The following is a 51,187-nucleotide window of genomic DNA, read 5'->3' as shown; positions in this document are numbered from 1 at the left end:
CCAGCGCACCCTGGGCGGCATCAAGCACGGCAGGATCAGCTGGCAGAACCGGCCGACCTTCCAGCAGGTCGTGGAGTACACCTCGCACCGGTGACGCCCGGAGTGCCGGTGCGCCACCGGTGACCGGCGGCGGGTCAGGCGATACGGCCCGCCGCCAGCACCACCCGCGCCAGTTCGGGGTGCACGATGTCACTGTGCGCCCCGGACGGCGGGCCGCCCCGGCGGACGACCGCCGCCGCGTCGACGTTCACACACCCCGACGCGGGCAGCCGGCCCGCCAGCGCACCCGCGAGGTCCAGCGCGACCGTGCCCGGCACCGACTGCACCCCGTCGTGGCCCATGGCGCCCCACCGGGGCCCCAGCACGGCCGCGATCTCGCTGCCCGCACAGGACCGGTCGTCGCCCGACAGCCGCGAGGCCAGCGGGTAGAACGTGCCGAGCGCCGAGTCGAAGTGCGAGTGGCAGCACACCAGCGGGCCGTCGATCCGCCGCTGCCCGTCCTTGAGCGCTCCCGCCGCGTTCTGGTCCTGCGGCAGCCGCTCCGCGAACGCGTAGTGCGAGAAGGCGCCTTGGAGCAGCGTCACCGACTTCACCGCGCGCACCCCGTCGGGCAGCCCGCGCAGCGCGAACGCCACCAGCCGGCCGCCGAAGCTGTGCCCGACCAGATGCACCCGCACCCCGGGCGCCGCGCCCGCCAGCCGCCCGACCGCCGGCCCGAGCCCGTGCTCGCCGACGGTCCCGGCCCGCCCCTTCATCGTGTAGTACGCCGCCTGCCGCAGCAGTTCCTTGGCGCCGTCCCACGGGTCGGGCAGGCTGAACCCCTCGGTGCCGTCCGGTGCCCGCAGCGCGGCCAGCGCCCCGGCGAACTCCTCGCAGGCGGCCGCCGGATCCCCGGTGAACACCACCGGTTCGCCCTGTTCGTCGGTGTCGGCCGCCCCCGGCCGGGGGGTCCCGTCCACGAGCAGCCGCACCAGGCGCCCGAACTCCCCGAGACCCGCCGTGCCGCCGGGCCGTTCGTCCAGCATCCGGGCCAGCTGGTCGATGACGGTGGCCCGGCCCGGAAAGGTCTCCAGCAGCGCGCGCCGGGTGTCCTTGTCGAGCGCCGGGGCCGGCGCCGCCACCGCCTCCGTGGCCGCCACGGTCCGCGGGAAGTCCGGGACCGGCTCGTCACTGAACCGCATGGAGGGCCAGATCACCCCCACGTACCCGATCCGTGCCCCCGGCGCGAGCGCCGGGATCGGGGCGAAGAAACTCCGGTACAGCGCGGTCGCACCCGAACGGTCGTTGTTCCAGCCGTGCGAGAAGACGATCAGGTCACGGACACCGTGCTCCGCGACCTGCGCCACCAGGCGATCGCGTTCGGGCGGGTCCACGTCCCCGTCCGCGTCGAAGGTCAGCTCCCAGTAGGGAGTCACGCTCATCCCAGGATCCGCCATGCCAGGCTCCCTCGTCCCCCCTGAAACGATGCGTTGCGGGCGTATCGTCCTGCTCCGGGGCGGGGTTGACCAGCCGTCGCGGCTCATCCGTACAGGAGATACTCCTGGCGGATCCGGCGGAACGCGGCCAGCTCCTCCTGCCAGGCGCCGGTCACCTCGTCGGTGCCGGCGCCCGCGTCGATCATCGTGCGCACCCGGGTGGAACCGGTGAGCTTGTCGATCCAGTCGTCCGGTCGCCAGGCGAAGCCGTCCCACACCTTCCGCGCGGTCACGAGCAGCGCGATCCCGGTCCGGACGGGGTCGTACGCGGCCCGGTCGGAGACGTGGACCTGCACGCCGCCCACGGTCGTGCCCTGGAACTTGGAGAAGGTGGGGGCGAAGTACGCCTCCCGGAACCGCACACCGGGCAGCCCGAGGTCGTTCACGGCGGCCGCCCACCGGCCGTCGATGCCGTCGGCGCCGAGGAGTTCGAAGGGCCTGGTCGTGCCGCGTCCCTCCGAGAGGTTGGTGCCCTCGAACATGCAGGTGCCGGAGTACACCAGCGCCGTGTCCGGGGTGGGCATGTTGGGGCTCGGCGGCACCCAGGGCAGCCCGGAGGCGTCGTAGAAGTCCGTGCGCCGCCAGCCCGTCATCTCTACGGTCTCCAGCGGGACCGGCGTGCTCAGGAACTCCTTGTCGAACAGCCGGGCCAGTTCCGCGACGGTCATCCCGTGCGCCTGCGCGATCGGCTGCCGGCCGACGAAGGTGGCGAACTCCCTGTGCAGCACCGGGCCTTGGGCCGCGCGCCCGGTCACCGGGTTCGGGCGGTCCAGGACGACGAAGCGCCGGCCGGCGAGCCGGGCCGCCTCCATGCAGTCGTACAGGGTCCAGATGTACGTGTAGAAGCGGGCGCCCACGTCCTGGATGTCGAAGACGACCGTGTCGACGCCGGAGGCGGTGAAGACGTCGGCGAGGGCCCGCCCGCTCTTCAGGTACGTGTCGTAGACGGGCAGCCCCGTCGCCGGGTCGTCGTAGCGGCCCTCGGAGCCGCCGGCCTGCGCGGTGCCGCGGAAGCCGTGTTCGGGCCCGAAGACCGCGGTCAGCCTGACGCGCGGGTCACGGTGCATCACGTCGACGATGTGCTCGGCGTCCCTGGTGACGCCGGTGGGGTTGGTGACGACGCCGACGCGCCGGCCCTCCAGCAGGGCGTAGCCGTCGGCCGCGAGCCTTTCGAAGCCGGTGTGCAGCTGCTCGCGGTGCCCCGGTGTGACGGGGACGGCGGCCATGGTGGCCGAGGCGAGAAGGTTCCGTCGGGACAGGTGCATGGATGGCCTCCGTGGGTTCGGAAGGTGCGGGCGGACCGTGGCCGGTCGTACGGTTCCCGCGCCCCTTAGGTTGGTGCGCTCGCCCTTCCTTCACACATACCGACCGGTTAGTCTGGCCCGACCAGAGCCGACGCGCGCCGCGCGAAGTCGTGTCGAAGGAGTCCGATGGTGGAAGCCGTGCAGGATGCGGGAGTGGTCGTCACCGGGGCGGGCGGTGGGATCGGGGCCGCGCTGGCCCGGCGGTTCGCCGCCGCGGGCGCCCGGGTGGTGGTGAACGACCTGGACGCCGAGAAGGCCAAGGCGGTGGCCGAGGAGATCGGCGGGACCGCCGTGCCCGGCGACGCCTCCGCGGTCATCGGCGACGCCCGGGACGCGCTCGGCGGCACCGTGGACGTCTACTGCGCCAACGCCGGGGTCGCCTTCGAGGACGGGGAGGGCGGGCCGCTCGACGAGAGGTCCTGGGCGCTGTCCTGGGACGTCAACGTCATGGCGCACGTTCGCGCGGCCCACGCGCTGCTGCCGCACTGGCTGGAGCGGGGCAGCGGCCGGTTCGTCGCCACCGTCTCGGCGGCCGGACTCCTCACCATGATCGGCGCCCCCTCCTACAGCGTCACCAAACACGGCGCCTACGCCTTCGCCGAGTGGCTGTCCCTGACGTACCGTCACCGCGGCCTGAAGGTGCACGCCATCTGCCCGCAGGGGGTCCGCACCGACATGCTGGCCGCCACCGGCAGCGCGGGCGAGCTGGTGCTCCAGCCCACCGCGATCGAGCCGGCGGACGTGGCCGACGCGCTGTTCCGGGGCATCGAGGAGGACCGCTTCCTGATCCTGCCGCACCCCGAGGTCGGCGAGTACTACCAGGCCCGGGCCGGCACCCCCGACCGCTGGCTGGCCGGGATGAACCACATCCAGCGCAAGTGGGAGGCGGCCCGGTGACCGAGTCCCGCTACGCGGCCAGGCCCTGGCTGGCCCTCCTGAGCGACGCCCAGCGCGCCCCCGTCGACCCCGCCGACTCCCTGGTGCACGCCCTGCGCGGCGCGGTCGCCGAGGTCCCCGACCGCACCTTCCTCGCCTACTTCGACGCCCGCCTCGGCTACCGCGAGGTGGACGAGCTGAGCGACTCGGTCGCCGCCCATCTCGCCGAGCGAGGGCTGCGCCGCGGCGACCGGGTCGCCGTGCTGCTGCAGAACTCCCCGCACTTCGTGCTCGCGGTGCTCGGCGCCTGGAAGGCGGGCGCGACCGTGGTGCCGGTCAACCCCATGTACAAGTCGGCCGAGGTCGCCCACGTCCTGCGGGACGGCGAGGTGACCGCGCTGGTCTGCTCCGACCGGGCCTGGGAGTCGTACCTCAGGGACACGGCCGCGGACTCGCCGGTGCGGATCGTGCTCACCGCGTGCGAGCTGGACTTCCAGACCCGGGGCGACAGCCGGGTGCTGGGCTTCGAGCGGCTGCCGCCGGCCGCGGACGCCGACGACCTGGTGACCGTCGCCCGGCAGGGCGGGAAGGCACCGGAGGGCCGCGACCCGCGCCCCGACGACATCGCCCTGATCAGCTACACCTCGGGCACCAGCGGCACCCCCAAGGGCGCCACCAACACCCACCGCAACGTGATGTACAATGCCGAGCGGCAGCGGACCGGGCTCGCCCTGCCCGAGGCGCCCGTCTACTTCGCGCTCGCGCCCCTGTTCCACATCACCGGCATGGTCTGCCAGTTCGGCGCCTGCCTGAACAGCGCGGGCACCCTCGTGCTCGGCTACCGCTTCGAGCCGGGTGCCGTCCTCGACGCGTTCGCCGAGCACCATCCGCACTACACCGTCGGCCCCTCCACCGCGTTCATGGCGCTGGCCGCCCACCCCGACGTCACGCGGGAGCACTTCGCGTCCTTCGTGATCATCTCCTCCGGCGGCGCCCCCGTGCCGCCGGCCCTGGTGGAGCGGTTCCGGGAGCGCTTCGGGCCCTACATCCGCAACGGCTACGGCCTCACCGAGTGCACCGCCCCCTGCGCCTCGGTGCCGCCCGGCCTGGAGGCGCCGGTCGACCCGGCCTCCGGCACGCTGGCGGTCGGCCTGCCCGGACCGGAGGCGGTCGTGCGGATCGTCGACGACCAGGGCGCGGAGGTGCCCTTCGGCGAGCAGGGCGAGATCGTCGTCCGCGGGCCCCAGGTGGTGCCCGGCTACTGGCGCCGTCCGGAGGCCACGGACGAGACCTTCCCGGACGGCGAGCTGCGCACCGGTGACATCGGTTTCATGGACGAGCGGGGCTGGCTCTACGTCGTCGACCGCAAGAAGGACATGATCAACGCCTCCGGCTTCAAGGTGTGGCCGCGCGAGGTCGAGGACGTCCTGTACACCCATCCGGCGGTGCGCGAGGCGGCCGTCGTCGGCGTCCCCGACGGCTATCGCGGCGAGACCGTCAAGGCGTACATCAGCCTCCGTCCGGGTGCCGGGGCGGACCCGGATGAACTCAAGGCGTACTGCAGGGAGAGACTGGCCGCCTACAAATACCCGCGACAGGTGGCGATCCTGGCGGACCTGCCCAAGACCGCGAGTGGGAAGATCCTCCGGCGGGAACTGCGTTCCCGCACCCAAGACGACTAGCAGCAGAACGGAAAGGCAGGTGGCGGCAGTGCCCAGGACGACGGACGGAGACGGAGCACCTGTTCCGCAGCGGCTCCTGGCCGCCGCCACCCGGCTCTTCGCGGAGCAGGGGTACGACCGCACCTCCGTGCAGGAGATCGTGGAGGCGGCCGGCGTCACCAAGGGGGCGCTGTACCACTACTTCGGCTCCAAGGACGACCTCCTGCACGAGGTGTACGCGCGCATGCTGCGCGTCCAGCAGGAGCGCCTCGACCACTACGCGGGCATGGACGCGCCCGTGGAGGCACGGCTCAGGGGCGCGGCGGCGGACGTCGTGGTGACCACCATCGAGAACCTCGACGACGCGATGATCTTCTTCCGCTCCATGCACCACCTGAGCCCGGAGAAGAACAAGCAGGTGCGGGCCGAGCGCCGGCGCTACCACGAGCGCTTCCGCGCACTCATCGAGGAGGGCCAGAAGGCGGGGGTCTTCTCCACGGCGACCCCGGCCGACCTGGTCGTGGACTACCACTTCGGCTCGGTCCACCACCTGTCCACCTGGTACCGCCCCGACGGCCCCCTCACCCCGCAGGAGGTCGCCGACCACCTCGCCGACCTGCTGCTGCGGGCGCTGCGCCCGTAACCGGGCAGGGACGAGGGGGCGGCCCGCGGCGCGGACCGCCCCCTCACCCGTGCGCCCCTACAGGTACTTCTTCAGCTCCCGGCGCGCCAGCGACCGCTGGTGGACCTCGTCCGGGCCGTCGGCGAGCATCAGGGTGCGGGCGCCGGCGTACAGCTCGGCCAGCGGGAAGTCCTGGCTCACCCCGCCCGCGCCGTGCAGCTGGATCGCCCGGTCCAGGATGCCGACCACCGCGCGCGGGGTGGCGATCTTGATGGCCTGGATCTCGGTGTGGGCGCCCCGGTTGCCGACGGTGTCCATCAGCCAGGCCGTCTTCAGCACCAGCAGCCGCAGCTGCTCCACGGTGACCCGCGCGTCGGCGATCCAGTTCTGGACCACGCCCTGCTGGGCCAGCGCCTTGCCGAACGCCGTCCGGGACACCGCACGGCGGCACATCAGCTCGATCGCCCGCTCGGCCATGCCGATCAGCCGCATGCAGTGGTGGATCCGGCCGGGGCCGAGCCGGGCCTGGGCGATGGCGAAGCCGCCGCCCTCCTCGCCGACGAGGTTGGCGACCGGCACGCGCGCCTCGTCGAAGACGATCTCGGCGTGGCCGCCGTGCGAGTGGTCCTCGTACCCGAACACCTGCATCGCGCGCCTGACGGTCACGCCCGGGGTGTCCCGCGGGACCAGCACCATGGACTGCTGGCGGCGGATGTCGGCGCCGTCCGGGTCCGTCTTGCCCATCACGATGAAGATCGCGCAGTCCGGGTTCATCGCCCCGGAGATGTACCACTTGCGGCCGGTGATGACGTACTCGTCGCCGTCCCGCCGCATGTGCGTGGTGATGTTGGTGGCGTCCGAGGAGGCCACCTCCGGCTCGGTCATCGCGAACGCCGAGCGGATCTCGCCCGCGAGCAGCGGCTCCAGCCACTGCTTGCGCTGCTGCTCGTTCCCGAACTGGGCCAGCACCTCCATGTTGCCGGTGTCCGGCGCCGCGCAGTTGGTCGCGGTGGGCGCGAGGTGCGGGGAGCGGCCGGTGATCTCGGCGAGCGGCGCGTACTGCAGGTTCGTCAGCCCGGCACCGTACCCGGTGTCCGGCAGGAAGAGGTTCCACAGCCCCTGCCTGCGGGCCTCGGCCTTCAGCTCCTCGACCACGGCCGGGGTGTCCCAGGGGGAGGCGAGCGCGGCCCGCTGCTCCTCGGCGACCGCCTCGGCCGGGTACACGTACTCGTCCATGAAGGCGAGGAGCCTGGCGCGCAGCTCCTCGGTGCGTGCGTCGAACGCGAAGTCCATGACCGGTCAGCCTTCCTGGAGAGTGGTCAGTCCGTGGTCGATGAAGACGGGGACGAGGTCGCCGATGCGGTCGAAGCCGCGTCCGACCGTCTGGCCCAGCGTGTACCGGTAGTGGATGCCCTCCAGGATCACGGCCAGCTTGAACCAGGCGAACGCCGTGTACCAGGAGACCGCCGACACGTCCCGCCCCGAGCGCTCGGCGTAGCGCTCGATCAGCTCCTGCGGGGAGGGGTGCCCCGGGGCCTCGGCGGTGGTGGAGACGGGGGACTGGGGCGCGCCGAGCGGCTGGCTGTACATCACCAGCAGGCCGAGGTCGGTCAGCGGGTCGCCGAGCGTGGACATCTCCCAGTCGAGGATGGCCCTGATCCGGTCGTCATCCCCGATCAGGACGTTGTCCAGGCGGTAGTCGCCGTGCACCACGGTCGCGGCGGGCGAGGCCGGCAGCGCGCGGCCGAGCGCCGCGTGCAGCTCCTCGATGCCGGGCAGGTCGCGATTGCGGGAGGCGTCGAGCTGCTTGCTCCAGCGGCGCAACTGCCGGTCCAGGAAGCCCTCCGGGCGGCCGAAGTCCGCGAGGCCCACCTCGGCGGGGTCCACGGCGTGCAGTTCCACCAGCGTGTCCACCAGGGAGAGCACCGCGCTGCGGGTGCGCTCGGCGCCGAGCGGGGCGAGCTGCTCGGCGGTGCGATACGGGGTGCCCTCGACGAACTCCATGACGTAGAAGGGCGCCCCCAGCACCTCCTCGTCCTCGCACAGCAGCAGCGGGCGGGGGACCGGCACGGACGTCGGGTGCAGCGCGCTGATCACCCGGTGCTCGCGCTTCATGTCGTGCGCGGTGGCCAGCACATGGCCGAGCGGCGGCCGGCGCACGACCCACTTGGCGGTGCCGTCGGTGAGCGCGTAGGTGAGGTTCGACCGTCCGCCCTCGATCAGCCGTCCGCTCAGGGGGCCGTGCACCAGACCGGGGCGCTCGCGGTCGAGCAGGGCGCGCAGCCGGTCCAGGTCGAGTCCGGGCGGGTGGTCGGCGCTCATTCATCACTCCTACGAACGGGTGAACAGGATGCGACTCATGATGCCGACCGGTCGGTATGTAGTCCAGTGGGTGTGCCCGACGCGGCGCGAAACGTGACCGGAGCCACGATAGGCGGACGGCTCCCCGGACGCGTGGTCCGGGGAGCCGTCCGCCTGCCGTCAGTGCCTCAGTGGTCGTCCCAGTGGTCCCCGTGCTCGGCGTGCCGGTGGCCGTCGTGCAGGTAGTCGACGTGGTCGCCGTGCCGCACCTGCGCGTGCCCGCACTCGTCGTGGTGTACGTGGTCGTGCCCCTCGTGCGTGGTGTGCCCGGCCGGCTCGCACTCGTCCCAGTGGCCCTCGTGCTCGCGGTGCAGATGGCCGTCGTGCGCGTAGTCGAGGTGGTCGCCGTGCGGCACGGCCGCGTGCCCGCACTCCGGACCGTGGCGGTGCGTCCCGTGTTCGGCGTGTTCCTGGTGAAGGACGGTCATGGTGCTCACCTTCGGGGGGTACGGGGGTGTGACGACGGACAGGCTACGCGCGCGAACGGTGCATATCTGGGCATCCTGGTTGCGTGGCGGACGAGTACCCCGGAGGGTCGAGGGCATGAAGGGCGTCAGCTACCGCCGCTACGGCGGTCCCGAGGTGCTGGAGTACGGCGAGGTGCGCGACCCCAAGGTCGGCCCCGACCAGGTGCTGGTGAAGGTGCGCGCGGCCGGCGTCAACCCGGTGGACTGGAAGTGCCGGGAGGGCTACCTCGACGGGGTCCTGGACGCCGTCTTCCCGGTGATCCCCGGCTGGGACGTCAGCGGTGTCGTCGTACAACCCGGCGCCGCGGTCACGGAGTTCTCCGTCGGCGACGAGGTGATCGGCTACGTCCGCGAGGACTTCCTCTCCCGGGGCACCTGCGCCGAGTACGTCGCCGCGCCGGTGCGCACGCTGGCCCGCAAGCCGCGCAACCTGTCCTTCGAGGAGGCCGCCGGGCTCCCGCTGGCCGGGCTCACCGCCTACCAGGTGCTGGTCGGGGCGCTGGGGGTCAGACGCGGCGAGACCGTCCTGGTGCACGCGGCGGCCGGCGGGGTCGGTTCGCTCGCCGTCCAGCTCGCCGCCCACCTCGGCGCCCGGGTCATCGGCACCGCGAGCGCACGCAACCACGACCACGTCCGCGGCCTCGGCTGCGAACCGGTGGCCTACGGCGAGGGCCTGGGCGAACGGGTGCGCGGGCTCGCCCCCGAGGGCGTGGACGCGGTGTTCGACACCGTCGGCGGCGGCACGCTGAAGACCTCCGCCAACCTGCTCGCGCCCGAGGGCCGGCTGGCCTCGATCGCCGACCCCGAGGTGGTCGCCTACGGCGGCCGCTACTGCTTCGTCCGCCCGGACGCCGAGGATCTCACCCGGCTGGCCGGACTGGCCGAACAGGGAGTGCTGTCCGTGCACGTCCAGGAGACGTTCCCGCTGGAGCGGACCGCGGACGCCCAGCGCCTCAACCAGGAGGGCCGCACCCGCGGGAAGATCGTGGTCACGGTCGAGTGGGAGGACGAGTCCTGAACCCGGGGGAGTACGGCCCCTAGAACACCAGGACGGCGGCGCAGACCGCCAGTGCCACCGCGCAGAGCACGGCCGCCGTGGCGTACCGGGGCGCCAGGGCCCTCGGGCGGGGGCCCGCCGCGAGGGAGCGGATGCGGTGCTGGGCCACCGCCAGGAACCCCAGCCACAGCGCACAGCACACCGCGCACACGAGGATCCCGGTGGCCGAGGCCCCGCCGTGCAGCGCCGTCTTGACGGCGAGCACCGCGGCGACGGTGGCCGACAGGGTCGTACGCCGCCAGGCCAGCCGTGTCCGCTCGGGCTGCAGACCCGGATCCCGGCCGGCCCCGTCCGCTCCCGCCGTCACCCTTCCCACCCGACCAGGACCACCACCACCATCGCGACGGCCACCACGGCCACGACCAGGCTGAGCAGCGCCGGGAAGCGGGAGGCGGGCAGGTCCTCGCCGCGCCGCATCGCCCGCTCGCAGCGCACCCAGTGGTTCACCGCCCGAAGGGAGCAGAGCACGCCCGCGCCGAGCAGCGCGAGCGCCAGGCCGACCCGCCACGCCCAGCGCAGGTCCGGCAGGAACTGGTCCACCGCGAATCCGCCGCCGATCAGCGCGAGCGCGGTCCGCAGCCAGGCGAGGAAGGTGCGCTCGTTGGCGAGCGAGAACCGGTAGTCGGGGGTGCCGCCCTCTTCCCGCACCTGTTCCGGCGCGAACCACAGCCGGATGTTCCGCACGAATTCGCTCACGCGGCCGACCTTACCGGGGCGTCACCGGCCGGCCTTGTGCGCCCTCAGCCGTTCGTACGCCGCCATGCCGTCGGGCACCCACTCCCACTCGCCGAGCCGCCGCCCGACCTCCTCCTCGGTCAGGAAGCCGTACCACTGGACCTCCTCCACCTGGGGACTCACGGGCAGCTCGCAGCGCACCTCGTACACCGCGGACCACCAGCTCTTCCCGGCGCCGTCGTCGTAGAGGAACTTGAAGAGGTAGGTCGGCCGGGGCAGGCCGCTCACCCCCAGCTCCTCCTCGGCCTCCCGCAGCGCCGCCTCGTCGTAGGACTCGCCGGCGCCCACGACCCCGCCGACGAAGAGGTCGTACAGGGAGGGGAACACCAGCTTGCCGGCCGTGCGCCGGTGCACGAAGAGCCGCCCGGCCGCGTCCCGGGCCTGGACGAAGACGCAGCGGTGGCGCAGTCCGCGGGCGTACGCCTCGCCGCGCGGGGAGCGGCCGACGACCCGGTCGTGCTCGTCGACGATGTCGAGGATCTCGTCAGCAGGGTTCATACCGGTATCCAAGCAGGGCCCGGTGCGGCGCGAGCGGGGGCCTCAGCGCCGCTGGAGGTCCCGGGCCGGCGGCTCCGCGTCCGCCGCGCGGCACGGCATCGCCGGGTGCAGCCCGAGCAGCACGATGCCCGCGACCACGGCCGCGAGCCCCGCCGCCTCCCAGGCCAGCGCCCCGGTGTCGGTGTGCAGCCGGTCGCCGAGGAAGCCCACCCCGCACAGGATCCCGGCGAGCGGTTCGGCGGCGGTGAGCGCGGGCAGCGACATGCGCAGCGGGGCCGTCTCGAACGCGCTCTGCACCAGGATCAGCCCGGTGACCCCGCACGCCAGGACCCCGTACGGCTGCCAGCCCGTGAACAGTTCCGCGAAGCCGCCCTCGGAGAAGCGGGTGCCGCTCACCCGGGTCAGCGCGTCCTGCACCCCGTACAGCAGACCGGCGGCCAGCGCCAGCAGCACCGGGCCCCAGCTCAGCCGGGACCGTTTGGCGTACGTCGTGAGCACCAGGGCCGCGCCCACCATGGCGCCGATGATCAGCCAGTGCCGCAACGGATCGGTGACGGCGCTGCCGCCGCGCGGCTCGCCCGCCATGATGAACGCGCTCACCCCGCCCGCGAGCAGCAGCAGCCCCGCCCAGCCCTGGCGGCCGAGGGGCTGTTTCGTCTGGTGCCTGGACAGTGCGAGCGCGAACAGCAGGTTGGTGGCGAGCAAAGGCTCCACCAGGGAGATCTCGCCCTTGCCGAGGGCGATCGCGCCCAGCACCATGCCGGCGATCATGAGCCCCAGACCGCCCAGCCAGCGCGGCACCCGCATCAGGTCCAGCAGCAGCCGGAACGACAGGAAGTCGCTGAGGGGTGCCTGCTGCGCGGCGTTCTGCTGGAGCACGAAACCGAAACCCAGACAGCAGGCCGCGCTCACGGAGAGGAGGAGAACCAGAACGGACACTGCGTACCTCGATCATCCGGCCGGACCACGGGCGCGTAGTCGCCGACTGTAGCGCTCCGGAACGGCAATGACCCGGAGAGTACCCGGAACGGGGTGGCTGACCCGCCATCGTGCGCGGGCCTGCCACGGGACGCCATGGCGTACGCCACACGGGCCGGCCGGTGACTCCCCGCCCCCCGTCCGCCCCACCTGCGCGGAGTTCCACAAGTTCCCTTCCGGAAACCGTAGTTGAACCCATTAACATCCGCGTTCCGCTTGACGCAAACCTGGGCGGGGGGTTTGCTGTGAGTGATCGGCCGATGGCAGCCCGAGAAACAGGAAGTCCCGCGGTGCCTCCACTCCCGCCCCTGCTCGGCACTCGCCGGGCCCCCACGGACCCGTCCGGCGACACCGCCCCGGACGCCTCCGGCGCCTTCGACGACGCCCTCGACGACGCGGAACTGCGCACCGCCCGGACCGCGTTGGTGCAGGGCCGCCGGCAGGCCGCACGCTCCCTGCTGCTCCACACGGGTGAGGACTGGGACCGCCGGGGCCACCGGGTGACCGTGCTCGCCCGGGAGCCGTACGCCGTCGCCTGGGCACGGGACTGGCTCCAGGCCGAGCCCGCGTCCGCCGAAGCCGCCACCCTGCTGGCCCTCGCCCGGGTCCACCGCGCCCTGCGCGGCAAGGAGGACCCCGACCGGGCCCGCGAGGCCTGCGACACGGCCGCCGCGCTCGCCCCCGCCGACCCGACCCCCTGGCTCGGCCTGCTCCAGCTGGCCCGCACCTGCGGCCCGGAACGCGAGGTGCTCGCCGTCTTCGCCGAGCTGCGCCGCCGCCACCCCGAGCACCACCACGCCCACCACCTGGTCGTCGCCCGCCTGGCCGAACGGCCCTCCGGCGGCCGGGCCGAGTCGCACGAGGTGTACGACCTCGCCGAGCTGGCCGCCGCCGAGGCCCCCGCCGACTCCCCGCTGGCCGTGCTGCCGGTCGTCGCCTACGCCGAGCGCTACCGGGTCCTCGCCGCCACCGGTCTGGCCCCGGCCGACCCCGCCGCCTCCGGGCACTGGTACGGGCCGCGCGCCCGCCGGCTGCTGCGCGCCTGCTTCGACTGGTGGCTGGAGTGGGAGCACGACGACCACCCCCGCCGCCACATCGACCTCAACCACCTCGCGTTCGCCCTGTCCTGCGCGGGGCGCCCGGCCGAGGCCGCCGCCCTGTTCCAGCGCATCGGCGACCATGCCACCCGGGTGCCCTGGGCGTACCCGCACCGGGATCCCCGGGCCGCCTTCCGCGCGGCCCGCGCCCGCGCGTTCCTGAACCGCGCGTGAGAAGTCATTACGGAACTCTGACCGGTGACCGGATTCCCTGGCCCCGCGGAGCCCCGAGTGTTCGAATGAAGGCGTGAACCCTGAACATCCCGAGGAGCGCGACGGCACCCCGGTCGGCCGCCGCGTCTTCCTCGGCACCCTCGGTCTGGGCGCGCTCGGCCTCGTCGCCGCGCCGACGCTGCAGCGCGGCATGGAGGGCCTCCTCGGCAGCGTCGCGGGCGACGACCCCACGGGCCTGACCGGCCTGCTGCCCAACGGCGGCGGCTTCCGCTACTACTCCGTCGCCGCCTCCGTCCCGCACAAGGACGCCGCGAACTACCGCCTCAGCATCGACGGCCTCGTCGACCACCCGGTCACCTACAGCCTCGCCGACCTGCGCGCCCTGCCGCAGACCCGGCTGGTCAAGGACGTCCAGTGCGTCACCGGCTGGCGGGTGCCCGGCACCCCCTTCCAGGGCGTGCGCCTCTCGCACCTGCTCGACCTCGCCGGGGTGCACTCCTCCGCGAAGGCCCTCCGCTTCACCTGCTTCGACGGCACGTACAGCGAGAGCCTCACCCTCGACCAGGCCCGCCGCCCGGACATCCTGGTGGCGCTGCGCATGCAGGACAAGGACATCGGCTACGACCACGGCGGCCCCGTCCGCCTGTACGTCGCCCCCATGTACTTCTACAAGTCGGCCAAGTGGCTCTCCGGGATCACCGTCACCGACCGGGTGACGCCCGGCTACTGGGAGAAGCTCGGCTACGACGTCGACGCCTGGGTCGGCCGCTCGAACGGACGCACCGATGAGCCTACGAGCTGACGCCCCCGCCCCGCCGAGCGCCCGGATCCGCCGCTTCAGCCGGGCCGAACGGTGGGTGCACCGCACCACGGCCGCGCTGATGGGCGTGTGCGTGCTGACCGCGGCCGTGCTGTACATCCCCCAGCTCGCCGTCCTGGTCGGCCGCCGCGAACTGGTCGTACGGATCCACGAGTGCGCCGGGATCGCCCTCCCCGTGCCGGTCCTGCTCGGCCTCGCCTCCCGCGCCTTCCGCGGCGACCTGCGGGTGCTCAACCGGTTCGGGGCGCACGACCGGGTATGGCTGCACGCGGCCCTGGTCCGCGACAAACGCCGCTCCTCCCGGCCCGCCGGGAAGTTCAACGCGGGGCAGAAGGTCTACGCGGCCTGGATCGCCGGGGCGACCCTGGTCATGCTCGGCACGGGCCTGATGATGTGGTTCACCCATCTGACCCCGCTCGAATGGCGTACCTCGGCGACCTTCGTCCACGACTGGCTGGCCCTGACGATCGGTGTCGTGCTGGCCGGCCACATCGGCATGGCGCTCGGGGACCCGGAGGCGAGGAGGGGGCTGCGCACGGGATCGGTCAGCAGGGAGTGGGCGAAGCGGGAACACCCGCTGTGGCGGCCCTAACCCCCGAAGTCCAGCAGCACCTTGCAGGACCGCGCCCGGTCGGCGGCAAGCGCGAACGCGGCCCGCGCCCGCGCCACCGGCACCACCGCGCTGATCAGCCCGTCGAACTCGCCCCGGGCCGCCAGCAGTCGGAGCGCCTCGTCGAACTCCGCGGCGAAGCGGAACGCGCCTCGCAGCTCGATCTCCCGGCTCACCACCAGGTTCCCGGCGAACGGACTCGGTCCCGGCGGCAGCATCCCGAGCTGGACGACCACGCCCCCGCGCCGCACCAGCCGCAGGCACGTGCCGAGTCCGGCCGCCGCCCCCGACGCCTCGACGGCCACGTCCACCTCCGCGGGCCACCCGGTGTCGTCCGGATCGTCGGCCCCCACGAGGGTGTCCGCCCCGGCGACGGCCGCGTACCCGAGCGCCTCCGGCACCAGGTCGGTCGCCGTCACCCGCGCCGCGCCCGCCGCCTTCGCCGCCGCGACCACCAGGCAGCCGATCGGGCCGGCCCCGGTCACCAGCACATGCCGGCCCGCCACGTCCCCGGCCCGCCGCACCGCGTGCAGGGCCACGGACAGGGGCTCGGCGAGGGCGGCCCGGCGCAGCCCGAGACCGTCCGGCAGCGCTCTCAGCTGTCCGGCCGGTACGGCGAGCCGGGCGGTGAACCCGCCCTGGACGTGCGGGAAGCGGGCCGCGCTGCCCAGGTAGCGGGTGTCCCGGCACACGTTGGCCCGCCCGTCGGCGCACTCCGGGCAGACCCCGCACGGGGTGGCGGGGTGGACGGCGACGGCCGTGCCCGGCGCGGGACCGCCGGCTCCGGCGCCGTGGGACACCACCGTGCCCACCACCTCGTGCCCGGGCACCATCGGCTCCCGGAGCCGGAAGTCACCGGCCCCGCCGTGCCGCCAGTAGTGCAGGTCGGAGCCGCACACCCCGCCGTAGCGGACGGCCACCAGGGCCTCACCGGGCCCGGGGCGGGGGACGGGCAGCCGGGCCACCCGGAGGTCGCCGGCCCCGTGGATCACGCAACCCGCCATGGTCGCCGCCCCGTTCACAGGACGCTCGTCATGCCGCCGTCGACGTACAGCACCTGCCCGCCGACGAAGTCCGCCGCGGGCGAGGCGAGGAAGAGCAGGCCGCCCACCAGGTCCTCGGTGCGGCCCCAGCGGCCGGCCGGGGTGCGCCCGCGCACCCAGGCGCTGAACTCCGCGTCCTCGACGAGGGGCCGGGTCAGCTCGGTCTCGATGTAGCCGGGACCCAGCCCGTTGACCTGGACGCCGTGCGGCCCCCAGTCGGCGCACATGCCCTTGGTGAGCATCTTCAGCGCGCCCTTGGCCGCCGCGTACGGCGCGATGCCGGGGCGGACGACCTCGCTCTGCAGCGAGCAGATGTTGACGATCTTGCCGTGGCCGCGTGCGGTCATCCGCCGGGCGGCCTCCCGGCCGACGAGGAACGCGCCGGTGAGGTTGGTGTCCAGCATCCGGTGCCAGTCGGCGTCGGTGAACTCCAGCAGCGGGGCGCGCAGTTGCATGCCCGCGTTGTTCACCAGGATGTCGAGCGGGCCCACCCGCTCCTCGACGTCCGCGATCCCGGCGGCCACGGCGGGCCCGTCGGTCACGTCGAACACGGCCGTGTGGATCCGGTCCCCGGGCAGTTCCGCCGCCGCCTTCGCGAGCCGGCCGGGGTCACGCCCGTTGAGGACCACGGTGCAGCCGGCCTCCGCCAGGCCCCGGGCCAGCGCGAGGCCGATGCCCCGGCCGGACCCGGTGACCAGGGCCGTACGGCCGCTGATGTCGAAGAGGGGGTGAGCCGTCATCGTCGTACCGCCGCTAGACCACGAGGGACAGCAGCAGGACCAGGCCGCCGCCGACCACCGAGAGGATCGTCTCCATGATCGACCAGGTCTTCACGGTCTGCCCGACGCTCAGCCCGAAGTACTCCTTCACCAGCCAGAAGCCGGCGTCGTTGACGAAGCTGAAGAACAGCGAGCCGGAGCCGATCGCGAGGACCAGGAGGGCCGTGTGGGTGGTCGACATGCCGGCCGCGAGCGGCGCGACCAGACCGGCCGCCGAGACCGTCGCCACCGTCGCCGAGCCGGTCGCGAGCCGGATCACCACGGCGATCAGCCAGGCCAGCAGCAGCGCCGGGATCGACCAGTTCTTGGAGATGTCCAGGATCATCTGGCCCACCCCGCAGTCGATCAGCGTCTGCTTGAAGCCGCCGCCCGCGCCGACGATCAGCAGGATGCCGGCGATGGGCATCAGGCCCTTCTCGACGGTCTGCTGCAGCCGCTCCTTGCTGAACCCGGCGGGCCGGCCCAGCGTGAAGAAGCCGACGATCACGGCGGCGAGGAGGGCGATCAGCGGGGAGCCGACGATGTCGAAGACGCGCTGGGTGGTGTTGGCGGCGTCGTCGACGACGATGTCCACCAGGGCCTTGGCCAGCATCAGCACCACCGGCAGCAGCATGGTGGCGAGCGTCGCGCCGAAGCCCGGACGGCGCTCCAGCTCCTCCGAGGGGCGCTGCGGGAGCATGCGGTCGGGCGCCGGGACGTCCACCCAGCGGGCCGCGACCTTGGAGAACAGCGGACCGCCGATGATCACGGTCGGTATGGCGACGACCAGGCCGAGCGCGAGGGTCACGCCCAGGTTGGCGTGCAGCGCGTCGATCGCGACCAGCGGGCCGGGGTGCGGCGGGATCAGGCCGTGCATCACGGACAGGCCGGCGAGCGCCGGGACGCCGATGCGCATCAGGGAGTAGTTGCCGCGCTTGGCGACCATCAGCACGACCGGGATCAGCAGCACGATGCCGACCTCGAAGAAGAGCGGCAGGCCGATCACGGAGGCGATCAGCACCATCGCCCAGGGCATCGCACGGCCCCCGGCCTTCGCCAGGATGGTGTCGACGATCTGGTCGGCGCCGCCCGAGTCGGCGAGCAGCTTGCCCAGGATCGCCCCGAGCGCGATCAGGACGCCGACGCCGGCCACGGTGCTGCCGAGCCCGGTGGTGAAACTGGTGATCGCCTTGTCGAGCGGGGCTCCGGCGGCCGCCCCGAGCGCCAGTGACCCGATGGTCAGCGCCAGGAAGGCGTGGAGCTTGAACTTGGTGATGAGCAGGACGATCACGGCGATGCCCAGCAGGACGGCGATGCCCAGCTGTGCGTGCCCGGCGGAGGAGATCGGCGGAGGTGTGTCCGCTGCCAGCATCTCGACGCTGAGTCTGGTCACGGGGGTTCCCTTGCGGTTACGGGGACTTTGTCGGGGGTGCTTACGCGGATGCGGCAGGAAGCGCGTCCAGCGCCCGGACGGCGCGCTCGGTGATCTCCTGGGGACTGCCACTGACGTCCACGGCGACACCCGCCTCGTCCGGCCCCAGAGGCTGCAGCGTGGCGAACTGGGAGTCCAGCAGCGCGGTCGGCATGAAGTGCCCCTGCCGCTGCCCCATCCGGTCCTCGATCAGCTTCCGGTCGCCCGTGAGATGCACGAACACGACTCCCGGAGCCACGGCCCTGAGCCGGTCGCGGTACGACCGCTTCAGCGCCGAGCTGCTGACCACCCCGCCGAGCCCGGCCCGCCCCTGCGCCCAGTGACCGATGGCGTCGAGCCAGGGCCATCTGTCGGCGTCCTCGAGCGGGATCCCGGCCGACATCTTCGCGATGTTGGCCTCCGGGTGGAAGTCGTCGCCCTCGGCGTACGGGACGCCCAGCCGCGCGGCGAGCAGGGGACCGATCGTGGTCTTGCCCGTCCCCGCGACGCCCATCACGACGACGACCTGGGGGGTTCGCATCACTGCCTCGCTGTCTTCCTCGACATCCGACGCCACTTCGGCGTCGCCACACTGAAACCCATAAGTACGATGAATTCAAGAGTGTGTGACATATAAGTCTGACTTTTTGAGTCCGTGATCCACGCCGTACGCTGAGTGCATGAGCACACCGGGCCGGGGGCTGCACGGCCGCGTACTGGACACCCTCGGCCCCGCGATCACCGCGGGCGAGTACCCTCCGGGCAGCGTTCTGCGCACCGACGAACTCGCACAGCACTTCGAGGTGTCACGCTCCGTGATGCGCGAGGCGGTGCGGGTGCTCGAATCCATGCACCTCGTCGAGTCCCGCCGCAGGGTGGGCGTGACGGTCCGCCCCAAGCCCGAGTGGAACGTCTACGACCCACAGGTCATCCGCTGGCGGCTGGCCGGCGCCGACCGCCCCCACCAGCTGCGCTCGCTGACCGTGCTGCGCTCCGCGGTCGAACCGGTCGCGGCCGGGCTGGCGGCGAGGCACGCCACCGCCGAGCAGTACGCCGAACTCACCGAGTGCGCCCTCGGCATGGTGGCCAACTCACGCGGCCACCGACTCCAGGAGTACCTGGTCCACGACGTCGCCTTCCACCGCGTCATCCTCGGCGCGTCGGGCAACGAGATGTTCGCCCGCCTCGGCGACGTCGTCGCCGAGGTACTGGCCGGGCGCACCCATCACGAGGTCATGTTCGAGGACCCCGACCCGGCCGCCGTCACCCTGCACGTACAGGTCGCGGAGGCCGTCCGCGCGGGCGACGCGCCCCGCGCCGAGGAACTGACCAGGGAGATCACCGTCGGCGCGCTGCAGGAACTGGACATCCTGGCGCCCTAGTCCAGGAAGTCGCCGTCCACGTACACCCACGCCCCGGCCACCCGCTCGAAGCGGCTGCGCTCGTGCAGCGAACCGCCCCGGTAGGACGCCCGGAAGGTCACCGTGCCCGTCTCGTGGAACGCGGACCCGTCGGTGCTGCCCAGGATCTCCAGACCGGACCACCGCGTCCGCGGATCGAGGTCCAGCCGCTCCGGCCGGGTCCGGGGATGCCAGGTGCGCAGCAGGTACCCCGCGTCCCCGCCGACGAACGCGCTGTACCGCGAGCGCATCAGCAGCTCGGCGGTCGGTGCGGCCGCGGACCCCTTGTGGAAACGGCCGCAGCAGGCGTCGTAGGGCCGGGGGAGTCCGCAGGGACAGGTGCGCGTGGTCATGCGCCTCATTGTGCCCGCACCAGGGGAGGCGCCCGCCCCCGGCGGGGTGCACAGTGGAAGTGCCGGCCCGGCTCGCCCTGCCGGGACACGGCACAAGGAGGAGGGACGGACCATGACCCGACCCGTGACCAGCCGTCCTCCGGCCGTCAAGGAGTGGCGGCTGAACCTGTACCTGTCCGAACGCGACCCGGACACCACGGCCCGGATCGTCCTGGACACCGGGGACAACGTCCTGGAGAGCCGCGCCGAGGCCCGGCGCAGCCCCATCGACCGCGACGTGCCCGAGATAGGCGACGAACTCGCCGCCGGCCGCGCCCTGATCGCCATGGGCCGCCTGCTGGTGCGCGCGGCCAACGGCGACATGAAGGCGCTGGGAGCGACCGACACGGAGAGCCCCGAACCGCTCTGGCTGCGCCGGGAGTGAGGGGAGCCCCCCGTGCAGTTCGGCGACCGGCTGGAGGCGGGGCGGCGGCTCGGCGCCCGCCTGGAGTACCTCAGGGGCCAGGACGTCGTGGTCCTCGGGCTGCCGCGCGGCGGTGTGCCGGTGGCCGCCGTCGTCGCCGAGGCGCTCGACGCGCCCCTGGACGTCTGCCTGGTGCGCAAGCTGGGCGTGCCCTACCAGCCGGAGCTGGGCATGGGGGCGATCGGCGAGGACGGCGTCCGCGTCGTCAACCAGGAGGTGCTGAGAGGCACCGGGGCCACCGCGGAGGACGTCGCCCGGGTCGAGGAACGCGAACGCCGCGTCCTCCGGGACCGGGCCGCCCGCTACCGGGGCGAGATCTCACCCGTCTCCGTCGCCGGCCGCACGGCCGTGGTGGTCGACGACGGCGTGGCCACCGGCTCGACCGCCCGGGTCGCCTGCCGCGTCGCCCGGGCCCGCGGCGCCGCCCGCGTCGTGCTCGCCGTCCCTGTGGCCCCGCACGACGTCGCCCGGCGGCTCGGCGACGACGCCGACGAACTGGTCTGCCTGGACACCCCCTGGGACTTCGTCGCCGTCGGCCAGTTCTACGCCGACTTCACCCAGGTCGAGGACGAGGAGGTCACCGTCTGCCTGCGGCAGGCCGCGAGCCGGCACCGGCACGCCTCCGGCTCCCGGGCCACCGACCGGGAGGTCACGGTACCGGCCGGCGAGCTGCGGCTGGGCGGCCGGCTCACCGTGCCCGAGGGCGCCACCGGCGTCGTGGCCTTCGCCCACGGCAGCGGCAGCAGCCGGCACAGCCCGCGCAACCGGTACGTGGCCGAGGGACTTCACCGGGCCGGACTCGCCACCCTGCTGTTCGACCTGCTCACCGACGAGGAGGAGCGCGACCGGGCCAACGTCTTCGACATCGCGCTGCTGGCCGGAAGGCTGCTGGACGCCACCCGCTGGCTGCGCGACGAACCGGGCACCGAAGGGCTCGCCATCGGCTACTTCGGCGCCAGCACCGGCGCGGCCGCCGCGCTGTGGGCCGCCGCCGAACCGGCTGCGCGGCCCGCCGCGGTCGTCTCCCGCGGCGGCCGCCCCGACCTCGCCGGACCACGGCTCGCCGCGGTCACCGCACCCACCCTGCTCGTCGTCGGCGGCGCCGACGCACTGGTCCTCGACCTCAACCGGGACGCCCAGGCACGACTGAACTGCGAGAACCGGCTCGACGTCGTCCCCCGCGCCACCCACCTCTTCGAGGAACCCGGCGCGCTCGAAAGGGTGACCGAGCTGGCCCGCGACTGGTTCACGGACCACATGGCACCCGCCCACGTCTGACCCACCGGCCATGCCCGGGGACACCGTCACCCTCTTCCTCGCCGGCGACGTCATGCTCGGCAGGGGCGTCGACCAGATCCTCGCGCACCCCGGCGACCCGGCCCTGCGGGAGGACTACGTCCACGACGCCCGCGACTACGTCGCCCTGGCCGAGGCCGCGAACGGGCCGATCCCCAGCCCCGTGGACGACACCTGGCCCTGGGGCGAGGCACTGCCCGTCCTGGAACGCGCGGCGCCGGACGCACGGGTGGTCAACCTGGAGACCGCCGTCACCCGGGACGGCGACTTCGCGCCCGGCAAGGGCGTCCACTACCGCATGCACCCCGACAACCTGCCCTGCCTCGCCGCCGCCCGCCCCGACGTCTGCGTCCTCGCCAACAACCACGTGCTCGACTTCGGGCCGCCCGGCCTTCAGGAGACCCTGGACCGCCTCGCCGCGGCCGGGCTGCGCACCGCCGGAGCGGGCCGGAACGCGCCCGCGGCCCGCCGCGCCGCCGCCGTCCCGCTGCGGCCCGGCGGCCGCGGCCGCGTTCTCGTCCTCGCCCTCGGCATGACGTCCAGCGGCATCCCGCCCGGCTGGGCCGCCACCGTCGAACGGCCCGGCGTGGCCCTGGCCGGCGCGCCGACCGCCGCGGCAGCCGCGGACTTCGCCGGCCGGCTGCGCCAGGCCGAACGGCCCGGCGACATCGTCGTCGCCTCCGTCCACTGGGGCCCCAACTGGGGTTACGGCGTCTCCCGCGACGAGATCCGCTTCGCCCACGCACTCGTCGACGCGGGCGCCGACATCGTCCACGGCCACTCCTCGCACCACCCGCGCCCACCGGAGATCTACCGGGACAGGCTCGTCCTGTACGGCTGCGGGGACCTCATCGACGACTACGAGGGCATCGGCGGCCACGAGCACTACCGCGACGACCTGCGACCGCTGTACCTGGTGACGGTCGAGGCCCGCACCGGCCGCCTCACCGGACTGCGGATCGTGCTCCTGCGGGCCCGCCGGATGCGCCTGGAGCACGCCCCGGCCCGCGACACCGCCTGGCTGTGCACCGTCCTGGACCAGCACGCCCGCCACCTCGGCACCCGCGTCGAGCCCGGCGACGACGGAACCCTCACGGTACGGCCCCTGCGCAGCGGCGCGCCCCGCTGAGACCGCGGGTGCTCAGGACCGCCGGCCCTTGCGCAGGAACCGCCGCAGCCGGGTCAGCGGCCAGGTGTTGATCACGTCGTCCCGGGTGAGCCAGCCGCGCTGCGCCGTGCCGACGCCGAACCGCAGCTGCGCGAGGTGCGGCACGGAGTGGGCGTCGCTGTTCACGGCGAACCGCACCCCGTGCGCCCTGGCCCGCAGGATGTCCTCGTCACCCAGGTCCAGCCGGTCCGGCTGGGCGTTGACCTCCAGCGCGGTACCGGTGCGCGCGCAGGCCGCGAACACCTCGTCCCAGTCGGCGTCCACGCCCGGCCGCTTCCCGATCAGCCGGGTGGTGGGGTGCCCGATGATGTTGACCCGGGGGTTCTCGCAGGCCCGTACCAGCCGCCGGGTCATCGCCCCGCGGCCCAGGTCGAAGTGCGAGTGCAGCGAGGCCACGCACAGGTCGAAGCCGGCCAGGAACTCCTCCGGCCAGTCCACCCCGCCGTCGGGACCGATGTTCAGCTCCGTCCCGTGCAGCAGCCGCATCCGGTGGTGCGTGCCGTCCAGCTCCCGCAGCCGCTCCCGCTGGGCGAGGACCTTCTCCTCGGTCATGCGCTGCATGTACAGGTCGGGCGCGTGGTCGGTGACCGCGTAGTAGGCGTGGCCCCGACCGGCGGCCGCCTCCACCATCGCCTCCAGCGACGCGAGGCCGTCCGTGAGGTCGGTGTGCGTGTGCAGGTCACCCCGGATGTCCCTCTCGGTCACCACCGCGGGCAGCTCGCCGCGCAGCGCGGCCTCGATCTCCCCGCGGTCCTCCCGCAGCGCCGGAGGGATCCACGGCAGCCCGAGCCGCGCGTACACCTCCTCCTCCGTCCGGGAGGCGACCGAATCCCCGCTCTCGGCGTCGAACACGCCGTACTCGGAGAGCTTCAGCCCCCGGTGCACGGCGATGGTCCGGGTACGGATGTTGTGCGCCTTCGAGCCGGTGAAGTACTGCAGGCCCGCACCCCAGGAGTCCGGCGGCAGCACCCGCAGATCGACCTGGAGGCCCTTGGCGGTGCGCACCGACGTCTTCTTCGTGCCCCGCGCCACGACCTCGGCGGTGACCGGCAGGCCGCACAGCGCCTCCATGAACGGGGCCGACCGCTTCGCCGCGACCAGCACGTCGAGATCCCCGACGGTCTCCCGCATCCGGCGCAGGGACCCGGCGTAGGCGCACCGCCCGCAGCCGGTCACCGACGACAGCTCGGCGACGATCTCCTCGGCGGTGTCCAGGGCGAGCGGCAGCGGCACCCGGCCGCCCGCCCGCCGCAGCAGCTCGATGCCGTGCCTGATGTTCTCCTGCGTCTTCTCGCCGAAGCCCTTGAGACCGGCCAGCGCGTCCGCCTCGATCGCGGCGGCCAGCTCCTGCACCGAGGAGATGTGCAGGTCCTCGTAGAGCCGCAGGGCCTTCTTCGGGCCCAGGGTGGGGATCGAGATCAGCTCCCGCACCCCGGCCGGGATCTTCGCCCGGCGTTCCTCGACCACCGCCATGCTGCCCGTGCGTAGGTACTCGACCACCTTGTCGGCGATCGACCTGCCCACGTTGGGGATCTCCCGGAGGCCGTCCGCGTCCATCCGGGAGACGTCGGCCGGATGGCCGCCGATGGCGCGCGCCGCCTTCTCGTAGGCGCGCGCCTTGAAGGCGTCGCCTCCGGTGATCGCGATGAGGTCGGCGTACTCCCGCAGGACCGCCTCGACCTCCTCGTTGGGCCGGACCACCCCTCAAGTCTAGGAAAACCCCTACGCAGCGTCCCGGAGCACCGGCAGCGGCGGCAGCGCGGCCCCGTGCACCCACGCGTCGAACAGCCCGGCGGGCGACTCGTCCGCGTACCGCGCCACGTGGGCGGCGAACGCCGCCGTCGTCACCGACCCGTGCCGGTGCAGCCGCACCCAGGCGCGCAGCATGGCGAAGAACGCCTCGTCGCCCAGCGCGCAGCGCACCGCGTGCAGGGTCAGGCCGCCCCGCTCGTAGAGCCGGTCGTCGAACATCGACCCGCGGCCCGGATCGGCCAGCCGCAGGTCCTGCGGCTGCGAGGACAGCGACCGGTGGGCGGCGGCGGCCAGCTGCTGGGAACCGCGGCCGCCGGAACGCTCGGACCACAGCCATTCCGCGTACTTGGCGAACCCCTCGTTCAGCCAGATGTGCCGCCAGTCCGCGATGGACACGCAGTTGCCGAACCACTGGTGCGCCAGCTCGTGCGCCACCAGCCGCTCCCAGCCCCGGACGCCGTCCACGTGGTTGGACCCGAACAGCGACAACCCCTGCGCCTCGACCGGCACATCGAGCTCCTCCTCGGTCACCGCGACCGCGTAGCTGTCGAACGGGTACGGCCCGAACAGCTCCTGGAACAGCTCCATCATCGCGGGCTGGCGCGCGAAGTCCCGGGAGAACTCCGGCAGCAGCCGCGCCGGGATGTGCCCGTGCTGCGGCACCCCGCCCGGACCGGGGTCGCCCAGCAGCACCGTCTGGAACCGGCCGATCGCCAGACCGACCAGATAGCTGGACGTGGGCGCGGACTGCTCGTACACCCAGGTGGTCGTCGAGGCCTTCGTCGTACGGGTCAGCAGGCGCCCGCCCGAGACCACCGCGTACGCGGACGGCACGGTGACCGAGATCTGGTAGGACGCCTTGTCGGCCGGCCGGTCGTTGCACGGGTACCAGGACGGCGCCCCGACCGGCTGGCTCGCCACCAGCGCCCCGTCCTCCAGCTCCTCGAAGCCGAGCCCGCCCCAAGGGCTCGGCACCGGACCGGGATTGCCCGACCAGTGCACCTCGACGGTGAAGGCGGCCCCGGCGCGCAGCGGCTTCGCGGGCCTGACCCGCAGCTTGCCGCCCCGGTGCGTGTAGTGCGGCTGCCGGCCGTCCACCCGGATCCGGCCGATCCGGAAGTCGGCCAGGTCGAGCCGGAACTCGGTCAGCGGCGCCGGGCCGGCGATGGCGTTGATCCGGGCCGTGCCGGACAGCCGGTTGGGTCCCGGGCGGTAGTCCAGCGCGAGTTCGTACCGGTGCACCCGGTACCGGGGATCGCCGTTGTCCGGGAAGTACGGATCCGGGCCCGCTGACTGCTGAACTGCCACTTCCGCGTTCGCTCCCTGCGCCTTGCTCGGACCGTTGCTCGGTGCGCCGACGTCCGGGCCCCCGAGTGGCCTGCGCTCAGGGACGCCATGCCTCGATCGGATTGCCGAGCCAGCGGGTGTCGTCCGGAACGGACTCCGCGGCCATGACGAGCGACGCGGGACCCAGGGTCGTACGGGCCCCGACCGTGCTGCCGGGCAGCACGATCCCGCCAGGGCCCAGCGTGGCACCCTCACGGAGGACCACAGTATCCGTCCGCAAGATCCGGTCGTGGAAGAGGTGTGTCTGCAGAACACAGCCGCGGTTGACGGTGGCGGCGTCCTCCAGGGTCACCAGGTCCGCCTCCGGCAGCCAGTAGCTCTCCACCCACACGCCGTGGCCGATGCGGGCGCCGAGCCCGCGCAGCCACGCCGTCATCACCGGTGTCCCCGGCACGGCCCCGGCCAGCCACGGCACCGCCAGCACCTCGACGAACGTGTCCGCCAGCTCGCCCCGCCACACGAAGGAACTCCACAGCGGATGCTCCCCGGCGCGGTGCCGCCCCACCAGCAGCCACTTCGCCACGACCGACACGACCCCGGCCAGAACGCCGGCCGCGACCAGCACCAGCCCCGACAGCAGCGGCGCCCACGCCCCCAGCGCGCACAGCGCCGCCACGGTCAGCACGGCCAGCGCCGCCGAGCACAGCACCGGAACGATGCGGCACAGCTCCACCAGACCGCGCGCCCACAGCAGCCGGGCCGCGGGCTCGTAGGTACGGCTCTGGTCCCCGCCGGTGGCGCTGCGGGGCAGCTTCACCGGCGGCAGCCCCAGGTACGACGTGCCCTTCTTGGCCTTCTTGGGGGTCGCCGACAGCACGCCGACCAGACCGCCGTCCGGCACGCTGCGCCCCGGCGCGGTCATCCCCGAGTTCCCGAGGAAGGCCCGCCGCCCGATCTCCGCGCGCCCGATCCGCACCCAGCCGCCGCCCAGCTCGTACGGCGCCGTCAGCGTGTCGTCGGCGAGGAACGCGCCGTCGCCGACCGTGGTCAGGCTCGGCAGCGCCAGCACGGTCGAGACCTCCGCGCCCCGCCCGATCCGCATCCCCAGCAGCCGCAGCCACACCGGCGTGACCAGCCCCGCGTACAGCGGGAACAGCGTCTCCCGGGACCGGTCCATCAGCTGCGTCACCGTCCACGCCTGCCAGCCGACCCGGCTGTGCGTCGGATGTGTGCCCTCGCGCAAACCGAGGCTGAGCAGCCGCACGGCGACGAGGAGCAGCAGCGCGTACGCCAGCCCGTAGGCGAGCGTGGCCGGGACCAGCCCGAGCGCGGCGCCGCGCAGCGCCCGGCCGAGCGAGCCGCCGGGCGCCACGAAGACGCGGGCGACCAGCAGCGCGGCCACGCCCGCGAGCAGCGGCAGGGCGCCGAGCCCGACGCCCGCGGCCCCGTACATCAGCCGCCAGTACGTGCCCCGCTGCGGCCGCTCCCGGGGCCAGTTGCGCTTGGCCTTGCCGAGCTTGACCGCGGGCGCGCCGGCCCAGCGCTGACCGGTGGGCACCTGCCCCGCGACCGCGGAGCCCGGCGCCACCTCGGCCCGCTTGCCGATCCGGGCGCCCGGGAAGAGCATGCTGCGGGTGCCGACGGTGGCGTGCGCGCCGACCTTGACCGGGCCGATCTCCAGTCGGTCGCCGTCCAGCCAGTACCCGGAGAGGTCGACCTCGGACTCGACGGCCGCGCCCCGGCCCAGCTTGAGCATGCCGGTGACCGGCGGCAGCGAGTGCAGGTCCACCTCCGGCCCGACCTTGGCGCCGAGGGCCCGCGCATAGCGTTCCAGCCAGGAGCCGGTCAGCGAGGTGGCCCCGCTGAACTCGGCCAGCCGCTCGGCGGTCCACAGCCGCAGGTGCACGCTCCCGCCGCGCGGATACCGCCCCGGCCGCAGCCCGCGCAGCAGCAGCCGGGCCCCGCCCGCCGCGAGCGCGATCCGCCCGGGAGGAGTGAAGAACAGCAGCGCACCGGCCGTCAGCAGCCACCAGGGGGCGGTCGGCAGCCAGCCGTAGCCGGGCAGCAGATCGCCCACGGCGGCCAGGACCAACGACCAGCGCAGCCCCAGCAGCGTCACCAGCGGGAGCAGCAGCAGGAGCTGCACCAGCCGGGCGCGCACCGGGACCGGCGCGATGGTGCGGCTCCCGCCGTCGTCCTGCGCCGAGGCCTCCAGCCGTCTGGCCAGCTTGCGCAGCGTGGGGTGCTGGTAGATGTCGAGGACGGCGGCGCTCGGGTAGCGGGTGCGCAGCCGGGTGGTCAGCTGGGCGGCGGCCAGGCTGCCGCCGCCGATGGCGAAGAAGTCGTCGGAGGCGCCGGACACCGGGATGCCGAGCACCTCGGTCCACTGCTCGGCGAGCCAGGCCTCGGTGCCGTACAGCTCGGCCTTGGGGGCCTCCACACCCTCCAGCGGCCAGGGCAGGGCGGCCCGGTCCACCTTCCCCGACGTACGGGTCGGCAGGTCGGCCACGGGCGCGAGCAGCGGCACCAGGGCGGCGGGCAGCTCGGCCCGCAGCTTCCGGACGGCGGCCGCCTGGTCCCAGCCTTCCTGTGTGACCACGTATCCGACGAGCAGCTGGTTGCCGCCGCGGGCGGTCCGCACGGCGGCCGCGGCCCCGGCGACGCCCGGCAGGGCCTGCAGCGCGGCGTCCACCTCGCCGAGCTCGATCCGGCGTCCGCCGAGCTTGATCTGCTCGTCCGCCCGGCCCAGGAAGATCAGTCCCTCGGGCTCGGCCCTGACCAGGTCACCGCTCCGGTAGGCCCGCTCCCAGCCCAGCGACACGAGCGGCGCGTACTTCTCCGCGTCCTTCTCGGCGTCGAGGTACCGTGCGAGTCCGACCCCGCCGATCACCAGTTCCCCGCTGCCGCCCAGGGCCACCGGCTCCCCGGCGCCGTCGACGACGGCCAGCTCCCAGCCGCCGAGCGGCAGCCCGATCCTGATGGGTTCCTCGCCGGTGAGCAGCGATGCGCAGGCCACGACCGTCGCCTCGGTCGGCCCGTAGGTGTTCCACACCTCCCGCCCCTCGGTGACCAGCCGCTGCGCCAGCTCGGGCGGGCAGGCCTCACCGCCGAAGATCAGCAGCCGTACGTCGCCCAGCGCCTCGGGCTCCCAGAGCGCGGCCAGCGTCGGCACGGTCGACACGACCGTGATCTCCTGCTCCACCAGCCAGGGCCCGAGATCGGCGCCGCTCCTGACCTGCGAGCGGGGCACGGGAACCAGACAGGCGCCGTACCGCCAGGCCAGCCACATCTCCTCGCAGGACGCGTCGAAGGCGACGGACAGCCCGGCCATGACCCGGTCGCCGGGCCCGACGGGCTCCTCCGTGAGGAAGAGGGCCGCCTCGGCGTCCACGAAGGCGGCGGCGCTGCGGTGGGTGACGGCCACGCCCTTGGGTCTGCCGGTGGAACCGGAGGTGAAGATGATCCAGGCGTCGTTCCCGGCACCGGGCCGCGCGGCGGGCGAACCGGAGCTGCCCCGCGACGGCCCGTTCTGCACGGCGATGGCGTGGCCGGCGCCGATGACCGCCCGCACCTCCGCCTCCCCGAACACCAGCTCGGCCCGCTCGTCCGGGTCCTCGGCGTCGACGGGGACATAGGCGGCACCGGCGGCGAGTACGGCGAGGATCGCGACGTACAGCTCGTTGGTCCCCGAGGGCACCCGCACCCCGACGCGGTCGCCGAGCCCGACCCCCGAGGCCGCGAGCCGGCAGCGCAGCCGCTCGACCTCGGCGGCCAGCGCACGGTAGGTGAGCGACGCCGTACCGTCGTCCAGGGCCGGCTCGTCCGGATGGGACCGCACGGTGGCGTCGAAGACGTCGACCAGGGTGCGCGCCGAGGCCGCCGGGCCCGCGGAGAAGCGTGCCCGGTCGCCGAACTGCGCGCGGATCTCTTCGTCGAGCAGGCCGAGAGCGCTGCTCTCGTCTATGGCTGCCATCGGGTCCTCACGTCGGGTCCGGCTGAGTGACAAGCCGGAAATATTAGTACGACGCTAGGCCCGGCCCCTGCTCACGACCGCCCGGGAGGGCCGTCCGGGTGTCTGCATGGGCATGACCGCGAGCCGCTGACCTGCCGACCTTCACCCGGAAGAGACATGCCCCACACACGGTCAGCGAGCGGACACGGAGGGCTAGTTCGCGGCCGTTCGGCGCGCGGGGGCGAACGTACAAAAACGACCGAGGGCCCCTGCTGAGCAGGGGCCCTCGCTGACTGGTGTCCGAGGGGGGACTTGAACCCCCACGCCCGATAAAGGGCACTAGCACCTCAAGCTAGCGCGTCTGCCATTCCGCCACCCGGACAAGGTGTCTGTCGTGCGAGATCTTCCCTTGGCGGGGGTTTCCCTCGCGGCGACGAAGGAAACATTACCAGGCTTTCGGGGGTGGCTGATCACCCCCGTCCCCGGACCGGCCGCGCGTGAACGGTGCGTGACGGGCCGGGTCCGGTCTTGGGCCCGGGCAGGCCCGGGGAGAGGATGAGGGAGACCACCAGCAGTGACAGTGGGAGGAATCAGCGTGAGCGAGACGGACACGGCCAGGGGCGTCACCGGCGAGGACGAGGTCGTGGACCTCTGCCGCGAGCTGATCCGGTTCGACACCAGCAACTACGGCGACCACTCCGGGCCCGGCGAGCGCAAGGCCGCCGAGTGGGTCGCCGAGAAGCTCGCCGAGGTCGGGCTGGAGCCCCGGATCTTCGAGTCGCACCCGGGCCGCGCCTCGACGGTGGCCCGCATCGAGGGCGAGAACCCGTCCCGGCCCGCGCTGCTGATCCACGGCCACCTGGACGTCGTGCCGGCCAACGCGCACGACTGGACCCACCACCCGTTCTCCGGCGAGGTCGCCGGCGGGTGCGTGTGGGGCCGCGGGGCCGTCGACATGAAGGACATGGACGCCATGACCCTCGCGGTCGTGCGCGACCGGCTCAGGAGCGGGCGCCGGCCCCCGCGGGACATCGTGCTCGCCTTCCTCGCCGACGAGGAGGCGGGAGGCACCTACGGCGCCCGGTACCTGGTCGACAACCACCCCGAGCTGTTCGAGGGCGTCACCGAGGCGATCAGCGAGGTCGGCGGCTTCTCCTTCACGGTGAACGAGCAGCGGCGGCTCTACCTGATCCAGACGGCCGAGAAGGGCATGCACTGGATGAAGCTCACCGTGGCCGGCACCGCCGGACACGGCTCGATGATCCACCGCGACAACGCCATCACCGAGCTGTCCGAGGCCGTCGCCCGCGTCGGCCGGCACAAGTTCCCGGTACGGGTCACCAAGACCACCCGGGCCTTCCTCGAGGAACTGGGCGACGCGCTCGGCACCGAGCTGGACCCGGAGGACATGGAGTCCACCCTCGCCAAGCTCGGCGGCATCGCCAAGCTGATCGGCGCGACCCTGAGCAACACCGCCAACCCGACGCAGCTGAACGCCGGTTACAAGGTCAACGTCATCCCGGGCGAGGCGGTCGCGCACATCGACGGCCGCTTCCTGCCGGGCTACGAGGAGGAGTTCCTCGGCGACCTCGACCGCCTGCTCGGGCCGAACGTCCGCCGCACGGACGTGCACGCCGACAAGGCCGTCGAGACCGGCTTCGACGGGGCGCTGGTCGAGGCCATGCAGACCTCGCTGCTCGCCGAGGACCCCACCGCCAAGGCGATCCCCTACATGCTCTCCGGCGGGACCGACGCCAAGTCCTTCGACGACCTCGGCATCCGCGGCTTCGGCTTCGCCCCGCTGAAGCTGCCGCCCGAGCTGGACTTCGCCGGCATGTTCCACGGCGTGGACGAGCGGGTGCCGGTGGACGGGCTGCAGTTCGGCGTGCGGGTCCTCGACCGCTTCATCGACGCGTCGTGACGCTCTGCCCCCGGGTAATCGGGCGCGCGTGCGAGATCGACTGAGAAGAGTGAATGCGACCATAAGCTCGTAGCTCCATTACTCCCTCCTCGTTACAGCTCATGTGATTCCCGCACCTTGGGATCACATTGCCAACTAGGAGGAATAATGATCAAGAAGGTCGTCGCCGCTGCGGCTGCCACCGGTGGGCTGGTTCTCGCGGGCGCGGGCCTGGCCGTCGCCGATTCCGGTGCCCAGGGTGCCGCCGTGCACTCCCCGGGCGTCCTCTCCGGCAACGTCATCCAGGTGCCCGTGCACGTCCCGGTGAACGTGTGCGGCAACACGATCAACGTGATCGGGCTCCTGAACCCCGCCTTCGGCAACACCTGCATCAACCACTGACGCCGACTCCCCGAGGGAGGCGTCTTCCACGAGCCGTCCCCGGGGGGCGTCCCACGTGAGCCGTCGGCCTCGGAGCGCGCGCAATGCGCTCCGAGGCCGACCGGTCTTTTCCGTTTCAGCGAAGGCAGGGGGGAATTCAGCATGCGACAGGGCACCCGCAAGGGCCTGATGACCATGGCGGCCGCGACCGGAGTGATCGCCGCCGCGAGTGGCTACGCACACGCGGACGCGGGCGCGTCCGGAGCCGCCGCCGGCTCGCCCGGAGTACTGTCCGGCAACACCGTACAGGCACCGGTGCACGTGCCGGTGAACGTCTGCGGAAACACCGTGAACGTCGTCGGGTTGCTCAACCCGGCGGTGGGCAACACCTGTGCCAACGGCGGCGGGACGTACGGCGGCCACGGCTCCGGCGGCGCGCACGCGGGCGGCCACACCGCCGGTTCGCCGGGCGTCGGCTCCGGCAACACCGTCCAGGCGCCGATCGACGTGCCGGTGAACGTCTGCGGCAACAGCGTCAACGTCATCGGCCTGGGCAACGCCACCACGGGCGACACCTGCGCCAACGGCGGCGGGCACCACAGCGGTCCGCCGGGCGGCGGCCACGGCAACCCGCCCGGCCACCCGGGACACCCCGGCCACCCTTGTCCCCCCGGGCACACGGGTCACCCGGGTCACCCAGGCCAGCCCGGTCACCCAGGCCAGCCCGGTCACCCAGGCCAGCCCGGTCACCCGGGGCAGCCTGGTCACCCGGGTCACCCGGGTCACCCGGGGCAGCCCGGACACCCGGGGACCCCGCACCAACCCGGCACGTCGCACCACCCGGGAAGCCCGGCCACCCCGGGCGGCCACACCCCGCAGGGCTCGTCCCAGGTCACGCAGCCGGGCGGCGGCTCCGCGGCGTCCCTGAGCGCACCCCAGCTCGCGCACACCGGCAACGACCTGCCGCTGGGCCTCGCGCTGCCGGCCGGGGCGGGCGCGCTGATCGCGGGCGCGGTGCTCTACCGCAAGGCGCGGGCCGCGGCCTGACGACGCGGACCGCGAGGCCGTGACGGGCCGGGGAAAACGGAGCGGGCCCTGCCATGCCGGCGGGGCCCGCTCCGTTCAGATGTTCCGCCTCACCACGTGGCACGCACCTGGCGGATGATCCGCCGGCGCAGCCGCACCCTGCGGCTGCCGTCGCGCAGCAGGCTCAGTCGGTCCAACTCCCAGTGTCCGTACTCGGCATGGTCCGTCAGCAGGCGAGTGGCGTCCTTGCGGGACACCCCGCGTGGGACGTACACGTCGACAAATTCGTATTCCGGCATCGCATCTATTGTGCGGGCTGGTGCCCGGTACGGATAGCGTCTGCACTATGTCTGATGCTGCGCAGCCCACCGCTGCCGAGGTACGCGCCGCCGCCGAGGCGGTCAAGACCGCGCTCGACCGTCATCTCGCGGCGGTCGAACGCCGGTCCGGTGACGACGACCCGGCCGTATCCGAGGCGTTCAACCAGCTGGCCGCGGCCGCCGAGGCGTACGACGAGCTGCTCTACGACCGCTACGACGAGGTGACGCCCTTCGAGATCCCCGGTGCGGAGGAGGCGCTGCCGCCGTACGCGGGCCCCGAGGAACCCAACGCGATCAGCGTGCTGATCCGCCGCGACTACACGGTGGCGGAACCCCAGCGGCTGCTGGCGCAGGCCGAGCGGGTCGAGGCGGCGGAGTACGAGGACGTCGCCGGCACCGGCGAGGACACCGCCGGGACCCTCCCCGGGGCGCTCGGCATCCTCTTCGGCGAGTTCGAACCGGACGAGATCGCCTCCCGGCACAAGGAGTTCGGGCTGGCGGAGGGCGACTCCACGCTCTGGGTCACCGCCGCGGAGGAGCCCGCGGAGGCCGGGGAGTGGCTGGACTCCCCGTTCGAGCACATCGACGCGCAGTCGGTGGTCTGCCGGTTCGACGTCAGCGCGGTGTTCGACGACGAGGACGACGAGGACGGCGACGAGGAGGAGGACCTCGAGTTCGTCGAGGACGAGGTCGAGAGCGCCGACAGATGACGGCGGCCGACGGTGCCGCACGGGCCTGAGGCCCCTGCGGCACCACCCCCGCCCGGAGAGCGGGATCAGCCCGCGGCCGGGACCTGGGTGCGCAGCAGGCTCCCCAGCCGGGTCGTACGGGGCTTGGCCTGGATCTCGGCGACCGCTCTCGGCAGGGCCTGCTCAACGCCGTGCACCACGGACAGGTGCCGCTCACCCCGGCCGAACGCCGTGTACACCCACGGTCTGCTGAGCGCCTGCGCGGCGTCACCGGGCAGCACCACGACCGCCGCCGCCCAGCGCCCGCCCACCGCCTGGTGCGCGGTCAGCGCCCAGCCGTGCCGCACACAGCCCTCCACCCGCTCCCGCGGTACGACGACCGGGGCACCCGCGCACGACAGGTGCAGTCCCTCGGTGTCGGCCTTCACCACCGTGCCCGGCACCGTGCGGCCCGGGGCGGGGGAGTAGGCGATCCGGTCGCCGGGGTCGAAGCCGCCGAAGCGGCCGGGGCCGGGGTTGAGGCGTTCCTTCAGGGCGGCGTTGAGCGCGCGGGTGCCGGCCGCGCCGCCGTGACCCGGGGTGATCACCACGGTCTGCTCCGCCGGGACACCGATCGCCCGCGGCACCGAGTCCGCCACCAGCTGCACCGTCCGGTGCACGGCCTCGCCCGCGTCCCGCGCCGGGACGATCACGACCTCCTTGCCCGGCGCCGCGACCTGGTTCAGCTCGCCGATCCCGATGCCGGAGACCAGCTCGCCGATCGGACCCGGGTCGGGCAGCCGGGAGACGAGCTGCGGGCAGGCGCGGGCCGCGAGCAGATCCGCGAAGACCCGGCCGGGGCCGGCCGACCACAGCACCGCCGGATCGCCGCTGAGCACCAGCCGTGCCCCGTCGGGCAGCGACTCCACCAGCATCGCGGCGCTCTCCACGTCGAGTTGGGGCGCGTCCAGCACGATCAGCAGGTCCAGTTCCAGGGCGCCGTCCGCGTCCCGGCCGGGCCCCTCGGCACCGGACAGCAGACCGGCGACGGTCCCCACACCCGCCTCCGCCCGCTCCGCGCCGGCCGACTCGGTGAGCCGGCGGCGCCCGTCGGGCGTGTGGCAGGCGGCGAAGGCCCGCAGGCCGGCGTCGCGTGCGGCACCGAGCAGCGCGGCCGGCTCCGTCCGTGCCGCCTCGCCGCCGGTGTGCAGGACCAGCCCGTGCCCGGCGACCGCGCGGACCAGCTCGGCCGCGCCGCCCGAGACCCCGGCGGCGGCCCGCCCCCAGGCCTCCTCGTCCTCCTTGTGCAGCGAGTTGACCAGCCGGGCCAGGCCGTCGGCGAGGCTCTCCTCGGCGAGCGCGTACCGCTCCAGGCCGGCCAGGACCCGGACCGGGCGCTCCTCGTCCCCCTCCGCGTCCTGCTCGTCGCCCTGCGTCCGCGCGGCCGGGGCGCCCGGCTCCTCCAGGGCGTCCTGGAACACCAGGGCCTCGCCCTCGGCGATGGCGTCCTGCACCGCCGCGTCCGGGTCCGGCACACCCCGCTGGGCCAGCGCCGCGGTGAGCGTGGGCAGGTCGAGAGCGGTGTGCCCGGCGAGGGCCGCCTGCTCCAGCAGCCAGACGGTCACCGCCCGGCCCCGCCGCTCGTCGTCCGGCGCGCAGTCGGCGCCGAGCAGCGCCCGCGCGAAGCCGTCCGCCTGCTCGGGCCGTACGCCGGTGACCCGGAGCAGCTGCCAGGGGTCCTCCCGCAGCGCCGTCCCGGCGCCCTCGCCGAGCGCCGCGGCCGCCTGGAGGGCGAGGGCCTCGGGCGCGCCGCCCTCGGCCAGTACGCGGCGCACGGCGTCGACGGTCCCCGGCGCGGGCGCGCCACCCGCCACGGCGGCAGCGGCCGCGGGCTGGGGGCGGGGCGCGGGCTCCGGGGCGGGGCGGCGCGGGGCGGCGGGCTCGGCGAAGACCGTGGCCGCCGGTGTCTCGCCGCTCTCCACCGCGCGGACCGCGGCGAGCAGGTCGGCGGCGGTGCCGCTGAGCTTGGCGCCGCTCGCGATCGGGCCCGTCCGCTCGGCCTTGCGCCGCTCGATCCGCTCCCGCTCGACCCGCTGCGCGGCCAGCTCGGCCTCGGCCTCGGACGCCTGGGTCGCGGCGGCACCGTCCTCGGACCCCTCGGGGGCGGCGGCACCGTCTTCGGACGCCGCCTCCCCGCCGCTCGTGCCGTCCGCCGCGGACGCCTCGGGTGTGGCCGCGTCCTCCGGCGGCGCCGTGTCCCCTCCGGTCCCGCTCGTGCCGCCCGCCCCGGCAGCACCGTTCTCCCCGGGCGCCGGGTCCTGTCCCGGGGCCTCGGGGCCGTCCGGTGTCCCCGGCCCGGCTTCCTCCGTGGTCTCCGGCTCCGTGCTCACAGCGTGCTCCAGTCGTGATCGGGATAGCGGTGCACGGGCGCCGACACATCGTCGAGCGCCCGGCAGATCTCGTCAGGAAGACTAAGGGCCTCCACTGACAACGCTGCCGTGAGCTGCTGCGCGTTGCGTGCGCCCACGATCGGCGCGGCCACTCCGGGTCGGTCCCGGACCCAGGCGAGCGCCACCTGGAGCGGGGTGACCGCGAGCCCGTCGGCCGCCGTCGTCACCGCGTCCACGATCCGCGTCGCCGTGTCGTCCAGATACGGCTCCACGAACGGCGCCAGGTGCTCGGAGGCACCGCGCGAGTCCGCGGGAGTGGTGTGCCGGTACTTCGCGGTCAGCACGCCCCGGCCCAGCGGGGAGGAGGGCAGCAGCCCGACGCCCAGGTCCAGCGCGGCGGGCAGCACCTCGCGTTCCACGCCCCGCTGGAGCAGGGAGTACTCCATCTGCGTGCTGGCCAGCCGGGTGCGGCTGCCCGGCGCCGCGAGCTGCCAGGTGGCCGCCTTGGCGAGCTGCCAGCCGCAGAAGTTGGAGACACCGGCGTAGCGGGCCCGGCCGCTGCTCACCGCTATGTCGAGGGCCTGGAGCGTCTCCTCCAGCGGGGTCCCCGGGTCGTAGGCGTGGATGTGCCACACGTCGACGTGGTCCGTGCCCAGCCGGGCCAGGGAGGCGTCGAGCGCGGTGAGCAGATGGCCGCGGGAGCCGTCGAAGCGGCGGTCGGGGTCGGGGACGCTGCCCGCCTTGGTGGAGATGACCAGGTCCCGGCGCGGGACGAGCCCGTCCATGAGCTGTCCGAGCAGGTACTCCGCCTCGCCGTCGCCGTACACGTCCGCGGTGTCGACGAGCGTCCCGCCGGCTTCCCAGAACGCCTTCAGCATGTCCGCGGCGTCGTGCTCGTCGGTGTCCCGGCCCCACGTGAGGGTGCCGAGCCCGATCCGGGACACGCGCAGGCCGGTTCGGCCGAGATGCCTCTGCTCCATGACCGCGAGATTACTGGCCAGAACCACTGCGGTGGGTTGCCTGTGGACAACTCGTACCGCCTGCACGGGAGCGTGATCCGCCCCGCAACGCGGGCCATGACCTGCCCCGCACCCGCACCCCCGCGCTAAGGTCTGCGCCACAGGGACGTTACTCACGGGTAAGGGGAATGCGCCATGCAGCTCGGGATCAACCTCGGCTACTGGGGTGCCGGGATGGACGGGGACAATCTGGCCGTGGCACAGGAGGCCGACCGGCTGGGCTACTCCGTGTGCTGGGCCGCCGAGGCCTACGGCTCCGACGCGGCCACGGTGCTCAGCTGGGTCGCCGCGCAGACCGAACGCATCGACGTCGGGTCTGCCATCTTCCAGATCCCGGCCCGCCAGCCCGCGATGACCGCGATGACCGCGGCCACGCTGGACTCGCTCTCCGGCGGCCGGTTCCGGCTCGGCCTCGGCGTCTCGGGGCCGCAGGTCTCCGAGGGCTGGTACGGCGTCAAGTTCGACAAGCCGCTGTCGCGCACGCGCGAGTACGTGGAGATCGTCCGCAAGGCGATGACCCGCGAGCGGCTGACGTACGGGGGCGAGCACTGGACGCTGCCGCTGCCGGGCGGCCCGGGCAAGCCGATCAAGCTGACCGTGCACCCGGAGCGCGAGCACATCCCGCTGTACATCGCCGCGATCGGGCCGAAGAACCTGGAGCAGACCGGCGAGATCGCCGACGGCGCGCTGCTGATCTTCCCCGCCGCCGACCAGCTGGAGGAGACCACCCTCAAGCACCTGCGCGCGGGTCGGGAGAAGGCGGGTCTGACCCTCGACGGCTTCGACGTGTGCCCGACCCTGCCGCTCGCCGTCGGCGCCGACAGGGACGTGGCCGCGCTCGCGGACACCTTCCGCCCCTACACCGCGCTGTACGTCGGCGGCATGGGCAGCGCCAAGCAGAACTTCTACAACCAGCTCGCGCAGCGCATGGGTTACGAGAAGGAGGCCGCCGACATCCAGCAGAAGTACCTCTCCGGGGACAAGCAGGGTGCCGCGGCCGCGATCCCGCACGACCTCATCGACAAGACCACGCTGCTCGGTTCCGTCGACCGCATCGCCGACCGGATGAAGGCCTACGCGGCCGCCGGTGTCACCACGCTCAGCCTGGCCCCCGCCGGCTTCACGCTGGAGGAGCGGCTGGCCTCCCTGCGGGCCGGCAGCGAGGCCCTGGAGCGCGCCGGGCTCGCCTGAGCCGGGAGGAGTTCTGCGGCCGTGGTGGGGGCTCGGGGGTCTTCCCCGCCACGGCCGTCACAGAACACAACGCGCCAGGCGCCGCGCGGTTACGACCCCCGGGGTCCCTCTTTCGCGCCCGCGCCGGTCATCCGTTCGGCGCACCCCGCGCCGACCCCTGCTGCGGCACCCTCCGTCCGCATCTGACCCGTCCTCTGCGGCGACCCGCGGAGAGGCGGTGCGCATACTTTCGGCCAAGAGTCCGCTCCAGGAGATCCTCGACCAGGTTCGCGCTGCTCGCGGCCGGCGGTCACATCGTCCACGGCTACGAACGCGTCGCCGGCCGGCCACGGATGGTCACCCTACGGGTGCCGCGACGCCCTCGGCGGGCCTGCCGTACCGGCCCCCGAGTTCGCCCGACGGCGCCGTCTCACAGCCATCCGCGCCGCTTGAACAGGTGGTAGAGCAGCACCTCCAGCACGGCCATCACCACGATCACGGTCGGATACGACCACAGCCAGTGCAGCTCCGGCATGTGGTCGAAGTTCATGCCGTAGATGCCCGCGATCATCGTGGGCACCGCGGCCATCGCCGCCCACGCGGAGATCTTCCGCATGTCGTCGTTCTGCCGCACGCTCATCTGCGCCAGATGGGCCGACAGGATGTCCGACACCAGCCGGTCCAGGGCGTCCACCGACTCGTTCACCCGCATCAGGTGGTCGCCCACGTCCCGGAAGAAGGGCCGCGACTTGTCGTGCACGAACGGCACCGAACCCACCGCGGAACCGGTGCCCCCGAGCCGGGTCAGCGGCAGCGTCAGCGGCCCGGTGGCCCGCCGGAACTCCAGGACCTGCCGCTTGAACGTGTAGATCCGGGACGCGGTGGTCCGCGAGCCGCCGCCGTCCGGCAGGAACACCTCCGCCTCCAGCTCCTCCAGGTCCGTCTGCAGCTCCGTCGCCACCTCCAGATAGTGGTCGACGGTGGCGTCCGCGATCGCGTACAGCACCGCGGAGGGGCCCTTGTCGAGCATCTCCGGTTCCTTCTCCATCCGGCGCCGCACGGCCGCGAGCGGAGAGCCCTCGCCGTGCCGGACGGTCACCACGAAGGAGTCGCCGACGAACACCATGACCTCGCCCGCCGAGACCGTGTCGCTCTCGGCCTCGTACACCACCGGCTTCAGCACCATGAAGAGCGAGTCGTCGTACACCTCCAGCTTGGGCCGCTGATGGGCCTTGAGGGCGTCCTCCACCGCCAGCGGATGCAGCCCGAACTCCCGGGTCACCAGATCGAACTCCCGTTCCGACGGCTCGTGCAGCCCGATCCACACGAAGCCGCCCTCCGCCCGGGCCTCGGCGAGCGCGTCGGACAGGTCCTCCGGCCCCTCGGTCCGGTGCCCGTGGCGGTAGATGGCACAGTCCACGATCACGGAGCGCATTCTCCCTTCGCCAGGCAGGCGGCGCATTCCCCGATGCGCCTACCCTGGTCCGCATGCCCACCCTGATCCTCGTAAGGCACGGACGTTCCACCGCCAACACCTCGGGTGTGCTCGCCGGCTGGACCCCGAGCGTCGCCCTGGACGAGCGCGGCGCCGCACAGGCCGCCGCGCTGCCGGCGCGGCTCGCCGGGCTGCCGCTCTCCGAGGTCGTCACCAGCCCGCTGCAGCGCTGCCAGGAGACCCTGGGGCCCCTGCTCCAGGCCCGCCCCGACCTGCGCGTCCACACCGACGAGCGGATCGGCGAGTGCCACTACGGCGACTGGTCCGGCCGCAAGCTCGCCGAGCTGAAGGACGAGCCGCTGATGGAGGTCGTACAGGCCCACCCGTCGGCCGCCGCCTTCCCCGGCGGCGAGTCCATGCGGGCCATGCAGACCCGGGCCGCCGAGGCCGTACGCGAGTGGAACGGGCGCGTGGAGCGCGACCACGGCTCCGACGCCGTCTACCTCATGTGCTCCCACGGTGACATCATCAAATCCCTCGTCGCCGACGCCCTCGGACTCCATCTCGACCTTTTCCAGCGGATCTCCGTGGAACCGTGTTCCATCACCGCGATCCGTTACACCCGCCTCCGGCCGTTTCTCGTTCGCCTCGGCGACACCGGGGATTTCGCTTCGCTGGCACCCCGCGAGGAGCCCGCCGACGGCGACGCACCGGTCGGGGGTAGTGCGGGCGCACCGTGATCGTCGGCCGCAGTAGGGTGAAGCGGTCCACACCGCCGCGCATCCGCATGGCCCGCACCGCCGAAACTCTCGACCCAATGGAGACAGGACGTGTCCCGTCAGGTGTTCCTCTACGACCCGCCGGACCGCTTCGTGGCCGGCACGGTCGGACTGCCCGGACGCCGTACGTTCTTCCTCCAGGCCGCCGCAGGCCCCCGCGTGACCAGCGTGGTCCTGGAGAAGACCCAGGTCGCCGCGCTCGCCGAGCGCATGGACGAACTGCTCGACGAGGTCGTACGGCGTAGCGGCGGCAGCGCCGCCGTGCCCGCCGTGGCGCCCACCGAGATCTCCGACGCCGACCCCCTGGACACCCCCATCGAGGAGGAGTTCCGGGTCGGCACCATGGCCCTGGCCTGGGACGCCGAGGAACAGCGCATGATCGTCGAGGCGCAGGCCCTCGTCGAACTCGACGCCGACACCGAGGAGGACCTCGCCGAGGCCGAGGAGCGGCTCCTCCAGGACGAGGAGAACGGGCCCCCGATGCTGCGGGTCCGGCTGACCGGCACGCAGGCCCGGGCCTTCGCCAAGCGCGCCCTCGACGTCGTCAACGCCGGGCGGCCGCCGTGTCCGCTGTGCAGCCTCCCCCTCGATCCGGAAGGACACGTATGTCCGCGCCAGAACGGATACCGCCGCGGAGCGTGACGGCCGGTCCGAACCCCGCCGAGCTGCTCGCGCGGGGTGAGCTGACCGTGCGCGGCCGGATCCGCGAGGCGTCCAACGCGGCCCTCTTCTGCACCGTCGCCCTCGACGGCCGGGAAGCGACCTGCGTGTACAAGCCGGTGGCCGGGGAACGCCCGCTGTGGGACTTCCCCGACGGCACCCTGGCAGGCCGCGAGGTGGCCGCCTACGAGGTCTCCGAGGCCACCGGCTGGGGACTCGTCCCACCGACGGTGCTGCGCGACGGACCCTACGGCGAGGGCATGTGCCAGCTGTGGGTGGACGTCGTCGCCGAGGCGGAACTGCTCGCCCTGGTCGACGGCGAGGAGCCGGAGCCGGGCTGGAAGGCGATCGGGCTCGCCGAGGTCGGCGAGGGCCGCACCGCGCTGCTGGTGCACGCCGACGACGAGCGGCTGCGCCGGCTCGCCGTGCTCGACGCGGTGATCAACAACGCCGACCGCAAGGGCGGCCATCTGCTGCCCACCGCCGACGGCCGGCTCTACGGCATCGACCACGGCGTCACCTTCAACGTCGACGACAAGCTGCGCACACTGCTGTGGGGCTGGGCCGGCGAGCCGCTCACCGCCGAGGCCGTCGAGGTGCTCAAGGGCCTGCGGGACGGCCTCGACGGGGCACTGCGCCAGCGGCTGGCCGGGCTGCTCACCGGCGAGGAGATCGACGCCACGCGCGCGCGGGTCGACGCGCTGCTCGCCTCGGGGGTGCACCCGGAACCGAGCGGCGAGTGGCCGGCGATCCCCTGGCCGCCCGTGTGAGCACACCGGCCGCCGGCGCACAAGACCGCCTAACCGGCCATCCGGCACGGCCCCGTTCGTATACGCAGCTCGCGGCCGGTTAGGCTCATGTACATGCATGCCTGGCCCGCTTCCGAGGTCCCCGCCCTGCCTGGTCAGGGCCGCGACCTGAGGATCCACGACACCGCGACCGGCGGTACCGTCACCCTCGACCCCGGTCCCGTCGCCCGTATCTACGTCTGCGGCATCACGCCGTACGACGCGACCCACATGGGTCACGCGGCGACCTACAACGCGTTCGACCTGGTTCAGCGCGTGTGGCTCGACACCAAGCGGCAGGTCCACTACGTCCAGAACGTCACCGACGTCGACGATCCGCTGCTGGAGCGCGCGGACCGGGACGGCGTCGACTGGGTCGCCCTCGCCGAGAAGGAGACCGTCCTCTTCCGCGAGGACATGACCGCCCTCAGGATGCTCCCGCCGCGGCACTACATAGGCGCCGTCGAGGCGATACCCGGCATCGTCCCCCTCGTCGAGCGGCTGCGCGACCTCGGCGCGGCCTACGAGCTCGAGGGCGACGTCTACTTCTCCGTCGAGGCCGACCCGAACTTCGGCAAGGTCTCGCACCTCGACGCGGCCGCCATGCGGCTGCTGTCCGCCGAGCGCGGCGGCGACCCGGACCGCCCGGGCAAGAAGAACCCGCTGGACCCGATGCTGTGGATGGCGGCCCGCGAGGGCGAGCCCAGCTGGGACGGCGGCTCCCTCGGCCGTGGACGCCCCGGCTGGCACATCGAGTGCGTGGCCATCGCCCTCGACCACCTCGGCATGGGCTTCGACGTCCAGGGCGGCGGCTCCGACCTGGCCTTCCCGCACCACGAGATGGGCGCCTCGCACGCCCAGGTGCTCACCGGCGAGTTCCCCATGGCCAAGGCCTACGTGCACGCCGGCATGGTCGCCCTGAACGGCGAGAAGATGTCCAAGTCCAAGGGCAACCTGGTCTTCGTCTCGCAGCTGCGCCGCGACGGCGTCGACCCGGCCGCGATCAGGCTCTCCCTGCTCGCCCACCACTACCGCGCCGACTGGGAGTGGACCGACCAGGTCCTCCAGGACGCCGTGGACCGCCTCGGCCGCTGGCGCGCGGCCGTCTCCCGGCCCGACGGCCCGTCCGCCGACGCGCTCGTGGAGGAGATCCGCGAGGCCCTGGCGAACGACCTGGACGCCCCCGCCGCCCTCGCGGCGGTGGACCGCTGGGCGGCCGGGCAGGAGGAGCACGGCGGGACGGACGCGGGCGCGCCGGGCGTGATCACGCGAGCGGTGGACGCGCTGCTCGGGGTGGCCCTGTAGCCCCCTGACCCGCCGGCAACACGAGAGGGGGCGCTTCCCGGCCCGGGAAGCGCCCCCTCTCGTGTGCGGCCTCAGTCCTCCGGACCGTCCTCGTCGTCCTCCTTGGGCCCGCCTCCGCCGGCCGTCGGAGGCCTCTGCTTGCCGCCCGGAGGGCCGACGTCCCGGCGCCGCAGATACCGCTCGAACTCGCGGGCGATCGCCTCGCCGGACGCCTCCGGCAGCTCGGCCGTGTCCCGGGCCTCCTCCAGCGTCTGGACGTACTCGGCGACCTCGCTGTCCTCGGCGGCCAGCTGGTCCACCCCCACCTGCCAGGCGCGCGCGTCCTCGGGCAGCTCGCCCTGCGGGACGCGCAGGTCCAGCAGGTCCTCGAGACGGTTCAGCAGCGCCAGCGTGGCCTTGGGGTTGGGCGGTTGGGACACGTAGTGCGGGACGGCCGCCCACAGCGACACCGCCGGCACCCCCGCGTGCGCGCACGCCTCCTGCAGGACGCCGACGATGCCCGTCGGGCCCTCGTACTTGGTCTCCTCCAGGTCCATCCGCTGGGCCAGCTCCGCGTCGGACGTGACCCCGCTGACCGGCACCGGACGCGTGTGCGGGGTGTCCCCGAGCAGGGCGCCCAGGATGACCACCATCTCCACACCCAGCTCGTGGGCGAAGCCGAGCAGCTCGTTGCAGAACGAGCGCCAGCGCATGGACGGTTCTATGCCCCGGACCAGTACCAGGTCGCGCGGCTTGTCACCGCCGACGCGGACCACGGACAGCCGGGTCGTCGGCCAAGTGATCTTGCGCACCCCGCCGTCCATGAACACCGTGGGCCGGTTCACCTGGAAGTCGTAGTAGTCCTCGGCGTCCAGCGCCGCGAACACCTCGCCCTTCCACTCGCGTTCCAGATGTGCGACTGCCGTGGAGGCGGCGTCACCGGCATCGTTCCAGCCCTCGAACGCGGCCACCATGACTGGGTCGATCAGCTCGGGAACCCCCTCCAGCTCGATCACCCAGTGCCTCCTTCCGACGTGCCCTCGCTTGACTCACCAACCTTACGGCGTCCGGCGGGGGCGTCCGCAGCCCCCTTGCGCGGGGGCGTGAACGGATCACTGCCCCGTTCCCCACCGGGGAACACCCCGGCGCCGCACTCGCGCAGGTGACCGTCCCGAGGAGTACGGGGGCGGCGCGACCAGCGACAACGAGCCGGCGCGCGCACCGGCAACTGCGGGGCGGGGCCGGTGACATGCGTGCCCGGCGGCCTCGACGCTGTGCGGCGGGCGCGTCGAACCATTCCCTGCCGTCCGCCCAGTGCCGCACCCAGCCGACGAAACCGGGCTCGGCGGTGGTGTGGCCGAACGGGGCGCCGTACGGCACCGCGCCCTCGCCGGTGATCAGCCATAGGTGCCCCTCGTCCTCCTCTCACAGCCACGCCTCGGTGAGCGGGAAGGGCTCGGCGAGGCGCTTCCCGGCGGCGCCGTCGAGCAACCCGGCCATGCCGTACTCCGGCGGCCCCTGGTGCGAGCCGTCGGTCACCTCCGCCACGAACGTGCGGTAGGGCTCGGGCAGCACGATCCCGTGCGCCGCCTCGAAGGCCCGCACCGCCTTTGGGCCGAGGGCCGACGCGCCGCCGGCGTCGACCCCGAACGCCCGCCACAGCGCGGCGACTTCGGCGGGATCGGCGTGATCACTGTTCATGCGGCCATGGAACCACGCGGCACCGACAACGCCCCCTGGACAGGCGGAAGGGGCGGCCCCATCGGCGTGGGGCCGCCCCTCTCGCTGTGCCGGACCCGGTGCGGCGGTCCGGCACTACGGCGCGGCCGGTCCCGGACGGGGGAGTCGGACCTGCCGCACCGAGGCCTACTTCTTGTCGAGCAGGTTCTGGACCCCGGCGCGCACCTCGTCCGTGGCCAGGCCCCGGATGGTCAGGGTGGTACGGCGGCGCAGCACGTCGTCCGCCGTCTCGGCCCATTCGTGGTCGCGGGCCCAGACGACCTGCGCCCAGATCTCCGGGGCGTCGGGGTGGACGCGCTCGGCCAGCTCGGGGTTGTCGTTCGCCAGGCGGGCGATGTCGAAGGCCAGCGAGCCGTAGTGGGTGGCCAGGTGCTTCGCGGTGTCGGCCGACATGCGCGGGCCGGGCGCCGGGTGGTCCACCAGCAGGCGGTGCGCGACCGCGCGCGGGTTGGCGACACCGGGCAGCGGAATCTTCTTCGGCAGGGAGGAGATCGGCTCGAAGTCGTCGCCCAGCGGGTGGCCCGGCAGCGACTCCAGCTTCTTCATGATCGTCCGGCCGATGTGGCGGAACGTCGTCCACTTGCCGCCCGCGACCGACAGCATGCCGGCCCTGCCCTCGGTCACCACCGTCTCGCGCTTGGCCTTCGCGGTGTCGCCGGGGCCGCCCGGCAGCACCCGCAGACCGGCGAAGGCGTAGGTGATCAGATCACGCTCGAGCTGCTGGTCCCGGACGGAGAACGCGGCCTCGTCCAGGATCTGGGCTATGTCCTTCTCGGTGACCGAGACGTCCGCCGGGTCGCCCTCGTACTCCTCGTCGGTGGTGCCGAGCAGGAGCATGTCCTCCCAGGGGAGGGCGAAGGTGATGCGGTACTTGTCGATGGGGGTCGCGAGGGCGGCCTTCCACGGCGACGTCCGCTTCAGGACCAGGTGCGCGCCCTTCGACAGACGGATGGACGGGGCCGCGTTCGGGTCCTCCATCCGGCGCAGGTGGTCGACCCACGGGCCGGTGGCGTTCAGCACCAGGCGGGCGTCGACCCCGAACTCGTCGCCGGAGACCCGGTCCCTGAGCTCGGCGCCGGTGACCCGGCCCCGGGTGAGGCGCAGGCCGGTGACCTCGGCGTGGTTGAGGACGACCGCGCCCGACTCGACGGCCGCGCGGACCGTCATCAGCGCCATCCGCGCGTCGTTCATCTGGTCGTCGCCGTACACGGCCACGGCCTTGAGGTTCTCGGTGCGCAGCTCGGGCACGTCCTGCGCCGCCTTGGCGGGGGAGAGCAGATGACCCACGCCGTCGCCGAACGCGGAGAGCGCCGAGTAGGCGAAGACGCCCGCACCGAGCTTCGCCGCGCCGTGCGGCCCGCCCTTGTACACGGGGAGGTAGAAGGTGAGCGGGTTCGCCAGGTGGGGGGCCACCTGGCGGGAGACCGCACGGCGCTCGAAGTGGTTCTCCGCCACCAGCTTCACCGCACCGGTCTGCAGGTAGCGCAGACCGCCGTGGAGCAGCTTGGAGGAGGCGGAGGAGGTGGCACCGGCGAAGTCGCCGGCGTCGACCAGGGCCACCCTGAGCCCGGACTGCGCGGCGTGCCAGGCGGTGGAGATGCCCAGGATGCCGCCGCCGATCACAAGAAGGTCGTACGACGCCTTGGAGAGCTGCTCCCTGGTCTCGGCCCGGCTCGGGAGGGAGCCGGAGGCCGGGTGCGTCCCCAGGGCAGGCACGGACTGCAGGGTGGACTGACTGGTCATGTCGGGTACTTACTCCTCGTCAGACTGTCTGGGCCGGCTTCGCGGCTCAGCTCTCGTCCTCGATCCAGCCCATGGTCCGGTCGACGGCCTTGAGCCAGTTCTTGTACTCACGGTCGCGGGTCTCCGCGTCCATGCGGGGGGTCCACTCGGCGGCCCGGCGCCAGTTGGCGCGCAGCTCGTCGGTGCTGGACCAGAAGCCGACGGCCAGGCCGGCGGCGTAGGCGGCGCCGAGGCAGGTGGTCTCGGCGACCATCGGACGCACCACGGGTGCGTCCAGGACGTCGGCGAGGGTCTGCATCAGCAGGTTGTTGGCGGTCATGCCGCCGTCCACCTTGAGGGCCACCAGCTCGTCGCCGGAGTCCTTGACCATGGCGTCGGCGATCTCCCGCGTCTGCCAGGCGGTGGCCTCCAGGACGGCGCGGGCCAGGTGCGCCTTGGTGACGTACCGGGTCAGGCCGGCGATCACACCGCGGGCGTCGGAGCGCCAGTGCGGGGCGAACAGACCGGAGAACGCCGGCACGAAGTAGGCGCCGCCGTTGTCCTCGACCGAGAGCGCGAGCGTCTCGATCTCGGCGGCGGTGGAGATCAGGCCCATCTGGTCGCGCATCCACTGGACCAGGGAGCCGGTGACGGCGATCGAGCCCTCCAGGGCGTAGACCGTCGGCTCGTCGCCGATCTTGTAGCCGACGGTGGTCAGCAGTCCGGCGTAGGAGTTGATGATCTTGTCACCGGTGTTCATCACCATGAAGGTGCCGGTGCCGTAGGTGGACTTGGTCTCACCCTCGGAGTAGCAGCACTGGCCGAACAGGGCCGCCTGCTGGTCGCCGAGCGCGGAGGCGACCGGGATGCCGCCGAGCAGGTCGCCGAGCTTGCCGCCCTTGATCTCGCCGTAGATCTCGGCGGAGGAGCGGATCTCGGGCAGGATCTGCATCGGGACGCCGATGGACTCGGCGATCTTCTCGTCCCACTCCATGGTGTGCAGGTTCATCAGCATGGTGCGGGACGCGTTGGTGACGTCGGTGACGTGCCGGCCGCCGTTGGTACCGCCGGTCAGGTTCCAGATGACCCAGCTGTCCATGGTGCCGAAAAGGATGTCCCCGGCCTCGGCGCGCTCCTTCAGGCCGTCGACGTTGTCGAGCAGCCAGCGGGCCTTGGGCCCGGCGAAGTAGGAGGCCAGCGGCAGGCCGGTCTCGCGGCGGAACCGGTCCTGGCCGACGTTGCGGCCCAGTTCGCGGCAGAGCGCGTCGGTACGGGTGTCCTGCCAGACGATGGCGTTGTGGACGGGCTCACCGGTGTTCTTGTCCCACAGCACGGTGGTCTCGCGCTGGTTGGTGATGCCGATGGCCTTGATGTCGTCACGGGTGATGCCGGCCTTCGCGACGGCTCCGGCGACGACTTCCTGGACGTTGGTCCAGATCTCGTTCGCGTTGTGCTCGACCCATCCCGGCTTGGGGAAGATCTGCTCGTGCTCCTTCTGGTCGACGGCGACGATGCGGCCGTCACGGTCGAAGACGATGCAGCGCGAAGAAGTCGTGCCCTGGTCGATCGCCGCGATGAACGGGCCTGCGGTGTGGGCGTCGGTCACTGTGTGCTCCTGAGGGATCCGTGGTGATGGGGCTTTACGTACGGCGCGTGCTTCGAGCTTTTTCTAAGCGAAGGCGACGTTGTAGATGCCTGCACCGATGGCGCCGCCGATCAGCGGACCGACCACCGGGACCCAGGCGTAGCTCCAGTCCGAACCGCCCTTGTTGGGCAGCGGCAGCAGGGCGTGCACGATGCGCGGGCCCAGGTCACGGGCCGGGTTGATCGCGTAGCCCGTCGGGCCGCCGAGGGACAGACCGATCGACACGACCACGAGCGCGGTGATGAGACCGCCGAGGATGCCGAGGCCGTTGCCCTTGTCGTTCAGGCCCTGGGTGAGGACCGCGAGGATGAGCACGACCGTGCCGATGATCTCCGTGGCGAGGTTCTGCACCGCGTTCCGGATCTCCGGGCCGGTGGAGAAGACGCCGAGGACCGGGCCGGCACCCTGCTCCTGGGCCTCGACGGCCTTGGCCGAGGTGGCCTGCGCACCCGGACCGCCGACGATCTCCTTGTCGGTCAGGTGTGCGTGGAACTGGCCGTAGTAGGTGACCCACACGAGGGTCGCGCCGATCATCGCGCCGAGCAGCTGCCCGGCGAGGTAGACCGGAACGTTGCTCCAGTCGTTGTTCTTGATGGCGAGGGCGATGGTGACGGCCGGGTTGAGATGGGCACCGGACAGGGGTCCGGAGATGTACACGGCCGTCATGACGGCGAAGCCCCACCCGAAGGCGATGGCGAGCCAACCGGCGTTACGGGCCTTGGAGGCCTTCAGCGTGACGGCGGCACAGACGCCGCCGCCGAGCAGGATGAGTATGGCGGTACCGATGGTCTCGCCGATGAAGATGTCGGAGCTGGACACCCGCGACTCCTTTGTCCTTCGTCCAGGGTTAGCCGAACCCCGGGTCCCGCCGGGGTTCTGGCGCCCTCGGGGGTGAGAGCGATGCCGGCCCTTGGCGTTGTCACACTCTAGCGCGTATTGCCGGTAGGTGTTCGACAATGCCGACCGATGGACGGGAGTCTTGCTCCGGCCTTACGGGCACGTCAAGGGTTCTGTTATCGAATGCACGATCGTTATTGATCGTGGTCGGTTATCGATCTCCAGGTCCGGAAGTGCAGGGCGTCGATTCGGGCACGCGCCGTCCCGAACTGGGCTTTTGCCCCTTTTTGTCATCATCAGATTACGACTGACACCCGCACGCCGACAGGCGAACGGCTCCCGGCGCCGAGCGCGCGCTCACCGCACGGCGGCCACCGGGTCCCGCGCCGGCGGGGCCGCGAGGGCGCGGACGGCGCGGACGGCAAGGACCGGCCCGCCGAAAGGGCGGACCGGTCCAGGGGTGTGCGGGGTGCGTGCGGGCGGGGCCTCGGAACCGCCCCGCCCATGTGTGGCGGGGCCTCGGAACCGCCCCGCCTATGCGTGGCGGGGCCTCAGAATCGTCCGCCGCCGAGGTCGCGGGAGACCGCGCGGGCGCAGTCGCGCACCGCCGCGATCAGTTCGGGACGCAGCTCGCCGTCCCGGCAGAGCCGTTCCACCGCCCCGGTGATGCCGACCGCGCCCACGGGCATCCGGCGCCGGTCGTGGATGGGCGCGGCGACGGACGCCACGCCCTCCCAGGTCTCCTCCACGTCGGCCGCGTACCCGCGCGCCCTCGTGATGTCCAGCAGGTGCTCGAAGTCGACGGTGTCGCACACCGTGCGATCCGTGAAGGGCTTGCGGTCGGCCTCCATGGCCTCGCTGTGCGCGACCGGGTCGTAGGCGGAGAGCACCTTGCCCAGCGCGGTGGAGTGCAGCGGCTGCATGGCCCCGATCTCCAGCACCTGCCGGCTGTCGTCCGGCCGGAAGACGTGGTGCACGATCAGCACGCCCTGCTGGTGCAGCACGCCCAGGTACACGCTCTCCCCGCTGGACCTGGCCAGGTCGTCGGTCCACACCAGGGCCCGCGCCCGCAGCTCGTGCACGTCCAGGTACGTGGTGCCGAGGCGTAGCAGCTCCGCGCCCAGCTGGTAGCGCCCGGAGGCGTCGTCCTGCTCCACGAAGCCCTCCTGCTGGAGGGTGCGCAGGATGCCGTGCGCGGTGCCCTTGGCGAGGCCGAGCGACGAGGCGATGTCCGACAGACCGAGCCTCCGCTCGCCGCCCGCGAGCAGCCGCAGCATCGCGGCCGCACGTTCGAGCGACTGGATGTTCCGTGCCATCCCCGTCCTGCCTCCGTCTCCTCCGACTGCCCGCGCGCAAAGGATGCGGCCGACTTTTTGTCGACCGCTGTCGTACCACTTCGTACGCCCCGCCACCGCTGTTCGGCAATGTCGAACACTACCGGTCCATGCCGACCTCCCGCTAATGGTCGGTCGACACCTGTTACATCACACGTGGCCTGTGCGTGGCGTCGGGGCCACCCGCGTCCGCCTCGTGGACGCCTGTGCTCATCCAAGCCCACTCCCGGTTAGTCTGACGCCGTGCGGCAAACCCGACCGCCGGGGAAACCGCATAGCCGACAGCCGTCGCATCCCAGGGAGCCCCTTCATGGCCTCGTCGCCAACGTCCCCTTCCGCCGACAGCCGGACCCGCGCGTCCGCGCTCCGAGACGCGCTCGCCACCCGTGTGGTGGTGGCCGACGGAGCGATGGGCACCATGCTCCAGGCTCAGGAGCCCACGCTCGAGGACTTCCAGCAGCTGGAGGGCTG

General features: G+C 73.1%; 46 protein-coding genes, 1 tRNA gene and 1 pseudogene. 20 read left to right on the top strand and 28 right to left on the bottom strand.

The features are described from left to right. Positions 1-134: 134 nt before the first annotated feature. Both ACZ7FF_RS41785 and ACZ7FF_RS41780 read right to left on the bottom strand, forming a co-directional pair. Complete coding sequence (locus ACZ7FF_RS41785) at positions 135-1,436, bottom strand: serine-threonine protein kinase (protein ID WP_470819595.1); 1,302 nt, start codon at positions 1,434-1,436, stop codon at positions 135-137. An 83-nt stretch (positions 1,437-1,519) separates the two neighbouring features. After that, positions 1,520-2,740 carry an exo-beta-N-acetylmuramidase NamZ family protein gene (locus ACZ7FF_RS41780; protein ID WP_470819594.1) on the bottom strand — a complete coding sequence of 407 codons (1,221 nt, stop codon included), beginning with the start codon at positions 2,738-2,740 and terminating at the stop codon, positions 1,520-1,522. A gap of 165 nt (positions 2,741-2,905) precedes the next feature. Between ACZ7FF_RS41780 and ACZ7FF_RS41775 the strand changes: the two genes are divergently transcribed. The 3 genes from ACZ7FF_RS41775 to ACZ7FF_RS41765 are packed head-to-tail and all read left to right on the top strand — an operon-like array spanning position 2,906 to position 5,959. Then, on the top strand, positions 2,906-3,676 hold the full coding sequence (locus ACZ7FF_RS41775; RefSeq protein WP_470819592.1) for an SDR family oxidoreductase: 771 nt from the start codon (positions 2,906-2,908) through the stop codon (positions 3,674-3,676). Then, positions 3,673-5,337: a class I adenylate-forming enzyme family protein gene (locus ACZ7FF_RS41770; RefSeq protein WP_470819591.1), complete on the top strand. Its 1,665-nt coding sequence runs from the start codon at positions 3,673-3,675 to the stop codon at positions 5,335-5,337. Before ACZ7FF_RS41775 ends, ACZ7FF_RS41770 begins: the two co-directional genes overlap by 4 nt. Positions 5,338-5,365: 28 nt before the next feature. After that, positions 5,366-5,959: a TetR/AcrR family transcriptional regulator gene (locus ACZ7FF_RS41765; protein ID WP_470819589.1), complete on the top strand. Its 594-nt coding sequence runs from the start codon at positions 5,366-5,368 to the stop codon at positions 5,957-5,959. A 57-nt stretch (positions 5,960-6,016) separates the two neighbouring features. Here ACZ7FF_RS41765 and ACZ7FF_RS41760 read toward each other — a convergent pair whose 3' ends face one another. From ACZ7FF_RS41760 to ACZ7FF_RS41750, 3 genes are all read right to left on the bottom strand, one after another. Next, positions 6,017-7,231 (bottom strand): acyl-CoA dehydrogenase family protein, encoded by a 1,215-nt coding sequence (locus ACZ7FF_RS41760; RefSeq protein WP_470819587.1) that lies wholly within the window; start codon positions 7,229-7,231, stop codon positions 6,017-6,019. 6 nt (positions 7,232-7,237) lie between these two features. Then, positions 7,238-8,260 (bottom strand): phosphotransferase family protein, encoded by a 1,023-nt coding sequence (locus tag ACZ7FF_RS41755; RefSeq protein ID WP_470819585.1) that lies wholly within the window; start codon positions 8,258-8,260, stop codon positions 7,238-7,240. Between the two features lie 167 nt (positions 8,261-8,427). Further along, positions 8,428-8,727, bottom strand: coding sequence for a hypothetical protein (locus ACZ7FF_RS41750; protein WP_470819583.1), 300 nt, complete (start codon positions 8,725-8,727; stop codon positions 8,428-8,430). Positions 8,728-8,842: 115 nt separating this feature from the next. On the opposite strand from ACZ7FF_RS41750, the gene ACZ7FF_RS41745 reads away from it, so the two are divergent. Continuing rightward, the gene (locus ACZ7FF_RS41745; protein ID WP_470819581.1) at positions 8,843-9,784 is read left to right on the top strand and encodes an NADP-dependent oxidoreductase; all 942 of its coding nucleotides are present in this window, start codon (positions 8,843-8,845) and stop codon (positions 9,782-9,784) included. Positions 9,785-9,803: 19 nt separating this feature from the next. On the opposite strand, the gene ACZ7FF_RS41740 is transcribed toward ACZ7FF_RS41745, so the two are convergent. Genes ACZ7FF_RS41740 through ACZ7FF_RS41725 form a run of 4 tightly spaced genes read right to left on the bottom strand, consistent with a single transcriptional unit; the run spans position 9,804 to position 11,995 of the window. After that, positions 9,804-10,130, bottom strand: a complete 327-nt coding sequence (locus ACZ7FF_RS41740) for a DUF202 domain-containing protein (protein WP_470819579.1) — start codon at positions 10,128-10,130, stop codon at positions 9,804-9,806. Then, the gene (locus ACZ7FF_RS41735) at positions 10,127-10,519 is read right to left on the bottom strand and encodes a YidH family protein (protein WP_468600437.1); all 393 of its coding nucleotides are present in this window, start codon (positions 10,517-10,519) and stop codon (positions 10,127-10,129) included. The genes ACZ7FF_RS41740 and ACZ7FF_RS41735 overlap by 4 nt, the downstream gene beginning before the upstream one ends. Positions 10,520-10,540: 21 nt before the next feature. Continuing rightward, the gene (locus ACZ7FF_RS41730; RefSeq protein WP_470819578.1) at positions 10,541-11,056 is read right to left on the bottom strand and encodes an NUDIX hydrolase; all 516 of its coding nucleotides are present in this window, start codon (positions 11,054-11,056) and stop codon (positions 10,541-10,543) included. Between the two features lie 42 nt (positions 11,057-11,098). After that, positions 11,099-11,995, bottom strand: a complete 897-nt coding sequence (locus ACZ7FF_RS41725; protein WP_470819576.1) for a DMT family transporter — start codon at positions 11,993-11,995, stop codon at positions 11,099-11,101. Between the two features lie 329 nt (positions 11,996-12,324). Between ACZ7FF_RS41725 and ACZ7FF_RS41720 the strand changes: the two genes are divergently transcribed. The 3 genes from ACZ7FF_RS41720 (at position 12,325) to ACZ7FF_RS41710 (ending at position 14,717) form a co-directional block, all read left to right on the top strand. Then, positions 12,325-13,305: a hypothetical protein gene (locus ACZ7FF_RS41720; RefSeq protein WP_470819574.1), complete on the top strand. Its 981-nt coding sequence runs from the start codon at positions 12,325-12,327 to the stop codon at positions 13,303-13,305. 73 nt (positions 13,306-13,378) lie between these two features. Beyond that, positions 13,379-14,107, top strand: a complete 729-nt coding sequence (locus ACZ7FF_RS41715) for a molybdopterin-dependent oxidoreductase (RefSeq protein ID WP_470819573.1) — start codon at positions 13,379-13,381, stop codon at positions 14,105-14,107. Beyond that, positions 14,091-14,717: a cytochrome b/b6 domain-containing protein gene (locus ACZ7FF_RS41710; RefSeq protein WP_470819572.1), complete on the top strand. Its 627-nt coding sequence runs from the start codon at positions 14,091-14,093 to the stop codon at positions 14,715-14,717. The genes ACZ7FF_RS41715 and ACZ7FF_RS41710 overlap by 17 nt, the downstream gene beginning before the upstream one ends. Here the strand turns inward: ACZ7FF_RS41710 and ACZ7FF_RS41705 are convergent. The 4 genes from ACZ7FF_RS41705 to ACZ7FF_RS41690 are packed head-to-tail and all read right to left on the bottom strand — an operon-like array spanning position 14,714 to position 18,488. Beyond that, positions 14,714-15,739 carry an L-idonate 5-dehydrogenase gene (locus ACZ7FF_RS41705; RefSeq protein ID WP_470819570.1) on the bottom strand — a complete coding sequence of 342 codons (1,026 nt, stop codon included), beginning with the start codon at positions 15,737-15,739 and terminating at the stop codon, positions 14,714-14,716. The genes ACZ7FF_RS41710 and ACZ7FF_RS41705 overlap by 4 nt on opposite strands. Before the next feature lie 14 nt (positions 15,740-15,753). Further along, complete coding sequence (locus ACZ7FF_RS41700; protein ID WP_470819568.1) at positions 15,754-16,518, bottom strand: SDR family oxidoreductase; 765 nt, start codon at positions 16,516-16,518, stop codon at positions 15,754-15,756. Positions 16,519-16,531: 13 nt separating this feature from the next. Further along, positions 16,532-17,929 (bottom strand): GntP family permease, encoded by a 1,398-nt coding sequence (locus tag ACZ7FF_RS41695; protein ID WP_470819566.1) that lies wholly within the window; start codon positions 17,927-17,929, stop codon positions 16,532-16,534. A 40-nt stretch (positions 17,930-17,969) separates the two neighbouring features. After that, on the bottom strand, positions 17,970-18,488 hold the full coding sequence (locus ACZ7FF_RS41690; protein ID WP_470819564.1) for a gluconokinase: 519 nt from the start codon (positions 18,486-18,488) through the stop codon (positions 17,970-17,972). A gap of 139 nt (positions 18,489-18,627) precedes the next feature. Between ACZ7FF_RS41690 and ACZ7FF_RS41685 the strand changes: the two genes are divergently transcribed. Then, a complete protein-coding gene (locus tag ACZ7FF_RS41685) occupies positions 18,628-19,329 on the top strand; it encodes a FadR/GntR family transcriptional regulator (RefSeq protein WP_470819562.1) in 702 nt (233 codons plus the stop codon). Here ACZ7FF_RS41685 and ACZ7FF_RS41680 read toward each other — a convergent pair. Beyond that, entirely contained in the window at positions 19,326-19,700 is a 375-nt protein-coding gene (locus ACZ7FF_RS41680) for a YchJ family protein (protein ID WP_470819561.1), read from the bottom strand. The genes ACZ7FF_RS41685 and ACZ7FF_RS41680 overlap by 4 nt on opposite strands. Before the next feature lie 112 nt (positions 19,701-19,812). Here ACZ7FF_RS41680 and ACZ7FF_RS41675 point away from each other — a divergent pair, with 112 nt between their 5' ends. From ACZ7FF_RS41675 to ACZ7FF_RS41665, 3 genes are read left to right on the top strand one after another with little or no spacing between them, the layout of a single operon-like run. Further along, positions 19,813-20,124, top strand: coding sequence for a dsRBD fold-containing protein (locus ACZ7FF_RS41675; protein ID WP_470819560.1), 312 nt, complete (start codon positions 19,813-19,815; stop codon positions 20,122-20,124). A 12-nt stretch (positions 20,125-20,136) separates the two neighbouring features. Then, positions 20,137-21,441: a phosphoribosyltransferase family protein gene (locus ACZ7FF_RS41670; protein WP_470819558.1), complete on the top strand. Its 1,305-nt coding sequence runs from the start codon at positions 20,137-20,139 to the stop codon at positions 21,439-21,441. A 10-nt stretch (positions 21,442-21,451) separates the two neighbouring features. Then, positions 21,452-22,588, top strand: coding sequence for a CapA family protein (locus ACZ7FF_RS41665; protein WP_470819556.1), 1,137 nt, complete (start codon positions 21,452-21,454; stop codon positions 22,586-22,588). A 12-nt stretch (positions 22,589-22,600) separates the two neighbouring features. Here the strand turns inward: ACZ7FF_RS41665 and polX are convergent, their stop codons facing one another. From polX to ACZ7FF_RS41645, 4 genes are all read right to left on the bottom strand, one after another. After that, positions 22,601-24,328 carry a DNA polymerase/3'-5' exonuclease PolX gene (gene polX / locus ACZ7FF_RS41660; RefSeq protein WP_470819554.1) on the bottom strand — a complete coding sequence of 576 codons (1,728 nt, stop codon included), beginning with the start codon at positions 24,326-24,328 and terminating at the stop codon, positions 22,601-22,603. Positions 24,329-24,349: 21 nt separating this feature from the next. After that, the gene (locus ACZ7FF_RS41655) at positions 24,350-25,687 is read right to left on the bottom strand and encodes a M1 family metallopeptidase (RefSeq protein WP_470819552.1); all 1,338 of its coding nucleotides are present in this window, start codon (positions 25,685-25,687) and stop codon (positions 24,350-24,352) included. Between the two features lie 76 nt (positions 25,688-25,763). After that, a complete protein-coding gene (locus tag ACZ7FF_RS41650; protein ID WP_470819551.1) occupies positions 25,764-29,639 on the bottom strand; it encodes a Pls/PosA family non-ribosomal peptide synthetase in 3,876 nt (1,291 codons plus the stop codon). Positions 29,640-29,912: 273 nt separating this feature from the next. Then, a tRNA-Leu gene (locus ACZ7FF_RS41645) sits at positions 29,913-30,000 on the bottom strand. A gap of 213 nt (positions 30,001-30,213) precedes the next feature. Between ACZ7FF_RS41645 and ACZ7FF_RS41640 the strand changes: the two genes are divergently transcribed. The 3 genes from ACZ7FF_RS41640 to ACZ7FF_RS41630 all read left to right on the top strand — a co-directional run bounded on the left by ACZ7FF_RS41640 (position 30,214) and on the right by ACZ7FF_RS41630 (position 32,946). Beyond that, positions 30,214-31,539, top strand: coding sequence for a M20/M25/M40 family metallo-hydrolase (locus ACZ7FF_RS41640; protein ID WP_470819550.1), 1,326 nt, complete (start codon positions 30,214-30,216; stop codon positions 31,537-31,539). A gap of 147 nt (positions 31,540-31,686) precedes the next feature. After that, positions 31,687-31,920: a chaplin ChpH gene (chpH, locus tag ACZ7FF_RS41635; RefSeq protein WP_470819549.1), complete on the top strand. Its 234-nt coding sequence runs from the start codon at positions 31,687-31,689 to the stop codon at positions 31,918-31,920. 141 nt (positions 31,921-32,061) lie between these two features. Then, positions 32,062-32,946: a chaplin gene (locus ACZ7FF_RS41630; RefSeq protein WP_470819547.1), complete on the top strand. Its 885-nt coding sequence runs from the start codon at positions 32,062-32,064 to the stop codon at positions 32,944-32,946. Positions 32,947-33,035: 89 nt separating this feature from the next. Here ACZ7FF_RS41630 and ACZ7FF_RS41625 read toward each other — a convergent pair whose 3' ends face one another. Next, positions 33,036-33,224, bottom strand: a complete 189-nt coding sequence (locus tag ACZ7FF_RS41625) for a DUF5703 family protein (protein ID WP_005485166.1) — start codon at positions 33,222-33,224, stop codon at positions 33,036-33,038. A 47-nt stretch (positions 33,225-33,271) separates the two neighbouring features. Here ACZ7FF_RS41625 and ACZ7FF_RS41620 point away from each other — a divergent pair, with 47 nt between their 5' ends. After that, positions 33,272-33,955 (top strand): hypothetical protein, encoded by a 684-nt coding sequence (locus tag ACZ7FF_RS41620; protein WP_470819545.1) that lies wholly within the window; start codon positions 33,272-33,274, stop codon positions 33,953-33,955. Positions 33,956-34,020: 65 nt separating this feature from the next. Here the strand turns inward: ACZ7FF_RS41620 and ACZ7FF_RS41615 are convergent, their stop codons facing one another. Both ACZ7FF_RS41615 and ACZ7FF_RS41610 read right to left on the bottom strand, forming a co-directional pair. Further along, positions 34,021-36,303, bottom strand: a complete 2,283-nt coding sequence (locus ACZ7FF_RS41615; RefSeq protein ID WP_470819543.1) for a helix-hairpin-helix domain-containing protein — start codon at positions 36,301-36,303, stop codon at positions 34,021-34,023. After that, entirely contained in the window at positions 36,300-37,283 is a 984-nt protein-coding gene (locus ACZ7FF_RS41610) for an aldo/keto reductase (RefSeq protein ID WP_470819541.1), read from the bottom strand. Before ACZ7FF_RS41610 ends, ACZ7FF_RS41615 begins: the two co-directional genes overlap by 4 nt. Positions 37,284-37,457: 174 nt before the next feature. Between ACZ7FF_RS41610 and ACZ7FF_RS41605 the strand changes: the two genes are divergently transcribed. Further along, positions 37,458-38,513: an LLM class F420-dependent oxidoreductase gene (locus ACZ7FF_RS41605; protein WP_470819539.1), complete on the top strand. Its 1,056-nt coding sequence runs from the start codon at positions 37,458-37,460 to the stop codon at positions 38,511-38,513. 409 nt (positions 38,514-38,922) lie between these two features. On the opposite strand, the gene corA is transcribed toward ACZ7FF_RS41605, so the two are convergent. Further along, a complete protein-coding gene (gene corA / locus ACZ7FF_RS41600) occupies positions 38,923-39,918 on the bottom strand; it encodes a magnesium/cobalt transporter CorA (protein ID WP_470819537.1) in 996 nt (331 codons plus the stop codon). 62 nt (positions 39,919-39,980) lie between these two features. On the opposite strand from corA, the gene ACZ7FF_RS41595 reads away from it, so the two are divergent. From ACZ7FF_RS41595 to mshC, 4 genes are all read left to right on the top strand, one after another. Continuing rightward, complete coding sequence (locus ACZ7FF_RS41595; protein ID WP_470819535.1) at positions 39,981-40,667, top strand: histidine phosphatase family protein; 687 nt, start codon at positions 39,981-39,983, stop codon at positions 40,665-40,667. A 90-nt stretch (positions 40,668-40,757) separates the two neighbouring features. Then, positions 40,758-41,348 (top strand): DUF3090 domain-containing protein, encoded by a 591-nt coding sequence (locus ACZ7FF_RS41590; protein ID WP_470819534.1) that lies wholly within the window; start codon positions 40,758-40,760, stop codon positions 41,346-41,348. After that, complete coding sequence (locus tag ACZ7FF_RS41585) at positions 41,312-42,136, top strand: SCO1664 family protein (protein WP_470819532.1); 825 nt, start codon at positions 41,312-41,314, stop codon at positions 42,134-42,136. The genes ACZ7FF_RS41590 and ACZ7FF_RS41585 overlap by 37 nt, the downstream gene beginning before the upstream one ends. A gap of 93 nt (positions 42,137-42,229) precedes the next feature. Then, complete coding sequence (gene mshC / locus ACZ7FF_RS41580) at positions 42,230-43,459, top strand: cysteine--1-D-myo-inosityl 2-amino-2-deoxy-alpha-D-glucopyranoside ligase (protein WP_470819531.1); 1,230 nt, start codon at positions 42,230-42,232, stop codon at positions 43,457-43,459. 71 nt (positions 43,460-43,530) lie between these two features. Here the strand turns inward: mshC and ACZ7FF_RS41575 are convergent, their stop codons facing one another. The 6 genes and pseudogenes from ACZ7FF_RS41575 to ACZ7FF_RS41550 form a co-directional block, all read right to left on the bottom strand. Next, the gene (locus ACZ7FF_RS41575) at positions 43,531-44,454 is read right to left on the bottom strand and encodes a PAC2 family protein (protein ID WP_470819529.1); all 924 of its coding nucleotides are present in this window, start codon (positions 44,452-44,454) and stop codon (positions 43,531-43,533) included. 265 nt (positions 44,455-44,719) lie between these two features. Beyond that, positions 44,720-45,139: pseudogene (locus tag ACZ7FF_RS41570) on the bottom strand (SMI1/KNR4 family protein); the annotation flags it as partial. Positions 45,140-45,304: 165 nt separating this feature from the next. Continuing rightward, positions 45,305-46,921 (bottom strand): glycerol-3-phosphate dehydrogenase/oxidase, encoded by a 1,617-nt coding sequence (locus ACZ7FF_RS41565; protein WP_470819527.1) that lies wholly within the window; start codon positions 46,919-46,921, stop codon positions 45,305-45,307. A 46-nt stretch (positions 46,922-46,967) separates the two neighbouring features. Then, positions 46,968-48,506, bottom strand: a complete 1,539-nt coding sequence (gene glpK / locus ACZ7FF_RS41560; RefSeq protein ID WP_470819526.1) for a glycerol kinase GlpK — start codon at positions 48,504-48,506, stop codon at positions 46,968-46,970. A 63-nt stretch (positions 48,507-48,569) separates the two neighbouring features. Next, positions 48,570-49,364 carry an MIP/aquaporin family protein gene (locus ACZ7FF_RS41555; protein WP_470819524.1) on the bottom strand — a complete coding sequence of 265 codons (795 nt, stop codon included), beginning with the start codon at positions 49,362-49,364 and terminating at the stop codon, positions 48,570-48,572. 569 nt (positions 49,365-49,933) lie between these two features. After that, on the bottom strand, positions 49,934-50,698 hold the full coding sequence (locus ACZ7FF_RS41550; protein WP_470819522.1) for an IclR family transcriptional regulator: 765 nt from the start codon (positions 50,696-50,698) through the stop codon (positions 49,934-49,936). Between the last annotated feature and the right edge of the window lie 489 nt (positions 50,699-51,187).

It is taken from the genome of Streptomyces sp. NPDC037126 (assembly GCF_055605965.1).
This window is presented reverse-complemented; position numbering and strand designations above follow the sequence as displayed.

Coding starts and splice junctions, on each gene's coding strand:
- ACZ7FF_RS41785 (WP_470819595.1), bottom strand. CDS start 1,436: ATGGCGGATCCTGGGATGAGCGTGACTCCCTACTGGGAGCTGACCTTC.
- ACZ7FF_RS41780 (WP_470819594.1), bottom strand. CDS start 2,740: ATGCACCTGTCCCGACGGAACCTTCTCGCCTCGGCCACCATGGCCGCC.
- ACZ7FF_RS41775 (WP_470819592.1), top strand. CDS start 2,906: ATGGTGGAAGCCGTGCAGGATGCGGGAGTGGTCGTCACCGGGGCGGGC.
- ACZ7FF_RS41760 (WP_470819587.1), bottom strand. CDS start 7,231: ATGGACTTCGCGTTCGACGCACGCACCGAGGAGCTGCGCGCCAGGCTC.
- ACZ7FF_RS41755 (WP_470819585.1), bottom strand. CDS start 8,260: ATGAGCGCCGACCACCCGCCCGGACTCGACCTGGACCGGCTGCGCGCC.
- ACZ7FF_RS41750 (WP_470819583.1), bottom strand. CDS start 8,727: ATGACCGTCCTTCACCAGGAACACGCCGAACACGGGACGCACCGCCAC.
- ACZ7FF_RS41745 (WP_470819581.1), top strand. CDS start 8,843: ATGAAGGGCGTCAGCTACCGCCGCTACGGCGGTCCCGAGGTGCTGGAG.
- ACZ7FF_RS41730 (WP_470819578.1), bottom strand. CDS start 11,056: ATGAACCCTGCTGACGAGATCCTCGACATCGTCGACGAGCACGACCGG.
- ACZ7FF_RS41710 (WP_470819572.1), top strand. CDS start 14,091: ATGAGCCTACGAGCTGACGCCCCCGCCCCGCCGAGCGCCCGGATCCGC.
- ACZ7FF_RS41705 (WP_470819570.1), bottom strand. CDS start 15,739: ATGGCGGGTTGCGTGATCCACGGGGCCGGCGACCTCCGGGTGGCCCGG.
- ACZ7FF_RS41700 (WP_470819568.1), bottom strand. CDS start 16,518: ATGACGGCTCACCCCCTCTTCGACATCAGCGGCCGTACGGCCCTGGTC.
- ACZ7FF_RS41690 (WP_470819564.1), bottom strand. CDS start 18,488: ATGCGAACCCCCCAGGTCGTCGTCGTGATGGGCGTCGCGGGGACGGGC.
- ACZ7FF_RS41685 (WP_470819562.1), top strand. CDS start 18,628: ATGAGCACACCGGGCCGGGGGCTGCACGGCCGCGTACTGGACACCCTC.
- ACZ7FF_RS41680 (WP_470819561.1), bottom strand. CDS start 19,700: ATGACCACGCGCACCTGTCCCTGCGGACTCCCCCGGCCCTACGACGCC.
- ACZ7FF_RS41675 (WP_470819560.1), top strand. CDS start 19,813: ATGACCCGACCCGTGACCAGCCGTCCTCCGGCCGTCAAGGAGTGGCGG.
- ACZ7FF_RS41665 (WP_470819556.1), top strand. CDS start 21,452: ATGCCCGGGGACACCGTCACCCTCTTCCTCGCCGGCGACGTCATGCTC.
- ACZ7FF_RS41650 (WP_470819551.1), bottom strand. CDS start 29,639: ATGGCAGCCATAGACGAGAGCAGCGCTCTCGGCCTGCTCGACGAAGAG.
- chpH (WP_470819549.1), top strand. CDS start 31,687: ATGATCAAGAAGGTCGTCGCCGCTGCGGCTGCCACCGGTGGGCTGGTT.
- ACZ7FF_RS41630 (WP_470819547.1), top strand. CDS start 32,062: ATGCGACAGGGCACCCGCAAGGGCCTGATGACCATGGCGGCCGCGACC.
- ACZ7FF_RS41625 (WP_005485166.1), bottom strand. CDS start 33,224: ATGCCGGAATACGAATTTGTCGACGTGTACGTCCCACGCGGGGTGTCC.
- ACZ7FF_RS41620 (WP_470819545.1), top strand. CDS start 33,272: ATGTCTGATGCTGCGCAGCCCACCGCTGCCGAGGTACGCGCCGCCGCC.
- ACZ7FF_RS41610 (WP_470819541.1), bottom strand. CDS start 37,283: ATGGAGCAGAGGCATCTCGGCCGAACCGGCCTGCGCGTGTCCCGGATC.
- ACZ7FF_RS41605 (WP_470819539.1), top strand. CDS start 37,458: ATGCAGCTCGGGATCAACCTCGGCTACTGGGGTGCCGGGATGGACGGG.
- ACZ7FF_RS41595 (WP_470819535.1), top strand. CDS start 39,981: ATGCCCACCCTGATCCTCGTAAGGCACGGACGTTCCACCGCCAACACC.
- ACZ7FF_RS41585 (WP_470819532.1), top strand. CDS start 41,312: ATGTCCGCGCCAGAACGGATACCGCCGCGGAGCGTGACGGCCGGTCCG.
- mshC (WP_470819531.1), top strand. CDS start 42,230: ATGCATGCCTGGCCCGCTTCCGAGGTCCCCGCCCTGCCTGGTCAGGGC.
- ACZ7FF_RS41565 (WP_470819527.1), bottom strand. CDS start 46,921: ATGACCAGTCAGTCCACCCTGCAGTCCGTGCCTGCCCTGGGGACGCAC.
- ACZ7FF_RS41550 (WP_470819522.1), bottom strand. CDS start 50,698: ATGGCACGGAACATCCAGTCGCTCGAACGTGCGGCCGCGATGCTGCGG.